47 protein-coding genes and 3 pseudogenes (2 of these 50 cut by a window edge) are annotated in these 57,671 nt (G+C 60.6%); 40 read left to right on the top strand and 10 right to left on the bottom strand.

The features are described 5' to 3' along the window. Positions 1 to 1,087, bottom strand: partial view of a MocR-like transcription factor YczR gene (gene yczR / locus EGM87_RS14540; RefSeq protein WP_137710051.1) — the 5' portion only. 377 nt of this gene lie to the left of the window's left edge; 1,087 of the gene's 1,464 nt are visible here — the first part of the coding sequence; its start codon is at positions 1,085 to 1,087; its stop codon lies off the left edge, out of view. 89 nt (positions 1,088 to 1,176) lie between these two features. Between yczR and yczE the strand changes: the two genes are divergently transcribed. Both yczE and EGM87_RS14550 read left to right on the top strand, forming a co-directional pair. After that, on the top strand, positions 1,177 to 1,779 hold the full coding sequence (gene yczE, locus EGM87_RS14545) for a membrane protein YczE (RefSeq protein WP_137710050.1): 603 nt from the start codon (positions 1,177 to 1,179) through the stop codon (positions 1,777 to 1,779). 120 nt (positions 1,780 to 1,899) lie between these two features. After that, the gene (locus EGM87_RS14550; protein ID WP_048577330.1) at positions 1,900 to 2,406 is read left to right on the top strand and encodes a DUF1993 domain-containing protein; all 507 of its coding nucleotides are present in this window, start codon (positions 1,900 to 1,902) and stop codon (positions 2,404 to 2,406) included. A 72-nt stretch (positions 2,407 to 2,478) separates the two neighbouring features. Here EGM87_RS14550 and EGM87_RS14555 read toward each other — a convergent pair whose 3' ends face one another. Then, positions 2,479 to 2,961 carry a hypothetical protein gene (locus EGM87_RS14555; RefSeq protein WP_137710049.1) on the bottom strand — a complete coding sequence of 161 codons (483 nt, stop codon included), beginning with the start codon at positions 2,959 to 2,961 and terminating at the stop codon, positions 2,479 to 2,481. An 86-nt stretch (positions 2,962 to 3,047) separates the two neighbouring features. On the opposite strand from EGM87_RS14555, the gene gyrB reads away from it, so the two are divergent. The 4 genes from gyrB to EGM87_RS14575 all read left to right on the top strand — a co-directional run bounded on the left by gyrB (position 3,048) and on the right by EGM87_RS14575 (position 7,646). Continuing rightward, entirely contained in the window at positions 3,048 to 5,555 is a 2,508-nt protein-coding gene (gyrB, locus tag EGM87_RS14560) for a DNA topoisomerase (ATP-hydrolyzing) subunit B (protein WP_099185548.1), read from the top strand. A gap of 180 nt (positions 5,556 to 5,735) precedes the next feature. Then, positions 5,736 to 6,128 (top strand): MerR family transcriptional regulator, encoded by a 393-nt coding sequence (locus EGM87_RS14565; protein WP_137710048.1) that lies wholly within the window; start codon positions 5,736 to 5,738, stop codon positions 6,126 to 6,128. A gap of 645 nt (positions 6,129 to 6,773) precedes the next feature. Beyond that, positions 6,774 to 7,091 (top strand): antitoxin Xre/MbcA/ParS toxin-binding domain-containing protein, encoded by a 318-nt coding sequence (locus EGM87_RS14570; RefSeq protein ID WP_137710047.1) that lies wholly within the window; start codon positions 6,774 to 6,776, stop codon positions 7,089 to 7,091. Between the two features lie 63 nt (positions 7,092 to 7,154). Continuing rightward, positions 7,155 to 7,646, top strand: coding sequence for an antitoxin Xre-like helix-turn-helix domain-containing protein (locus EGM87_RS14575; protein ID WP_316252051.1), 492 nt, complete (start codon positions 7,155 to 7,157; stop codon positions 7,644 to 7,646). A 130-nt stretch (positions 7,647 to 7,776) separates the two neighbouring features. Here EGM87_RS14575 and EGM87_RS14580 read toward each other — a convergent pair whose 3' ends face one another. Together EGM87_RS14580 and EGM87_RS14585 are read right to left on the bottom strand one after the other, a co-directional pair. Beyond that, complete coding sequence (locus tag EGM87_RS14580) at positions 7,777 to 8,370, bottom strand: PIN domain-containing protein (RefSeq protein WP_216614562.1); 594 nt, start codon at positions 8,368 to 8,370, stop codon at positions 7,777 to 7,779. After that, the gene (locus tag EGM87_RS14585; RefSeq protein ID WP_216614563.1) at positions 8,367 to 8,573 is read right to left on the bottom strand and encodes a hypothetical protein; all 207 of its coding nucleotides are present in this window, start codon (positions 8,571 to 8,573) and stop codon (positions 8,367 to 8,369) included. The genes EGM87_RS14580 and EGM87_RS14585 overlap by 4 nt, the downstream gene beginning before the upstream one ends. 297 nt (positions 8,574 to 8,870) lie before the next feature. Between EGM87_RS14585 and EGM87_RS14590 the strand changes: the two genes are divergently transcribed. Then, positions 8,871 to 11,081, top strand: coding sequence for a TonB-dependent receptor (locus tag EGM87_RS14590; protein ID WP_137710046.1), 2,211 nt, complete (start codon positions 8,871 to 8,873; stop codon positions 11,079 to 11,081). After that, the gene (locus EGM87_RS14595; protein WP_137710045.1) at positions 11,078 to 12,163 is read left to right on the top strand and encodes a PepSY-associated TM helix domain-containing protein; all 1,086 of its coding nucleotides are present in this window, start codon (positions 11,078 to 11,080) and stop codon (positions 12,161 to 12,163) included. Before EGM87_RS14590 ends, EGM87_RS14595 begins: the two co-directional genes overlap by 4 nt. Positions 12,164 to 12,296: 133 nt before the next feature. Here the strand turns inward: EGM87_RS14595 and EGM87_RS14600 are convergent, their stop codons facing one another. Further along, positions 12,297 to 13,238, bottom strand: coding sequence for an IS110 family RNA-guided transposase (locus tag EGM87_RS14600; protein WP_137709083.1), 942 nt, complete (start codon positions 13,236 to 13,238; stop codon positions 12,297 to 12,299). A 293-nt stretch (positions 13,239 to 13,531) separates the two neighbouring features. Between EGM87_RS14600 and EGM87_RS14605 the strand changes: the two are divergent. From EGM87_RS14605 to EGM87_RS14615, 3 genes and pseudogenes are all read left to right on the top strand, one after another. Further along, positions 13,532 to 14,334 (top strand): annotated as a pseudogene (locus tag EGM87_RS14605) (IS630 family transposase); the annotation flags it as partial. 210 nt (positions 14,335 to 14,544) lie between these two features. Beyond that, on the top strand, positions 14,545 to 16,614 hold the full coding sequence (locus tag EGM87_RS14610; RefSeq protein WP_137710042.1) for a recombinase family protein: 2,070 nt from the start codon (positions 14,545 to 14,547) through the stop codon (positions 16,612 to 16,614). A gap of 7 nt (positions 16,615 to 16,621) precedes the next feature. After that, positions 16,622 to 16,777 (top strand): annotated as a pseudogene (locus EGM87_RS14615) (IS630 family transposase); the annotation flags it as partial. Positions 16,778 to 17,088: 311 nt separating this feature from the next. Here EGM87_RS14615 and EGM87_RS14620 read toward each other — a convergent pair. Then, positions 17,089 to 18,588, bottom strand: a complete 1,500-nt coding sequence (locus tag EGM87_RS14620; RefSeq protein ID WP_253719086.1) for a Fic family protein — start codon at positions 18,586 to 18,588, stop codon at positions 17,089 to 17,091. Positions 18,589 to 19,302: 714 nt separating this feature from the next. On the opposite strand from EGM87_RS14620, the gene EGM87_RS14625 reads away from it, so the two are divergent. Together EGM87_RS14625 and EGM87_RS14630 are read left to right on the top strand one after the other, a co-directional pair. Then, entirely contained in the window at positions 19,303 to 19,566 is a 264-nt protein-coding gene (locus EGM87_RS14625; RefSeq protein ID WP_137710040.1) for a type II toxin-antitoxin system Phd/YefM family antitoxin, read from the top strand. Then, positions 19,566 to 19,994, top strand: a complete 429-nt coding sequence (locus EGM87_RS14630) for a type II toxin-antitoxin system VapC family toxin (protein ID WP_137710039.1) — start codon at positions 19,566 to 19,568, stop codon at positions 19,992 to 19,994. Before EGM87_RS14625 ends, EGM87_RS14630 begins: the two co-directional genes overlap by 1 nt. A gap of 61 nt (positions 19,995 to 20,055) precedes the next feature. Here the strand turns inward: EGM87_RS14630 and istB are convergent. After that, a pseudogene (istB, locus tag EGM87_RS14635) lies at positions 20,056 to 20,801 on the bottom strand (IS21-like element helper ATPase IstB). Between the two features lie 53 nt (positions 20,802 to 20,854). On the opposite strand from istB, the gene EGM87_RS14640 reads away from it, so the two are divergent. Then, positions 20,855 to 20,977: a copper-binding protein gene (locus EGM87_RS14640; protein ID WP_137710038.1), complete on the top strand. Its 123-nt coding sequence runs from the start codon at positions 20,855 to 20,857 to the stop codon at positions 20,975 to 20,977. 94 nt (positions 20,978 to 21,071) lie between these two features. On the opposite strand, the gene EGM87_RS14645 is transcribed toward EGM87_RS14640, so the two are convergent. Beyond that, positions 21,072 to 23,165: a TonB-dependent receptor gene (locus tag EGM87_RS14645; RefSeq protein ID WP_137710037.1), complete on the bottom strand. Its 2,094-nt coding sequence runs from the start codon at positions 23,163 to 23,165 to the stop codon at positions 21,072 to 21,074. Positions 23,166 to 23,353: 188 nt separating this feature from the next. On the opposite strand from EGM87_RS14645, the gene EGM87_RS14650 reads away from it, so the two are divergent. The 13 genes from EGM87_RS14650 to EGM87_RS14710 all read left to right on the top strand — a co-directional run bounded on the left by EGM87_RS14650 (position 23,354) and on the right by EGM87_RS14710 (position 38,902). Beyond that, a complete protein-coding gene (locus tag EGM87_RS14650) occupies positions 23,354 to 23,758 on the top strand; it encodes a glycine zipper 2TM domain-containing protein (RefSeq protein ID WP_137710446.1) in 405 nt (134 codons plus the stop codon). A 198-nt stretch (positions 23,759 to 23,956) separates the two neighbouring features. Continuing rightward, positions 23,957 to 24,325 (top strand): hypothetical protein, encoded by a 369-nt coding sequence (locus EGM87_RS14655; protein ID WP_216614564.1) that lies wholly within the window; start codon positions 23,957 to 23,959, stop codon positions 24,323 to 24,325. Positions 24,326 to 24,825: 500 nt separating this feature from the next. After that, a complete protein-coding gene (locus tag EGM87_RS14660; protein WP_137710036.1) occupies positions 24,826 to 26,901 on the top strand; it encodes a TonB-dependent receptor in 2,076 nt (691 codons plus the stop codon). 236 nt (positions 26,902 to 27,137) lie between these two features. Further along, positions 27,138 to 27,611: a type IV toxin-antitoxin system AbiEi family antitoxin domain-containing protein gene (locus EGM87_RS14665; RefSeq protein WP_171010054.1), complete on the top strand. Its 474-nt coding sequence runs from the start codon at positions 27,138 to 27,140 to the stop codon at positions 27,609 to 27,611. A gap of 694 nt (positions 27,612 to 28,305) precedes the next feature. Continuing rightward, positions 28,306 to 29,505: an ATP-grasp domain-containing protein gene (locus tag EGM87_RS14670; RefSeq protein ID WP_137710034.1), complete on the top strand. Its 1,200-nt coding sequence runs from the start codon at positions 28,306 to 28,308 to the stop codon at positions 29,503 to 29,505. Then, positions 29,502 to 31,286, top strand: coding sequence for an IucA/IucC family protein (locus EGM87_RS14675; RefSeq protein ID WP_137710033.1), 1,785 nt, complete (start codon positions 29,502 to 29,504; stop codon positions 31,284 to 31,286). The genes EGM87_RS14670 and EGM87_RS14675 overlap by 4 nt, the downstream gene beginning before the upstream one ends. Continuing rightward, positions 31,283 to 32,446 (top strand): MFS transporter, encoded by a 1,164-nt coding sequence (locus EGM87_RS14680; RefSeq protein WP_137710032.1) that lies wholly within the window; start codon positions 31,283 to 31,285, stop codon positions 32,444 to 32,446. The genes EGM87_RS14675 and EGM87_RS14680 overlap by 4 nt, the downstream gene beginning before the upstream one ends. A 19-nt stretch (positions 32,447 to 32,465) precedes the next feature. Beyond that, complete coding sequence (locus EGM87_RS14685) at positions 32,466 to 34,268, top strand: IucA/IucC family protein (RefSeq protein ID WP_216614565.1); 1,803 nt, start codon at positions 32,466 to 32,468, stop codon at positions 34,266 to 34,268. Beyond that, positions 34,265 to 35,497, top strand: coding sequence for a type III PLP-dependent enzyme (locus EGM87_RS14690; protein WP_137710030.1), 1,233 nt, complete (start codon positions 34,265 to 34,267; stop codon positions 35,495 to 35,497). The genes EGM87_RS14685 and EGM87_RS14690 overlap by 4 nt, the downstream gene beginning before the upstream one ends. Beyond that, the gene (locus EGM87_RS14695) at positions 35,481 to 36,278 is read left to right on the top strand and encodes an HpcH/HpaI aldolase family protein (RefSeq protein WP_137710029.1); all 798 of its coding nucleotides are present in this window, start codon (positions 35,481 to 35,483) and stop codon (positions 36,276 to 36,278) included. Before EGM87_RS14690 ends, EGM87_RS14695 begins: the two co-directional genes overlap by 17 nt. A 268-nt stretch (positions 36,279 to 36,546) precedes the next feature. Next, entirely contained in the window at positions 36,547 to 37,026 is a 480-nt protein-coding gene (gene bfr, locus EGM87_RS14700; RefSeq protein WP_137710028.1) for a bacterioferritin, read from the top strand. A 119-nt stretch (positions 37,027 to 37,145) separates the two neighbouring features. Next, positions 37,146 to 37,805 carry a cation efflux transmembrane domain-containing protein gene (locus EGM87_RS14705; protein ID WP_137710027.1) on the top strand — a complete coding sequence of 220 codons (660 nt, stop codon included), beginning with the start codon at positions 37,146 to 37,148 and terminating at the stop codon, positions 37,803 to 37,805. A 476-nt stretch (positions 37,806 to 38,281) separates the two neighbouring features. Further along, on the top strand, positions 38,282 to 38,902 hold the full coding sequence (locus tag EGM87_RS14710; RefSeq protein ID WP_137710026.1) for a hypothetical protein: 621 nt from the start codon (positions 38,282 to 38,284) through the stop codon (positions 38,900 to 38,902). On the opposite strand, the gene EGM87_RS14715 is transcribed toward EGM87_RS14710, so the two are convergent. After that, positions 38,895 to 40,088, bottom strand: a complete 1,194-nt coding sequence (locus EGM87_RS14715) for a hypothetical protein (protein WP_137710025.1) — start codon at positions 40,086 to 40,088, stop codon at positions 38,895 to 38,897. The genes EGM87_RS14710 and EGM87_RS14715 overlap by 8 nt on opposite strands. A 295-nt stretch (positions 40,089 to 40,383) precedes the next feature. Between EGM87_RS14715 and EGM87_RS14720 the strand changes: the two genes are divergently transcribed. From EGM87_RS14720 to EGM87_RS14750, 7 genes are all read left to right on the top strand, one after another. After that, positions 40,384 to 41,019: a TnsA endonuclease N-terminal domain-containing protein gene (locus tag EGM87_RS14720; protein ID WP_137710024.1), complete on the top strand. Its 636-nt coding sequence runs from the start codon at positions 40,384 to 40,386 to the stop codon at positions 41,017 to 41,019. Between the two features lie 101 nt (positions 41,020 to 41,120). After that, entirely contained in the window at positions 41,121 to 43,448 is a 2,328-nt protein-coding gene (locus tag EGM87_RS14725; RefSeq protein WP_137710023.1) for a TnsB C-terminal domain-containing protein, read from the top strand. Beyond that, on the top strand, positions 43,445 to 44,563 hold the full coding sequence (locus EGM87_RS14730) for a TniB family NTP-binding protein (protein ID WP_137710022.1): 1,119 nt from the start codon (positions 43,445 to 43,447) through the stop codon (positions 44,561 to 44,563). Before EGM87_RS14725 ends, EGM87_RS14730 begins: the two co-directional genes overlap by 4 nt. A gap of 3 nt (positions 44,564 to 44,566) precedes the next feature. Next, positions 44,567 to 46,360: a TniQ family protein gene (locus tag EGM87_RS14735; RefSeq protein WP_137710021.1), complete on the top strand. Its 1,794-nt coding sequence runs from the start codon at positions 44,567 to 44,569 to the stop codon at positions 46,358 to 46,360. A gap of 304 nt (positions 46,361 to 46,664) precedes the next feature. Beyond that, positions 46,665 to 48,212 carry a hypothetical protein gene (locus tag EGM87_RS14740; RefSeq protein WP_253719088.1) on the top strand — a complete coding sequence of 516 codons (1,548 nt, stop codon included), beginning with the start codon at positions 46,665 to 46,667 and terminating at the stop codon, positions 48,210 to 48,212. Between the two features lie 156 nt (positions 48,213 to 48,368). Then, positions 48,369 to 48,932, top strand: a complete 564-nt coding sequence (locus tag EGM87_RS14745; RefSeq protein ID WP_044660594.1) for a DNA-3-methyladenine glycosylase I — start codon at positions 48,369 to 48,371, stop codon at positions 48,930 to 48,932. Between the two features lie 8 nt (positions 48,933 to 48,940). Beyond that, positions 48,941 to 49,447, top strand: a complete 507-nt coding sequence (locus EGM87_RS14750) for a COG3650 family protein (RefSeq protein ID WP_137710445.1) — start codon at positions 48,941 to 48,943, stop codon at positions 49,445 to 49,447. A 328-nt stretch (positions 49,448 to 49,775) separates the two neighbouring features. Here EGM87_RS14750 and EGM87_RS14755 read toward each other — a convergent pair whose 3' ends face one another. Beyond that, on the bottom strand, positions 49,776 to 50,507 hold the full coding sequence (locus EGM87_RS14755; RefSeq protein WP_025551889.1) for a hypothetical protein: 732 nt from the start codon (positions 50,505 to 50,507) through the stop codon (positions 49,776 to 49,778). A 229-nt stretch (positions 50,508 to 50,736) separates the two neighbouring features. Between EGM87_RS14755 and EGM87_RS14760 the strand changes: the two genes are divergently transcribed. The 6 genes from EGM87_RS14760 to EGM87_RS14785 all read left to right on the top strand — a co-directional run. Next, positions 50,737 to 51,186, top strand: a complete 450-nt coding sequence (locus EGM87_RS14760; protein WP_025160613.1) for a DUF3576 domain-containing protein — start codon at positions 50,737 to 50,739, stop codon at positions 51,184 to 51,186. A gap of 114 nt (positions 51,187 to 51,300) precedes the next feature. After that, positions 51,301 to 53,871 (top strand): leucine--tRNA ligase, encoded by a 2,571-nt coding sequence (gene leuS, locus EGM87_RS14765; RefSeq protein WP_137710019.1) that lies wholly within the window; start codon positions 51,301 to 51,303, stop codon positions 53,869 to 53,871. Positions 53,872 to 53,970: 99 nt separating this feature from the next. After that, positions 53,971 to 54,465 (top strand): LPS assembly lipoprotein LptE, encoded by a 495-nt coding sequence (lptE, locus tag EGM87_RS14770; RefSeq protein WP_103001246.1) that lies wholly within the window; start codon positions 53,971 to 53,973, stop codon positions 54,463 to 54,465. Further along, entirely contained in the window at positions 54,462 to 55,487 is a 1,026-nt protein-coding gene (gene holA, locus EGM87_RS14775) for a DNA polymerase III subunit delta (RefSeq protein WP_137710018.1), read from the top strand. The genes lptE and holA overlap by 4 nt, the downstream gene beginning before the upstream one ends. 97 nt (positions 55,488 to 55,584) lie before the next feature. Next, positions 55,585 to 55,989 carry a peptide-methionine (R)-S-oxide reductase MsrB gene (gene msrB, locus EGM87_RS14780; protein ID WP_044662858.1) on the top strand — a complete coding sequence of 135 codons (405 nt, stop codon included), beginning with the start codon at positions 55,585 to 55,587 and terminating at the stop codon, positions 55,987 to 55,989. Positions 55,990 to 56,145: 156 nt separating this feature from the next. Continuing rightward, positions 56,146 to 57,671 carry the 5' portion of a transglycosylase domain-containing protein gene (locus tag EGM87_RS14785; protein ID WP_048577326.1) on the top strand. The gene runs 550 nt beyond the window's last position, so only the first 1,526 of its 2,076 coding nucleotides appear in the window; its start codon is at positions 56,146 to 56,148; the stop codon falls past the right edge of the window.

Consider the following 57,671-nt stretch of genomic DNA (forward strand, 5'->3'; position numbering starts at 1 on the left):
CGCTATCGATCAGATGCGCGACGGCAAGCTGCTCCACCACCGGGCTCGCCATGTCCATCGTCGTGCGCAGCCGTCCCAGCGCCGCGACGGTCTGCGGATCGGCGCGAATCCAGCCGACGCGCAGCCCACCCCAGAAGATCTTGCTGGCCGAACCCAGGGTGATGACCTGCCGCCCGGAAGGATCATGCACGGCGACCGGCGGCGGCGGCATATTGTCCAGACCCATCGCCGCCATGGTCTCGTCGATGATCAGCGGCATATGGCTGCGCGTCGCCGCAGCCACCAGCGCGCGGCGGGTGCCCGGGTCCATGCTGCGCCCCGTCGGATTGTGGAAATCCGCGATGATATAGGCGAAGCGCGGACTGGTCTGGCGGAAGGCCGCTTCCATCGCGTCGATGTCCCATCCCTGCGCGGGCAGGCCGACAGGCACCGGCACGACATGGGCGCGCTGCAAGGCCTGGATCGCGTTGTGATAGGTGGGATGGTCGATCACCGCCCGGTCGCCCGGTCCCGCCAGCCAGTGGAGCAACAGCGAAAATCCCTGCTGCGCGCCGTTGGTGACGATGATCTGGTCCGGACTGGTGGGACATCCCCGCCGCTCATAATAGGCGGCGATCGCCCGGCGCAGCGGCGGCAGGCCCAAAGGGTCGTACCCCAGCTCGCCCAGAAAGGCGGGCAGGGCCTCCACCGCGACCTGATAGGCGCGGCCCACGCCCGGCGCGGCCGGCAATGCGGCATGGGTCCAGTTCAGGATATTGCCGCCGTCGATCATGTCGATTTCCGGCAGGGCCTGTTCCATCCGGCCGGGCGGCAGGCGGGTGATGCTGCCCGATCCCTGCCGGCTTTCCAGAAAGCCTTCGTCGCGCAGCCGGTCGAAGGCGGCGGCGATGGTCGTGCGGCTGAGGCCCAGCGCGGCGGCCAGTTCCCGTTCCCCGGGCAGGCGGACGTTCAGGCCGACGCGCCCATCCAGCACCAGCATCCGCAGCGCCTGCGCCAATTGGCGATAGGCGGGCTCCGCGCTGTCTTCGGCGCGCCAGGCGCCCAGCAGGCGAAGCAGGGAAGGCGGCCGCAACAGGGAAGTGGACATGACCATAGGTTCCAATCCGGAAAGGGAGGAGGCCACTTACCCAATAATGGCCATTTTGTAAAAGGCCATTTCGGGTGATTTCAACCGCCATGATGATGCACCGCCGCCTTTTCCAGCTTTTCTGGGGCCTTGGCCTTTACGGCTTCTCCATGGCCCTGATGCTGCGCGCCGATCTGGGGCTCGATCCCTGGGACGTGCTGCATCAGGGATTGGCGCCGCGCCTGGGTCTGAGTTTCGGCATGACGGTCAATCTGGTCGGGGCGATCGTGCTGTTGCTCTGGTGGCCGCTGCGTCAGCGGCCCGGTATCGGCACGGTCTGCAACATTGCGGTGATCGGCACGGCGGTGGACCTCAGCCTGATGATCCTGCCCACGCCGGAGGGCTATGCCATGCGCTTCGCCTGGTTGGCGGCGGGGATCGTCCTCAACGGCATTGCGGGCGGCGCCTATATCGGCGCGGGATTGGGCCCGGGCCCGCGCGACGGGTTGATGACGGGCTTCTGCCGCCGGACCGGATTGCCGGTCAAATGGGTCCGCACCGGTATCGAGATCGGCGTGCTGGCGGTCGGCTGGCTGCTGGGCGGCACGGTGGGCCTCGGCACCCTGCTCTATGCGGCGACGATCGGGTGGATCGTGCACCATGCCTTGCCCTTCTTCGCCATTGCCCCGCGCGAACGCCCTGCGCTTGGCTGATCCGGTTGCCCCCTGACCGGCCGGCATGGAGTCCGCCGGCCGGTCCTTTTATCTCGCGCGGGTATCGACTGTAGCGATTCACGCCATATCTAGGCGCCTCACGATCATGAGGAGAGCCTGGTGGCGACTGACCTGTACGACCTGACCGTTCCCGTCTTCATCCGCGGGCTGCGCAACCTTTCCGCCATTCTGGAGAAGGGCGCCGCCCATGCGGAAGAAAAGGGCATCGATCCACTGACGCTGACGCAGGCGCGCCTGATCGGGGACATGGCTCCGCTCACCGGACAGGTGCAATATGCCAGCGACAGCGCCAAGGGGGCGGTTACACGCATCGGCGGGCTCGATCCGGTTGCCATGCCCGATACGGAGCAGAGCTTTGCCGACCTGCAAGGACGGATCGGCAAGACCATCGCCTTCCTGGAATCCGTGCCTCGCGAGCGGATCGACGGGCGGGAAGATGCGGAAGTGATCCTCAAGGGCCCTCGCGGCGAATTCCGCTTTACCGGACGCAGCCATGCGCTGGGCTTTGCGCTGCCCAATTTCTATTTCCATGTTTCGACCGCCTATGCCCTGCTGCGGCAGGCGGGGGTGCCGCTGAGCAAGATCGATTATCTGGGTGGGATTTAGCGGCCGGGTGGCGACGGCCGTCATAAGGCATTCCCCTCCCGCCTGCGGGAGGGGTTAGGGGCGGCGCACCCCCTAACCCGCGATCAACCGGATGGCGGCGCTCGACACCCAGCCGCTGGGGCAGGGGCCGTCATAGGGCTGCTTGCGATCCACCGGTCCGGACACGCCGCAATCCACCGGGGCCGCGGCATTGTCGGCAGGAGGCTCGGGGACCAGAACGACGCCCATCCATTTCTGGTCGAGGCTGCGGGTGCAGACCCATGCGCGGCTGCCCTCCGCCATGCGGGCGACTTCTCCGGCGTCCGAAAAGGGCGCGGCCCGGACCGCCGCTCCTCCGGCGCCTACGCGCACCGCCTGGCCCATGGCGCCGCAGGCGTCGAGGCGCGGACCGTCCTCCCCAATGGTCACCGGGCGGACGAGGCGCGATTCCAGACGGGTTTCCGGCACCTCCTCCCGCGGTGCGCCGGCAAGCGAACTGTTGGGCAGTTCCTCCAGCACGTCGCTGCTCTTGGAGCAGGCGGCAAGCATCAGGACCAGGGTCAGGATCATGCGCATAGCCGCCTGATAGACCCTGCCCGGCGCAGGCGATAGCCGCCATGTTTCGCTTTAGTTTGCTGGCCCTTTTCCCTATATGCTCGGATATGAGCGAGGAAAGTCAGAACAACCCCAACAGCAATGCCTATGGCGCCGACAGCATCAAGGTCCTGAAAGGGCTGGATGCCGTGCGGAAGCGGCCCGGCATGTATATCGGCGACACCGACGACGGTTCCGGCCTGCATCATATGGTGTTCGAGGTCAGCGACAATGCCATAGACGAGGCGCTGGCCGGCCATTGCGACCGCATCCTGATCACGCTCAATCCCGACGGATCGGTCAGCGTGGAGGATAATGGCCGGGGCATCCCCACCGACATCCACAAGGAAGAGGGCGTCTCAGCGGCCGAGGTCATCATGACCCAGCTCCACGCGGGCGGCAAGTTCGAGAACACGTCGGACGACAACGCCTATAAGGTGTCGGGCGGCCTGCACGGCGTGGGCGTCAGCGTGGTGAACGCGCTCAGCGAATATCTCGACCTCAACATCTGGCGCGACGGCAAGGAGCATTATATGCGCTTTGCCTATGGCGACGCGGTGGCGCCGCTCAGGGTGATCGGGGACGCGCCCGCGGGCAAGAAAGGGACGAAGGTCACTTTCCTCCCCTCGACCGAGAAAGTGCCCGGCGACGGCGGCACGTTCAAGAACCACACCGAATTCGATTTCGAGAAGCTGGAGCATCGCTATCGCGAACTCGCCTTCCTCAATTCCGGCGTGCGGCTGTTCCTGATCGATGCGCGGCATGAGGAGAAGAAGGAGATCGAGCTGTTTTACGAGGGCGGCATCGCGGCCTTCGTGAAGTGGCTGGACCGCAACAAGCAGCCGCTGATGCCCGATCCGATCGCGATTTCGGGCAGCCGCGACGATGTCACCATCGACGTCGCGCTGGAATGGAACGACAGCTATTATGAAAATGTCCTCTGTTTCACGAACAACATCCCGCAACGGGACGGCGGCACCCACCTTGCCGCCTTCCGCGCCGCGCTGACCCGGACGCTCAACAATTATGCGGACAAGTCCGGCCTGTTGAAGAAGGAAAAGGTCTCGCTGACCGGCGAGGATATGCGCGAAGGCCTGACCGCCATCGTGTCGGTCAAGCTGCCCGATCCCAAATTCTCCTCGCAGACCAAGGACAAGCTGGTTTCGTCCGAAGTGCGTCAGCCGCTGGAAAGCCTGATGGCCGACAAGATGGCGGAATGGCTGGAGGAAAATCCCCAGCATGGCCGCATGATCGTGCAGAAGGTGATCGACGCCGCCGCCGCCCGCGAAGCCGCGAAGAAGGCGCGCGAACTCACCCGGCGCAAGGGGGTGATGGACATCGCCTCGCTGCCCGGCAAGCTGGCCGACTGTCAGGAACGCGATCCCGCCAAATCCGAACTCTTCCTGGTGGAGGGTGACTCGGCCGGCGGTTCGGCCAAGCAGGGGCGCAACCGGCATAATCAGGCGATCCTGCCGCTGAAGGGCAAGATCCTGAACGTCGAGCGCGCCCGTTTCGACCGGATGCTGTCGTCCAAGGAAGTCGGCACGCTGATCCAGGCGATGGGCACCGGCATCCGCGACGATTTCAACCTGGAAAAGCTGCGCTACCACAAGATCGTCATCATGACCGACGCCGACGTCGACGGCGCGCATATCCGCACGCTGCTGCTGACCTTCTTCTACCGCCAGATGCCGCAGATCATCGAGGCGGGGCATCTCTTTATCGCCCAGCCGCCGCTCTACAAGGCGACGCGCGGCCGGTCGGAGGTGTATCTCAAGAACGAAGCCGCGCTGGAGCAGTATCTGGTCGACAATGGCGTCGAATCCATGGCGCTGGAAACGACCGGCGGCATGCGGTCTGGCGAAGACCTGCGCCACTTGATCGAGCATGGCCGGCGGATGCGGGCGGTGATGCGCTATGTGCCGCGCCGCTACAATCCCGCGATCATCGAAGCGCTGGCGATCAACGGCGCGCTCGATCCGGAACTCAGCCATGACGCGCAGGCCGAACGGTTGACGAACACCGTCCGCTGGATGGATGCGCAGGACGAAGAGGGCAGGTGGACCGGCCGGATCGCGGAGGAGGGCGGCTTCCATTTCGAGCGGCTGTGGCGCGGCGTCACCGACCATCACATGATCGAGGCGGGCTTCATCGGGTCGGCCGAAGCGCGCAAGCTGCACGCCATCGCAACCGAGGAGGCGGACAGCTATCGCACCGCCAGCCGTCTGGTCACGGCCAAGGCGGCGGCCGCCGCCGAGGAGGCGGGGGATGACGATCTGCCGGTCGCGACCAAGGGTTCGACGGCGGTCACGCGGCCCAGCGAATTGCTGGAGGCGATCCTCGCTGCCGGGCGCAAGGGGCTGGCGATCCAGCGGTACAAGGGCCTTGGCGAGATGAATGCGGAACAGCTTTGGGAAACCACGCTGGACCCCGATAATCGCTCCATGCTGCGGGTGGAGGTCGAGCAGGCGGACGTTGCCGACGAGATTTTCACGCGGCTGATGGGCGATGTGGTCGAACCGCGGCGCGAGTTCATCCAGGACAATGCGCTGAACGTCGCCAATCTGGACGTCTGATCCGATCTGAAATGAACCGATTGCTTGTTTTTTAAGGCGATTGATTGTTTGTCAGAGCCTATTGCTTGTAGGACTTTACCGAGCTTAGTGGCCCTAACGCTCAATTAGATTGGATGTTGAGGGGCGAGCGATTCGCTTCCCTAACCCCTTACATTCATAGCAGAGGCTTCCTGCATCTGAATGAAAATAGGTGATCTAGCTAAGGCCACTGGAGTAAGCATTCAAACAATAAGGCTCTACGAGAGAGAGGGCCTGATTGAGATTGCTGCACGGTCTTCAGGAAAGTTTCGGCTATTTGCAGCCGAGCACGAAGTGCGCCTTCGCTTCATAAAGCGCCTTCGAGAGCTCGGGTTCTCGTTGGACGATGTCCGAGATCTCCTGATGTTCTCGGCGGGCCGATCAACAGATGGGCCGATTCGGTCGCTGGAACGAATCAAGGAAGAGGCAGAGGCACGGCGAGCTTCGCTCACGAAGCTAATCGAAGGTCTGGCCTCAGTCTGCTTAGGCGAAGCACCGCCGGATTTGATCGAGCGTGTTTTTGAAATCAAGCCTCACAGTTGCTGCGAAAAATGAGGCGGGGGTCGATGCTCACACTATTTTGCGTTTCGCCAGCCATCCTATCTCCTAGACCAAGACAGTTTCACCATGAACCGGTGCTAGGTCGCGTCGACCGCGCACGCTCTGCTCCCGCTGCGAATCGTTGTGAAAGATCGAGAACGTAAAGCTGCCTACTTGGCCGGGGCTTCCGATTCACCTCCATCTTCGCACCGGTCGCCGTCCATTTGGCCGAATTGTTGCTTTTGGCGGCATCTATGGATATCTCAAGCAGAGACGTGCAAGGAGGCTGACTATGGCGAATGAGGATGTGCCGGGAGGTTGACGACTCGGACTGCAAAAAACCCGGGATTGGATCGCCGACCCCGGATTTGGTTTTTTGAGAGGACGTTAATCAGTCTTCGGCCTGAACGTGCCCCCGGATTGAGCCCCTTCAAGCTCGTGTCATAATTGGAACGGTGCCAGGCGCGCGGGCGAAAAAGCTGATCCGGCTTCAAAATCAGCAGAAGTTGCCTCACCGATCGGGATAGGATTAGCGGGCGACAGCCCATGCCCGTCCGTCTACCGCCATCGCTCCACCGATCCATGCCGCCACTTCGCCAGCAGGCGACCTGCTGCAATACTATAGGAGAGAATCACTCTCTTCATGCCCAGGAGGAGGGGATGGCTGACAAAAAAATACGCCAGCTTGGCGAGTTGCTCGCAGAGATGACCCCAGAAAGCCTGCATGACGAGGCCGATTTCGGACCTCCGGTTGGCAATGAGGCTGGTAGCAATCAGATGATCGCCAAACGAATTGCCCAGGTGCTTGATTTTGCATCGTCCATTTACCCTGATGCATCGAAGCTGGTTGAATTTATGCGTCGGCGACACCCGATGCTAGACGGTCAATCAGCCCTCGATTGTGCGGTCTCGAGTGATGCGGAAGCGGACCGCGTGATCGATCTGTTAGGCCGTGCGGCATACGGTGGGGGAGTTTAGGTGCCCCAGGCCGATAAGAATCCCATAGCCACTGTGTTTGGGTCTTTGCGCTCAGGCAAGACATTGACGGTCGAGCAGATGCACGCGTGTGTCGAGGGGGCTGCTCGCCAGAAAGTCGTCGAGGATGACGCCGAAAGGCTCAATGGCCCGGCCGTGAGGATCTTCTTCACAATCGCTGATGCTTGGCGGTTAAGTGAGGATGAACAGTTAAGCCTCCTGGCTCTCTCCAGCAAATCGACTCTTCGGCGCTGGAAGGCAGGCACCGCCTTAAGGCTTCACAGGGACACGCTCGAGCGGATCAGTCACGTCCTGGCCATTTTCAAAGCGATCAACATCCTCCTCCCAGTCCCCGATCGAGCCGATGCCTGGCTGCGCGCTCCGAATTATGCCCCCCTGTTCGCCGGTGGCACGGCCGTGCAGCGAATGGTCCGAGGAAATGTCTCGGATCTCTATGTCGTACGGCAATATCTGGACGCTCAGCTTCAGGCAGGGGATACAGATTTGCCTTTGTCATCGCCCAAGGATATATCGAACGAAGATGCACCGGGAGGCTGACCATGGCGAAGAACGAGGATATTCCGGGCGGCTGACGCTCGGAACGAAATGACCGGAAATCGGATCGCCGACCCCGGGTTTCTTTTTTGGCTATTTGGATTTGCGTGTGGAAATTGCGCAGTAGGATCCGTCAGATTTTGCGGATCGGCCCTGGATATTGAGCGACCAGGTCGTCAGCAGTGAGTAGGGTGATACCCTCTACCATCGACTGGGCGATCAGGAGCCTCCGGATCGTCCCAGAGCGCGCCGCTGCGTAGGCGCGTCGCATCCCACCAAGCTTCAGCCGAGGCGATATCCGCCCCGACACGCAAAATGTCGAAGGGCTTGCAAACCAGTCGTCCTTGTATGCAAAATCTGGTTTGTGTCCGCACCGAAAAAGCTGAACCACACCGGGGCTGCGGCGGTAAACGAGCGGGACGCCACCCCAACTCCAGAGCCGCTGATGTGTTCCAGCGAAGTCCTCTTCCGCGCCTTCGCTCCCATCGGCGACGAACACGAAGGCTTGGGCAGGACCGTTGCCCCCATCAGGAGCCGCTTCGAAAAACACGGCATGAGCGCCATATTCGGCCGCCTTCTCCATCGTCGCGACTTCGCGAGTTGGGCGCCCGGACCGATCGTATCCGTCGACGAGCACAAGACCGTCGGGATATCCGCTCGGCACGGCCGACGGCAGAAGCCATCCGATGCGATCAAGCGATTTCATTGTGGTAGGAGCCGCGCTCATTTCGAGCCCTTATGCTCTTGCTTGCTGAGTTCAAAACCCTCCCGCAGGAGGTCGAGCATCGTCATGCCTCGCTGAGCGGCATAGACCTTGTACGCCCGCTTGAAATCGTCGGGGACTTTGAAGTTCAACGTCTGAAGGTCGGCTGACGGCGACTTGCCACGCCCCTTCTCCCGCACGCTGCTGCCCTCCCGCATTTCACCCATCCAGTCGATAATCCTCACCTAATGATAGCGACGTTGCGGGGACACTGAAAGAACGAAAACTGTTTATCCGTTAAAACTGAAAAACTTATTTCCCGAAATCTGGAAATCCGTGTTTCAGTGTTTCTGTGTTAGCGTCATCGAAACAAGCTGGAATGAAAGGGCTGCGGATGATCACCCCCGATGGCCCTTCGCCATCGAGGGCATGATCGCGCGCAACACTGTCCGGCCATGCAGTTGCGATTGACTTGCATTAGAAGAGGTCATTCGCTAGCGCGCCTCCCATAAAGGGGTGTATTCATGCGTTTAGCCATTTCGACTCTGCTCTCCACCACCGCGCTCCTCGTTGCGACCACCGCCCACGCGCAATCCGTGCCCGCCGAAGCGGAGGCCGAAGGGGCGATCATCGTTACAGCTGCGCGCAGCATCCTTCCGGCCAACGCGCTGCCCCTGACGATCGATGTGGTCGACAAGGAGACGCTCGACCAGCAACTCGCCATCTCCGGCTCGGTCACGGATGCGATCGCGACCTTGACTCCCTCCTTCTCGCCGACCCGCCAGAAGCTCTCCGGCGCAGGCGAAACCCTGCGCGGCCGCTCTCCGCTCTACGCGATCAACGGCATCCCACAGTCGACCCCGCTGCGCGACGGCGCTCGCGACGGCTTCACCATCGACGGTTTCTTCGTCGACCGGGTCGAGCTGATCTTCGGCTCGAACGCGCTGCAGGGCATCGGCGGCACCGGCGGCATCGTCAACCAGGTCACGGTTGGCGCCCCGACGAAGGAGGGTCTGGGCGGCCGGGTGCTCTTGCAGGGCTCCGCCGACAACAAGTTCCACTCTGACGGCTTCGGCGGGAAGGCCGGTGGCCTGTTGCAGTACAAGGCTGGCGACTTCGACGCTACGATCGGGGCCACCTATGAGAAGCGTGGCGTGTTCTACGACGGACAGGATCGTCGCGTCGGCCTCAACCTGACACAGGGCGAAACACAGGATTCGCGCACGACCAATTTCTTCGCTCGGCTGGGCTATGCGACTTCCGCGACCGGCCGCATCGACCTGATTGCAAGCCGCTTCGAACTCAAGGGCGAGGGGGATTTCGTGGCGGTCGCCGGCAACCGCCTCACCGGTCTGCCCACCGGCGCGGTACACGGCACGCCTCCTGGCGAGCCGGCCGCCAACCGCACCGAAAGCATCGCCCTGTCCTACACGGACAGCGACCTTCTGGGCGGCAATTTCATCAGCCAGTTTTTCTTCAATCGCTCGCGCGACACGTTCGGCGGCGAGGTCGCGCCGATCGCGACGTTCCAGGACCCGGCCCTCGCCCCCGTTAACACACTGTTCGACCAATCGCAGAACCGCTCGCGCAAGATCGGCGCCAAGTTCAGCTATGAGCGCGCGGTGCCGGGCTTCGAGGCGCTGACCGCGACGCTCGGCTTCGACGCGCTGTTGGACAAGACCGAGCAGCGGCTGATCGCCACCGACCGCGTCTGGGTGCCGCCGGCCGAGTTCAGCAGCCTCGCCCCCTTCGCGCAGGCCAACCTCAAGCTGTTTGACGGTCTGGTGCGCGTCGCCGGCGGTGCGCGCTGGGAGAATGTCCAGATCAAGATCGACGACTATCATACCCTGGCGTCGACGACCTTCGTTGCTTGCCCGACCAATCGGCCGCCCACGACGCCATGCGGCAACTCCACCTATGGCGGGGTCGCCGTCGCCGGCGGCAAGCCCAAATTCGATGACCTGCTGCTGAATGGCGGTGTCATCATCGAGCCGTGGAAAGGCATCCGCGCCTATGCGAGCTATGCCGAGGGCTATACCGCGCCGGACGTCGGCCGCATCGCGCGGTCGGTAAACCTGACCGGCATCGACATCGATTCCTATCTCGCCATCGAGCCGATCGTGTCGAACAACCGCGAGATCGGCGTGGAAGTGAAGCGCGGACCCATAGACGCGTCGGCTACCTATTTCTGGTCGTCGAGCGACAAGGGCCAGTTGCTCGTCCCGGGCCTGGGCCGCAACTTCGACGTCCAACGCCAGCGCATCGAGATCGAGGGCATTGAGGTCAATCTGCGCACCGAAACGCCAGTCGAGGGACTGAAACTGGGCGTCGGCTATGCCCATATTGACGGACGCTACGACAATAATGCGGACGGAAGGGTGGATACCGATCTTGATGGCGTGAACATCTCGCCCGACCGCGTCAACCTGTCGGCTAACTATAATCGCGGCCCTGTTTCGGCGATCGTGCAGACGCAATTCTTCCTGTCGCGCACTTTCCACGCCGATGCGGGCAGGCCACAGCCGGACCAGCGCAACAATTTCGGCGGTTACAACATCACCGACGCGAGTATTCGCTACCAGACCGGCCTTGGCGGTCTGCGCCTGAGCGTGCAGAATCTGTTCGACAAATTCTACATCGACTATAGCAGCGACACGCGGTTGCCGACCGACAATCTCGCTTATTTCGCGGGACGCGGTCGCACCTTCACGCTGAGCTGGGACTATGCTTTTTGAAGACGCTTGATCTCCTGCACCGCTGGATCGGCGGAGTGATCGGCCTCATTCTGGCGGTGCTGGGGTTTTCGGGCGCGTTGCTGTTGCACAAGGATGCCTGGATCCTGTTGCCCCACGCATCCGACGTTCAAGTGCAGGGGACGGGCGTGATCGCCGCGACGGTCGAACGGATCATGGCCGATCCTGCCACCCGGCCGGAGATGATCACCTTCGCTGGCCCCGATTTCGGCCTCAACCGGCTGCGTTTCGCGGACGGAACGGGCGCCTACACCGATCAGGCGGGCAATCTCGTCACGCGCTGGAACAGCCAGTGGGAACGGCCGGAACTCTGGCTGTTCGACCTGCATCATCATCTGTTTGCGGGCGACACAGGCGAAACCGTGATAGGCGTCGCAGCGATTGCCGGGCTGTTCTTCGTCATCTCCGGCATCCTGTTGTGGACGCGCACGCGCAAGACGTTCGAGTTCCGTCTGGTCCCCAAGCGTATCAGCCGACCCGCGATCTTGCGCCATCATCGCGATCTGGGCGTGGTCGCGGCACCGTTGTTGATCCTGGCGTTCCTGACAGGCGCCATATTGGTATTCCGCCCCATGGCCGCGCTGATCCTTGGGCCCACCGCGCCCGCGCAGATCGACGCCAGCCTGAAGGCACCCAAAGCCCCTGTCGTGCGGCTCGCCGCGAAGCATGACTGGCGCGCTATCATCGAAGAGGCGCGAATCCGTTTTACCGATGCCGAGATACGCAGCCTGTCGGTGCCCCGGCAAGGCAGCGGTCTTATCACCCTGCGCATGAAGAAATCGGACGAGTGGCTGCCAAACGGGCGCACCACCCTATGGTTTGCGGCGGACAACGATCGCCTGGTCAAAGCCCGCGATGCCTCTCGCCTGCCTGAGGCCGTGAAAATCTACAATATGCTCTATCCGCTTCACGCCGCCAAGGTGGGGGGCTTGAGCTATCGGCTGATAATGACCTTTGCCGGGTTGGCATTGGGCCTGCTGGGGACGTTAACGACGTGGTCTTTCTGGTTCCCGAGGAAAGGCGCGGCCCGCTCGGTGTCTCGATTGGCGGGGATGCAACGCTGAGATCGGCCAGACGGACGCACGAGTCTATGCTCGCTTTGTCGTGATGATGTTCGCGTCACAGACGATGCTTGAGCGATCGACCCTTCTTGGCGGTTCAGCGGCCAGTTCTTGATCCCTAGAGTATCCGTGATGATCAAGCTGGAGATTGCGTCCAGCATCGATCGGCTTTGAGCAGGGCGTTCGCGGTGACGACGAGCTTTCGCATGACGGCGGTGATGGCGATCTTGGCGGGCTTCCCGGCAGTAACGAGCTGCTGATATTTTGCCTTGAGATCGGGATTGTACCGGGCGGCGACGAGGGCCGGCATATAGAGAGCCTGCCGCACGTTGGCGCGTCCGCCACGGATGAAGCTCTTGCCTTTCCATTGTCCGGACTGTCGAGCGACGGGGGCGAGACCGGCGAGGGATGCGGCCTGCTTGTTCTCGAGGCTGCCGAGTTCGGGCATGGTGGCGATGAGCTGGTTGGCGGTCAGCGTTCCGACGCCGGCGATGCTGGTGAGGATCTCATGCCGGCGGGCGAGCGCAGCATCGGCGGCGATCAGGTTGGCGATCTCGGTATCGAGCGCCTCGATATGCCGATCGATCTGCTCGAGCCGCTGCCGGCACTGGCGCTTGAGGAAGGCGATGGTGAGGTTCTTCTCGCGATTCTTGAGCGCGGTGCGATCGCGCACGAGGCCGTCTCGGGCATTGATGAGCTCCGCCATCTGCGCCTGCTGTGCGCTTCGAGCGGGTCTGACCGGCGGCTGCAAGGTGGCCGCCATACGGGCCAGCAACATGGCATCGATGCGATCGGTCTTGGCCAGAGTGCCAGTCGCTTGGGCGAAGCGCCGGGCGCGCTCTGGGTTGAGCTTAACGCAGGGCCAGTCGGCCAGAGCCGCCTCCAGCGCTCGATGGTAGGTTGCGGTTGCCTCATAGGCGATCCGCTCGACCGGCCATTGTCGCAGCCAGGCGATCAGCGCCTTGTGGCCCTTGGCGGTGTTGGCGAACTGGCGTTCGGCGCCGGCAGGGTGGACATGGCAGTCGAGGCTCGCTTTGGAGATGTCGATGCCGATCGTCTGTGGTAGATTGTCGCTCATCTTTTCCGCTATCCCATGCTTGTCATCCGGGTCCAAAACCCCGGTATCCGTTCGGGCCTGATGGAAAAGAAAGGGGCGATCCTACTCTAGCCCGGTCCCACAACGACCGGCGTTTTCACGATCCGTCCCCTTCCGCCCGGGCCGGGGTGGCCACCCCGGCCCGGGCAATCCAGCATGGCCCAAACGGACCGCAATGTCATAAGACAAGTCGTTCCGGAGTTGGAAGAATCAGGGGGATTCCGTTAGGTTCGGCTTTGTGATCAAGCTGGCCACTGGTTGGGAGGCCAGCATGGATGAGGCCATTATCGGGGGATTTGCGGGTTCGCTTTTGTCGTGCGCTGGATCGAGGCTTATCGGCGCGGGCGGCGGCCCGATTGTTTGAGGTGAGCGCGGCGACCGGGGTTCGCTGGGCCAAGGCGTGGCGGACGACGGGATCGGTTGAGCCGGGCAAGGTGAGCGGTCACATGCGGCCGCTACTGGAAGGCGAGCGCGCGTGGCTGCTGGCGCGGATCGAGCAGGACAAGGACGCGACGCTGCACGAACTTTTGGCGATGCTGCGCGCGGAGCGGGGCGTCGTGGTGAGCTGCGACACGCTGTGGCGGTATCTTCGGCGCTTGGGCAAGACGTTTAAAAAAAGACGCTCTTCGCCAAGGAGCAGGACCGCCCGGACGTCGCCCGCCGCCGTGCCCGCTGGTTCTGGCTCCAGCGCCGAATAGACCCGAGGCGCATGGTCTTCATCGACGAGACCTGGGCAAAAACGAACATGACGCGCACCCATGGCTGGGCGACCAAGGGCGAGCCGCTGATCGACAAGGTGCCGCATGGGCACTGGAAAACGCTGACCTTCATCGCCGGCCTCAAGCACGATGGCATCGTCGCGCCTTGCGTGCTCGACGGGCCGATCAACGGGACAAGCTTCACCGCCTGGGTCGAGCAGTTCCTGATACCCGAGCTCGAACCGGGAGCCATCGTCGTCATCGATAATCTCGGCAGCCACAAAGGCGCCAAGGTCCGCAAGCTCCTCAAAGCGGCAGGCATCAAGCTCTTCTTCCTGCCGCCCTACTCGCCCGATCTCAACCCGATCGAGAAAGCATGGCGTTGGAACCTCTGAGTCACAGGTTCATTTAGTGCCGCAGGTGGGCCATAGTGCGCTTCTGAACCTGGCCCGCTGGATTGCGAGGCGTGGCGATGTCATATCGGAAGAACATCCATTGGACGGATCTGCCGACGGATCGACGTCGGCGGCTTGTGGTCATTCTGGGGGAACTGATCCAGCGACGATTATCCCTTCCGCGGGAGGCAAGCCATGACGATGGAGCTCACCCGGACTCTGCCTGAAAAGGTCCTGCCGCGACATCAAGAGCGGCAGGCTGTCGTTTACGTCCGTCAGTCGACGATGCGGCAGGTGACGGAGAACCGTGAGTCCACCCGAATGCAATATGGTCTTGCCGATCGGGCTTGTGGACTTGGTTGGCGACGCGAGCAAGTGACCGTCATTGATGACGATCTTGGACGTTCCGGATCCTCGGCACTGGATCGGCCAGGCTTCCAGCGGCTTGTTGCGGAAGTGGGGCTCGGCCACGTTGGGTTGGTTCTTGGGATCGAAGTATCGCGCTTGGCACGATCGTGCCGCGACTGGCATCAGCTGCTCGAAATGTGTGCGCTGTTCGACACGCTCATCGGTGATGCCGATGGTATTTATGATCCCGGCACCTACAATGATCGCCTTCTGCTTGGGCTCAAGGGAACGATGAGCGAAGCGGAACTTCACATCCTCAAGGCCCGCATGCACGAAGGCCGATGTGCCAAAGCCCGTCGTGGTGAACTCATTCTGGGCCTTCCGCGCGGCTATGTGCTGAAACCTTCCGGGGAGGTTGCGCTGGATCCGGATGAAGGGGTGCAGCGTGCAATCCGCCTGGTCTTCGCCGTCTTCGAGCGACGGCGATCGGTCAGCGGTGTGCTGCGTTATCTCGTCGACCATGACCTGCAACTGCCCGATCGCGTGCGGTGCGGGCCGAACAAGGGCGACGTCTGCTGGAACCGTCCCAATCGCGCGACACTGTCGGACATGTTACGCCATCCGGCCTATGCCGGCGCCTATGCCTTCGGGCGTCGCCACTATGATGGCCGTCGCCGGCTTCCGGGTAAGCCGCACAGTGGTCGAACTTATCTAAGTGATCCGCAGAAATGGATGGTACTCCACCAGGATGTGTTGCCGGCGTATATAGACTGGAGCAACTTTGAGAGGAACCAGCGGCAGATGGCCATGAACCGCTCTCGACACACGGGTGTTCCGCGCGGCGGCGCGGCCCTGCTTGGCGGCCTGATCTCTTGCGGGCTTTGCGGACGGCGGATGTTCACGACCTACACCGACGACGGACGCGAGGCCCGCTATGTCTGCCATCAACTCGCCACCACCTATGGGGAAGCGCGTTGCCAGTCGATCAGCGCCTGGCCGGTCGACAGGCTGGTCTCCACGCTGGTCCTTGAAGCCCTTTTGCCCGCTGCGATCGAGGTGAGCCTGCAAGCGGCCGAGGATATTGAGCTGGAACGCCGGCAACTCCACGGCCAATGGAAAATGCGGCTTGAACGCGCCGGATATGAAACCGCGCTCGCGCGCCGCCGTTACGAAGCGGTAGATCCGGATAACCGCTTGGTCGCCCGGACGCTGGAACGGGACTGGGAAGCGGCACTCACAGCCGAGCAGTCGCTGGCGGACGAACAGCGGCGCGCATTAGCTGAAGAACCAGAACGACTTACCCAGGCGGAGTGCGATGCCATACGGCAGCTGGCACAGGATATCCCCGCATTGTGGAGCAGCGCATCCACGACAGCGCGCGATCGCCAGGCTATTGCGCGTATGATGTTGGAACGCGTCGAGGTCCTCGTCGTAGGTGAAACCGAGCGCGCCGCACTGGTGTGCCATTGGGCGGGCGGCACTGTGACGAAACATGCGTTCACCCGACCGGTCCGGCGGTTCGAGCAACTGGAGCACTTCGACAAGCTGCTTGCCCGGATTACCGAGCTCAGAAGCCAGGGAGCCACCGCGCAGATTATAGCCGACGCCCTCAATGCCGATGGCTGGACGCCTCCCAAGAAGGAGCGCTTTAACGCACCCATGATCCATCGCCTGCTCCAACGGCGTGGACTTGGCACGACACGTCCTATCTGGTCGAACAATATCCCCCGGCGGCACAAGAGCGAAATGACCCTCCAGGAATATGCCGATCGAATAGGAGCGCACCGGCAAACCGTTTACGGTTGGCTCCGGCGCGGGCGGATCAAAGGACGGTTGGCCAAGGTAGGATCACAGCGCGTCTGGCTCGTCGAAATCCAAAACAGCTCAACAGGAATCTGCACTGGAGAGTCATCATGAACACACGATCGAGCAGATGTTCTCAAAGCTCAAACGGCTTCTGAGAAAGGCAAATGAGCGCACCGTCGAAGCCACATGGCGCCGCATCGGCGAACTCCTCGACCGCTTCAGCAACGACGAATGCGCCAACTACATCAATGGCGCCGGATATGCCTCAATTTAAATCGGAAAGACTCTAGGTCCAGACGGTCAGCTATTCAAAGTTCGCCCCTCCAGATGGCCGTTGCACGAATTTCAGAACGTCTGGTTACTGGAGGGTAGATACGGATAGCTGCGCGTCCGCTGACAGCCCGCACATCGAGCAGGGGGGAGATAGCTGCCAGTCAGCCGCCATGAAGAGCTTCGGGCACCCGTATCCATTGCCTGATCGGCCCGAGGCCGGCTTCCATGCCGCCCGAAGCAGCAGTTTGAAGGGTAATCAAATTTCGATCGAGTGTCCGATATCTAATCATTTTCCCAGACCAATAATCGATCTCAGACGTCAGGCGCTTCGGCCAGCGCCCGCTGTACCGCCTGCTCCATCGCGGTGATCTCGGCATCAGTCAGTTCGTCGAACTGACGGCGCTTGCTATTGGAAAGACGTCCGCCGTTTTGAAGCGCCAAGCGGATCAGCAACGCGGCGCGGCGGTCCGGCATATCGACGATTGCGCGCACCCCTTCCATCGCGCGGTCAAACATAGCCAGAAAGCCCAGTTCTTCACGCAGGTCCGTGCGGACGGTATCGACCACGCGGTCATAAAGATATTCTGCGACAGGGGTGGCGTCGAAGAAGCGATAGAGCGGCGCGGTGTCGCTGCGGACCACGATCTCGCGCTCGCTGGTCCAGTCCCATTCTATCGCGCTGAGCAGGGGCCTTGAGAAACTTTCCAGCACCGCGTCATAGCTGCGCTGATCGCGGACGATGGCGGCCGACACCGGCAAGATCATGCTGTCCGGGCTGAAACCGGTCTTGCTCAGCACATGGTGCACGATGAAGCGGTGGATGCGGCCGTTGCCGTCCTCGAACGGGTGGATGAAGACAAAGGCAAAGGCCGCGACTGCCGCTGCCACGACAGGCTCGATGTTGTCGGCGAGCATCCGCGCCGTCAGTGCCATCCAGCCCTTCATTAGCGAGGGGACGTCCTCAGGTCGGGGGCAGATGAAATGCACCTCCTCCCGGAAATCGACGGTCGTCTCGCCGACGAAATTCTGGAAGCCGCGCCAGTCGGTGGCAGCATAGCGGTGATCGACGATCACATTTTGCAGCCGAACGATCGCTTCCTTGTCGCTTGTGTCAAAGCTGGAGGCGGAGCGCAGCGCCGCGACGAACCGCTCGGTCCGATTCGGGCTGGGCACCTCCCCCTCGATCGCGAAGGAAGAACGCGTCTCCGTAGTTAAGAGATGCCACACCGCGCGGGCGAGCACGGCCGGATCATTGCCTTCGATGACCGCGCGTGCTTCGGCCTCGATATGGACGCCGATCTGCCCTTCCAGCTTCGCCGTGCGGCGCACCGTGGGGCACAGGTCCGGCGTGCCGAGCAGATTATCGATAACGCGGTGCCGCGACGAGTTCCGCCTCGCTCCGGGGACCTGCTTCTGCGGATCGAGTGCCTCGACATAGTTGCCGGCGGCGGCATCCGGTACGTCGAGACGGTCGCCTGTCAGATACTCATAGAAGAACCAGGCGCGCCGCGCAAAGCTGCCGCTCGGCTCGGTGCGCACCCATGCCGCGACGACTTCGGCGTCGATGGCAATAAAGGTTGCGGCCAGCACGCCCAGGTCCAGGGGTTCATAGCGCAGGGCAAAGCGCAGGTTGGCGATGACATCGTCACCGGTCGCATAGGAGCGCGGGTAGAACTCGACAGTGCGCTCAGCGATCCTTTCGGTCCGCCGCGCGCCCGCGACGAGGTAGCTTTCGGTATAGGGCGGCGGACTTTGCGGCGCGAACGCAGCCCGCAGCCACATATGCCCCATCATCGGCCCATCATCACTCACGCGCTCGTTCATGGGAAAACACATAGTCCGCTACGAGAACGATTACCAATGACATCAATTGTTCAAAATTGATTTAAATTACGCGATGGCTTCCGGGGACGAACTGGAATCTTGTGCTTATCTCACATGATGGATAGGCGACTCACCTGCACGCGCGCATAGTCTTTGTTCCTCTCCCTTGGAGGAACCCGACAGCCCCGCCTCGGCCCCCTTCTGAGGCGGGGCAAACTGCGTAAGAGAGGCGTCCAGCCCATCGAGGGCAGGAAAGCGGACGAGCCGACCTAAAGCCGCAGTTCGCCCCGATCGCGTCCGCCGCCACAAACGGCCCTGCCGCTGGGATCAGCGCAGCCTGCACATGAACGTGCGCTCACCATGCTCGGCTGTGTCGAAGCCCTCGTAGCGAGCCTGCGTGATCCTTATATGATCAGCTGCACGCTCAGCCGCCTTGAAACAGTCGACAGTTCAGCCATCGCGAAGGCACGAACAGCACGCTCGACGAACTCCTGACAATCGAGGAAGAGGATGAAGGTTCTCCGGCGAATGAGGTTGATAAATCAAACCGACCGTTCTTCGAAGCTCGATTCTCGAAGGCCTAAATCACCTCCATAAGCGACCTGTTTCGAATTCGGCGCTACCATTTGTAGCAACGTAGAAACATTTTTCTTGCGACACGCACATCAATGTGGCAACGTAGGAACAATGGAGGCTATCCACATGACGATCACTACCCTTTCAGCCCGCGATTTCAACCAGGACGTTGGGCGTGCCAAAAAGGCGACGATCAACGGTCCTGTCATCATTACTGACCGAGGGAAGCCAGCCCATGTGCTCATGTCAATCGATGAGTATCGCAGGCTACGTGGCGGGAAGAAGATGAGTTTGCTGGAATCTCTTACCCCCAGCCATCCTGTGCCGCTGGACGATGATTTCGAGTTTCCAAAGCTCGGCGGGATCACGAAGTCGGTGGAACTGGACTGATGCACCTACTCGATACGAACGTCGTTTCGATTTTCAGGCGAGTCGACAAGGCACCCCAACAGATCCTTGACTGGGCCGCGTCAGTCGAGGCCCAGGATTTCTATCTTTCCGTCATCACCATCCTGGAGATCGAGCAGGGAATTTTGATGAAGGAACGGAAGGACAAAGTGCAGGCGGACCTTTATCGGGACTGGCTGAACAACGACATTCTGGTTCGCTTCGAAGACCGGATTTTGCCAATCGACCTTGCTGTTGCCCGACGCTGCGCCCGCCTGCATGTTCCTGATCCCAAATCGGAGCGCGACGCGCTCATTGCGGCTACAGCCCTTGTCCATGGCATGACAGTAGTGACGCGCAATGAAGCCGACTTTAAGGCAACCGGTGTCCCGCTGATCGATCCCTGGTTGTTGATTGCCACTGAGAGTTGACCCGGGATTTCCACCGAGAAGTGACCCGCCTGATGGTTATGTTTCGGATGTCATCGGTGGGTCAAGATAGTGGTTTCTCCTTTCTGGGGTTGGCTTGGTGAGCCGAGCTGTTTTTGAACCGGAAGCTGTCGTTACCGGTCTCCAGGATGTGGTAGTGATGCGTGAGCCAATCGAGGAGCGCGGTGGTCATCTTGGCATCGCCGAATACGGTGGCCCATTCGCTGAAACTCAGGTTGGTGGTGATGATGACGCTGGTGCGTTCATAGAGTTTGCTCAACAGGTGGAAGAGCAGCGCGCCGCCTGAGGCACTGAACGGCAGATAGCCCAGCTCATCGAGGACGACGAGGTCCGAGTGGACGAGCCGGTTGGCGATCTGCCCAGCACGCCCCTGGGCCTTTTCCTGTTCAAGCGCGTTGACCAGTTCGACCGTGGAGAAGAGCGCACGCGCTTTCGGTGATGCTCGATAGCCTGAACACCCAGCACCGTGGCGACATGGGTCTTCCCGGTGCCCGGGCCGCCGACCAGCACCACATTGTCGGCGACATCGATAAAGTCGCAGCGGTGCAACTGGCGCACCAGCGCCTCATGCACCTCGCTGCTGGCAAAGTCGAAGCCCACCAGATCGCGATAGGCCGGGAACCGCGCGACCTTGAGCTGATAGGCCACAGACCGCACCTCTCGTTCGGCCGTCTCGGCTTTCAGCAGTTGGGAGAGGATTGGCACCGCCGCCTCGAAGGCAGGCGATCCCTGCTGCATGAGGTCGGTCACGGCTTGGGCCATGCCGGGCATTTTCAGGCCACGCAGCATGACGACGAGGGCGCCGGTGGCGGGATCATGACGCTGAAGCCAATTGGCCCGCGATGACGATGGCGTTCAAGGCTGCCCCTGCGCTCATCGATAGCGTGAAGGTGGGCAATGCGGTGAATTTCGAGCTGAAGCTGGACGGTAATGCCGGCGAGATCACCGCCATCACCAGAAAATAAAGAGGCAAGGAGCCTGGACAGCGCCAGGCTCCGTTGGAGTGCGTTTCTATCCGCCGCCTTCAAGCGGCAGATTGCATTCGTGCCGCCGGACGGTTCAGTTCTTCCCACCCATGAAATTGTAGCGCAGCGTCAGCATGGCCGCACGCGGCGCGCCGGGCAGGTTGAGGTTGGCGCTCGTGCCATGTCCCGACACGATATAATGTTTGTCGAAGATGTTGGTCACGTTGACCTGCGCGGTGATCGGACCCAGCCGATACCAGGCCATCGCATCCATCGTGAAATAGCTAGGCAAGGTGACGATGTTGGCCGGATCGGCGAACCGGTCGCTCACATAATTGCCACCTGCGCCCACACCGAAGTTGTCACCGAAACCCTTGGCGATCCAGGCATTGGCGGCATGGCGCGGCGTGATCGTCGCGCGCTTGCCGATCAGGGCCGCATTGGCGGAGTCCACGATCTTGGCGTCCAGATAGGCATAGCCTAGGATAGCCCGCCAGCCATTTTCCAGATTCACCGTGCCCGACAGTTCGATGCCGCGCGTGCGCTGCACACCGATGGGGATAAGCACCGTCGGAGCGGCAGGATTGGCGGCCTTGATCCCCGAGCGGCGCAGATTGAACGCGGAAATGGTAGTCGCGATCCGGCCTTCGAGGAAGCTGAACTTGGCGCCTACTTCCTTATTCTCGGTCTTCTCCGGCGCGATGTCGGCATTGTTGGCCGCGATCGAGAAGGCTTCGCCCGAAGGCTGGAACGAGCGGCTCCAGGAGGCATAATAGGATTGGTTCTCTGTGGGCTGCCAGACTAGGCCCACGCGCGGGCTGCCCTTGGTGTCGGTGCGTGACAGGTCGGAGCGGCCGGGCAGATGGTCGTCCGTCTCCTGCTTGAACCGGTCATAACGCGCGCCGACCAGCGCCTTCAGATGCTCTCCGATCGACACCAGATCCTGGACATAATAGCCGAGCGTATCGAACGTGCCGCGATTGTCGGCCGTCAACGCGCCGTTGGTCGTGATGACGGGCAGGACCGGATTGAAAAGATTCACTGTCGCGACGCCGTTGCGCGAATGGGTCGCGACATCCTTGATCTGCCGCCCGACCTCGACACCGAACAGCAGTTGATGCTCCATGCCCGCGAAGGACACCTTGCGGGTTAGTTCGAGCTGGTCGAACCAGCCATGTTCGTTGCGGTCGACCGCCGACCGGTTGAGCGAAACCGTCCGCGCCGCTTCATTGACCGTGCCGGGCAGGGTATTCTGTCGATCGAGCTGATAGTCATAGTAGCGGAAAGCGTTGCGGATGCTGGTGTCTTCGTCGATCTTGTGGGTCAGCGTGACCGTGCCCGAATAGACCTTCGACTGACTATAATCGTCCTTCCGCGCATTGGCCGAACCATAGTAAGTGGAGCGCGGCACATCGACCGGGCGTCCCTGATAGGCAGGAATGCCGAAGTCCGTCACGCGCCGGTCACGCAGATAATCGCCCTGGACCAGCAGTTGGGTCCGCTCACCCAGCTTGAGCGAGATCGACGGCGCGATCGTCTCGCGCCGAAGGAACTGCTGGCTGCGGAAGCTGTCAGCTCGCTCAATCGCCCCGGTGAGGCGATAGGCAGCCATGCTGCCTTCGGGCGCGATGCCGATGTCAGCTTCGGCGCGACGATCGTCCCAGCTGCCATAGCTGACGCCGATCTCGCCCAGATTGACGCCCGGCTTCTTGGTCACGCGGTTGATCAGGCCACCCGAAGAGCCACGGCCGAACAGAACCGAGGCCGGCCCCTTGATGACTTCGAGGCGCTCGATATTGGAAAGGTCGCGAAAATAGAGAGCATCGTCCCGCAACCCGTCGACGAACTGGTCGGCAATGGCGGAAAAGCCCCGGATAGAGACCTGATCGCGCTGCCCGTCGCCATGGGAAAAGCCGACGCCCGGCACATTCTTTAGCACATCCTGCATGGACAGGGCGCGCTGGTCGCGCATCACGGCCTCGGTCACGACGTCAACGGTCTGAGGGATGTCCTTCAGCGGCACGTCGATTTTGAGCGCGCCGACCTGTTTCGGCGTATAATCAAGGCGGTCCGCCGTAACGACGATATCGGACCGATCCGCTTCATTCGCGCTTGCATGGAAGGGCAGAACGATGGCGGCAAATGCCACGCTGGCGTTTAGATGACGCGATGCAAGCTTGGAAAACATAAGCCCCCGATACAATTTGCGGCAATGATGATATTGCGAGGCGGTCGCATATATCGGAAGCAAAAACCTGTCAACGCCATCCTTTGCTGAACGATTGCTGACTACTCTGTTCAGAGACGCGCCAGAGATGCGCCGCAATAACTCCTGCTCGTGGAGACGAAACCGTCTGTGGAGGAGGTAAATTGGTGATGCGCAAACCCCTATTGGCACTGTCCTTAGCCGCTTCGGTGCTGGCCGGGCTTCCCTCTTCGGCCCATGCCCATGATGGCAGGGGGAACTGGTATCGTTATGAAGAATATCATGATGACAGCGACGACGATGATGACGATGATCGCCCCCGCTACCGCCGCAGCTATTATGAGGAGCGGGACTATGATCGCCCGCGCCATGTCGAACCACGCCGCTACCATTATCGCGAGCGGCGCGAGCGCTGTGGCGGCAGCGGCACCACAGGCCTGTTGCTGGGCGGCGCAGCGGGCGCGCTGCTCGGACGCTCGGTCGACCGCTATGGCGACCGCGCGCCGGGGACTATCATCGGCGCGGGCGCAGGCGCGTTGCTGGGCCGGGAAGTCGATCGCAATTCCGGCTGCTGACCGAAATATCGAGGGCACACTGAACTGAATTTCCTCCTGTGGCGGGAGATCCTGGGGCGTGGAACCGGTTGGTATCCGCGCCCTTTGAATGCTACTACAGCTTAAACAGGGTTCAGATCGAGTTCAGCGCATCTGTGCTTGAATGACAGCCTATCCCTTCCGCCAATGCGGGCAGGGCGAAAGAGTAGGAGGCAGGAGATGAAAATGCTCCGCAAGGCGGTATTGGGTTTGGCGCTGGTAGCGTCCGTGCCGGTCAGTGCCACGCCTGCCGAGGCGCGCGATCATCGTCGCTATTATTCGCGTTATTATGATAATGACGCGGCAGTTGCCCTGAGCGCGGGAATTGTTGGGTTGGCGATCGGCGCGGCCATCGCGTCGGATAGGCCGCGATATTATTACGACGATGATTATTATTATCGTGAACGGTATTATCGACCGCATTACCGGTCATATAATTACTATTATTATGACAGCTATCCGCGCTATTATGACCGGCGTTCGCATCGCTATAATGATCGCTATTGGCGTCACCGCCGTCATCATCACGACCATGATGATGACGATTGATATGAATGGCCGACGGTGATCGAGTTTCGGCCTGCAATTTTACGAAGTGCTTTGCTGGTCAATTTGATACTGTCGGTAAAAGGATTTCGATCGTGGATACACCGCCGTTGGAATGACCCGGACGTTACCGCCATGGGCAGCGATAATAGCGGCGACCATGTTGAGTCCCAAGCGTAGCCCGATGACGACCAGCCAGGATCAAGCCGGGCGAACCTCTGGAAGATCCGTTCGCGATCCTCGTCCGATATGCCCGGACCATCATCGACAATGGCTCGGTCTGCCGTAACGACGAGATGCCCTCCTCCAGGATGCCGCGCCTTTCCAGATAGCTGACATTTTCAGGCGCGGAAAAGCCTGCTCGGTTATCGCGAGTTCCTCGGAAAGGGTCCGCTGCTTGAAGCCGCACATATCATTCTGCAGCCACTTGCGAGTAGATATTGCAAGTCAGTCGCACTTTTAGTAGGAGCGCGCTCGATAAGTTATGCTTCCGGGGGGACTCCATGAAATCCACATTATTCTTGTCAGCGGCCTTGCTCGCGATTCCCAGCACCGCCGTGGCGACTGAAGCCGAGCCGGAGGATGGCCGCACCATCATCGTGACCGGCAAGTCCGAAGGCTATGTCGCGATCAATTCGACCACCGCCACGAAGACCGATACGCCGCTCATCGACGTGCCGCAGAGCATCAATGTGGTGACGCGTGAACAGCTCAACGACCAGGCACATCACAGCATTGCGGACGTGCTCCGCTATGTTCCGGGCACCACCGTCGGTCAGGGCGAGGGCAACCGCGATCAGATCACGCTTCGCGGCCAGAACACGACCGCCGACTTCTTCCTCGATGGCGTGCGCGACGACGTCCAATATTATCGCAGCCTCTACAACATCGAGCGCGTGGAAATTCTCAAGGGCCCCTTCGCGCTGATCTTCGGGCGCGGCGGCAGCGGCGGCATCATCAACCGCGTGCAGAAGACGCCTTCGGCGGGTGCACTGGCAATCGGCGGCTCGGCCAGCGTCAACACCTTCGGTGCGTGGGACGTTGCGGCGGATATCAACGCGCCGATCAGCGGCAATGCCGCTTTCCGCCTCAACGCCAACTATGAGAACCTCGACAATCACCGCGATTTCTTCGGCGGCGAGCGCTATGCGATCAACCCCTATCTCGCGGTCGATCTGGGGCAGTGGAAGCTCGGCCTCTCCTACGAATATGTGAACGATGACCGGGTCACCGATCGCGGCGTACCTTCGATCGCCACCGCGACGGCCCAGCCAAACCGCCCGATCACCGGCTATCGTGACACATTCGTTGGCGTCCCAGGTGTCAATCGCGCAGGACTTGAAGCGCATATCGTTAAGGCGCGGCTCGATGGAGAACTGGCCGAAAACCTGAACTGGTCGACTACGCTGCTCTACGGCGACTATGACAAATATTATACCAATGTTTTCGCCAACGGCGCGGCTACCGGGCAGGCAGGCACCGTCGCGCTGTCGAGCTATACCGATCCGACGAAGCGGCAGAATTTCATCGCCCAGAGCAACATGATCTGGGACGTCAACCTTGGCTCGATCGGCAACAAGATCCTGCTCGGCCTCGAATATGGCGACCAGGACTCCACCAACCAGCGCCGCAACGGCACGCTCTCGAGCAGCACGTTGAACCTCGCCAATATCGTCTATCCGACCGTCACCTTCGGCGCGCTCGCTCGGAACACCCAGTCCAATGTGCAGTTCTTCTCTGCTTACGCGCAGGACCAGGTCAGCTTCGGCGAGCATGTCGATCTCGTGGTTGGCCTGCGCTATGACCGGTTCGAGATCAAGGGCACCGACCTGATCGGAACGCCACGCCCCTTTGCGCGCACCGACGAGAAGGTCAGCCCCCGCGTCGGTCTGATCCTGAAGCCGCAGGAGAATATTTCGGTCTACGGCAGCTACAGCCGGTCCTTCCTGCCGCGCTCGGGTGACCAGTTCCTGACAATGACAGCGACCCAGCAGAACCTCGCGCCTGAAAAATTCACCAACTATGAGATCGGCGCGAAGTGGGACATCCGGCCTGACCTCAATGTTACCCTCGCGCTGTTCCAGCTTGACCGGACCAATGCGACAACGCCCGATCCAAACAATGTCACCGCCACGATCAATGTTGGTGAAACGCGGACCAAGGGCGTCGAGCTAGCGCTGACGGGACGGATTACACCGAACTGGCAGGTCAGCGGTGGATATACCTACCAGGATGCACAACTGCGCGGAAACAGCTTCGTTCGCCTGGGACAGGTACCGAAACACCAATTCGCACTATGGAATCGTTATGATTTCAACGAGGCAGTGGGCGCTGGCGTTGGCGTGATCCACCAGTCGAGCCAATTCGCCGCAATCCGGACGTCTGCAACGACGACCCGCCTGCCCGCGTTTACCCGTGTCGATGCGGCGCTGTTCTTCAAGGCGAACGAGCAGATCGAGTTCCAGGTCAACGTCGAGAACCTACTCGACGAGGAATATTTCTCCGATGCGCACAATAACAACAACATCACGCCCGGCGCGCCGATCAACGCGCGCTTTACAGCTCGCGTGAAGTTCTGATGACACGCCGAGAGGACGGGAGTGTCTCGCACTCTCGTCCTCGACGCACGGCGGTCAACCATAGTGCCCGACCACAAACCATACTGTCGTGTAGCGACGTGAAGCCGGTGGCGATTCGACTCAATAGCCTTTCCCGCATTGAACGACAGACGCTTGCGTGCGTGAGATCTCTCCGCTTTCCTACCGAGGCGCCCGTCTGCCGCAGCGACTTCCATATATGCAATGCCGTCACGCTGATGTCCGACCAGTTGGTCGGAACTCAACTTTCGATCTGGCGCCCAGGCTCGATGTTCCTGAGCCAGGATGAGATTTTGCTGCTCATATCTCTCGCAGCCATGCAACGTCGCAGTTGGCGCGCCTTCCGTTGCGCTCTGGATCCCGGGTTAGTGGAAGTACTGCGAAAGTGCGCCGTCGCTTTGGCAGAAGCCAACGTTTGCATGCCCATCAAGGCGTTCGCGCGCCTCGACATGATCGCTCAGTTGGGATCCCCGTCCATAGAGGTGGCGAGATCCAATGCCCATCCACGGAATTCCACCTTGGACATCGATGATGGTTCCATCGGGGCAACTGTGATCGCCATGCTTCAGGAACGAAATCTTGTCAGCACACGGGAATTTGAAGCCGCAGGCATTTCGCGCCAATATTTGAGCCTGCTATGTAAGAAGGGCTATCTGAGGCGCGTCCGTCACGGCTGGTATGGCGCCTGCTAGGATTAGAGGGGTCACCGTTGCCATCATGATTGTGCGCCCATTGCCATGCATCAGGGGACGAGTTCCCAAGCTTCTGCCATCTGCATTGTCCTTTGCCTGACCGACAACGACGATGTCTGCTTTAGTGTCACCCTCTGAGGCAATTGCCTGAAAAGGCTCCGTTATCGAGGCAAGGCAAACCCTGGCGAAGGGTGAACGCGAGAAAGCCGGGAAAACACAAACCCCGTTTAAAAATAATTTGCTAATGCAAATCGATCGCATAGAAGGAACCTTCGGCTGTCAGCCAGACAGCACCATGGCGTGCAGCAATGCCGTTGCCCTTTCATACCGCGCCAACGCCTCTTCAGCGATTGTCGCAGAGAACCGCCCAGTGGTTACGTCATTATTGCTAATGATTCCTATTTGCGTTAAATGCTAAGGGACTGATTCCAACGAGGAAGGTGACAATCCATGCGAAAAATTTGGGTGCAAACAGCAGATGGGGCTGCTGTGCCCTGCAGTAACCGCCAGCCGCTGCCTCCCCCCTCAAATTGGCAGCCAGTCACGTCGCCCGAAAATCCGTTGACTATGATGCCCCGAATTTAGGGGGCGCTCAACATCCGCGCCCGCCCAAAGTCGCATGTCCCAACGGGGTATCGTCCCCTCATTGAGGCTTCCTGACACTTCCTTGGTTCCAATTTCTCGGAGTATCCTTATGGCCAATCTCGTAATCGTGGCACATGTGCCCACCGATGCCGTAAATGACGGTTTTCTGCCGGCCGCTCGCCGGATCGGCCTATCGGTGACCCTGCTCACCGACCACGCCGATGCGCACGAGCGCCACTTTGCGCGCCCCGGTTTGCCGGCCTATCCCGATCAGATCATCGCCTGCGATGTGTTCAACCCCATCGCTATTATTGAGGCGCTCGACGGCGGACAGCCGGAAGCGATCTTCTCAAACAGCGATCATCTTCAGACCAGCACGGCTGCAGCGGCCGCTCACCTTGGCTTGCCCGGCAAGGATCAGCGCGTCGTCTATCGCGCCAAAAACAAGGCGGCGATGCGGGCCTATATGGCCCAGAAGGGCATCGACATCTTGTGGCACCGGGTCGTCACGAGCGAGACCGATCTTGCGACGGTGGAGGAGGCCCCCTTTCCATGCGTCGTCAAGCCGCGCGAAGGCGTTGGCAGCCAGCTTGTCCGGCTGGTTTATAATCTCGACGAACTTGACCAATATTGCCGCACGGTCTGGGCGGACCGCCCGGGGTGCAAACTGCTAGTCGAGCAATTTATCGCGGGCGATCTCTATACGCTGGAGACTTTGGGCGACGGCCGGAGCATTCGCGCCCTCGGCGGGTTTCGGGTCACCTTGAGTCCGCCCCCGCATTTCGTCGAACTGGCTGCCGAATGGGGCAACTGGCTTACCACTGATCAACTGACGGCGATCATGGACCAGATCGGCGCTTTCGGTGTCGGATTCGGTTCATGCCACACGGAATTCGTTCTTACGCCCAACGGACCTAGGCTTATCGAGATCAATTACCGCACAGTCGGCGACCGCCGTGAATTCCTGCTTGAGGAAACGCTTGGTTTCCCCATGTTTGAAACCATCCTCCGGCTGCATCTGGGCGAAGCTCTGCCTGATCTGGAGCCCGGCGACCGATCAGCGGCGATGCGCTATTTCCCAACGAGGGAGGCGGGTGAGCTCATCAAAGCGCCGGATGCGTTCCATGAAACGAGTCAAGGTGTTTGGCTGAACTATCGTCCCTTGCGTCGCGCGGGCGATGCGATCGCCATCACCAATTCGAACAAGGATTATCTTGGCGTGCTCTGCGCAAGCGCCCCTGACACGACCACACTCGCACAAGCCATGCAGGCAGCGAGCGCGGGTCTCTCTTGGGATCTGCGCCCGTGAACGCGCCGCATGGGCGCGATACGCTCCACGTTCCCGACTACCTTGTTCAGCGAGTCATTGACGCGTTTCTGCGCGAGGACGTGCGTGAATGTGTCAGCCGTGGAGCGGTGGTCCGGGACAAGACCCACCCGCTTCCAGACACAATTCCCTCCGCGATCCGCAACGGAAGCTGGTTGCACATCGATCATCTCGATGAGCCGCTTTGGTTGCCCGTTGAGGCAGGCCAGTTCATGCAGGACTGGCGGCTTCGCGCATTGCCGGCGGTATCGGGCCATGGGTCCAACGCCAAAGCGTTGTTCGATCTGGCTGAGATACTGGCCTATTTCCGGGCGGGCCTGGATCCGCAAACGCAAGCGCTGCACATCGCTTTTGAGAGAGAATGCGTCACCGCTGGTGAGCATCGCGTCCTGTGCGAAGCTGAGCGGAGGAGGTGGTTTGCGATGCCGGACGAGGCGCCGGCCTATTGGCCGGCGTGGGCGAGAAGCCTCGCGCGGCACGACCGCCTGGCGGCGCTACACGATCATCCCTTCTACCCCACGGCCCGGGCAAAGCTCGGCTTTGAAGCCGATCATCTCCATGCCTACGCGCCCGAATTCCAGCCAGTGTTCGCGTTGCGATGGCTGGCGGTGCCACGGGCGTCCTATGAAGGCACGGCGTTGCCGCAAAGCCTGCGGCCGAGTTTCGCCGACGTCGGCCTCGATGAGACGCTGGGTGCGGACCACGAGCTGATGCCGGTCCATCCGGCGCTCTGGGATATGGGGCTCGACGATTTTCTTGCTCAGACCGACCTGGCCAAGGCCGTCGTCCGCGCGCCCAGAACCTATCTCTCGGTCATGCCGACCTTGTCGGTTCGCACGGTCGTGCCGCTCTCCTGCCCCGGGCTTCATCTCAAGTTGCCACTGACGATCCGAACGCTGGGGGCAACCAATTTGCGAACGATCAAGCCCAGCACCATCGTCGATGGCGATATTGTGCAAACAATCCTGCGTGACGTGACGGACGATTTGCCGGCAATCTCCGGCCACCTGCTGCTCACCGATGAGGCGACAGGGGCAACCGCCTTTGGTCAACCGTTTCTCGGCTTCATCCTGCGCCGATATCCAGACCTAAACGAGGAAGCGATCACGCCCGTCGCAGCGCTGGCTGCCCCGGCACCGGACGGACAGCTGACGATCGAAACCTTGGCCGACGGTTTTTATGAGGGTGATGTAGAAACCCTTTTCCGGGATTACGTTGATCTACTACTGCGCCTACACCTGACCCTCTGGCTAAAATTCGGCATCGCGCTCGAGGCCAATCAGCAGAACTCGGTGCTGGTGTTTTCGGCCAGTGGGGTCCGACTGCTGCTCAAGGACAATGATGCGGCACGCATCCATGCCTCAGTGCTGGCTGAGCGTCGGCCGGATCTTACTGATCGGATCGACGCGATCAGGGACCGGCGCATAATTGTGGATGACGATCTGCCGCTCGCGCAGATGTTCATCACCATCACATTGCAGCTGAACATTGCGGTAATCGTCGAAGCGCTGCACCAGACTGGCAGCGCTGACCGGAGCGAGCTTTACCGGCACGTGCACGCAAGAATCACAGCGATCCTCGACGAACTGGCGACGGAAGGCGTCGATATCACCGTTGCCAAGCATCATCTGCTGGAGGCCGAACGGCTGCCGCTCAAATATCTGCTGCGGGCGGCGAGCCTTGAAAGCAAGGCCCAAACGGGTGCCGCCGACGTCAACAAATTTTACGGGCTGACTGCGCCCAATTTCTTGAGGCTGACATGAACAGACGCTCTTGGACGATAGCCGCTGTGGTCGTGGGGCATTTCACCGCAGCCTTCTCGGCGCTGGGCATGCCGCCCTTTTTCCCTTTGATCTTCAAACAATCGCTGCACAGCAATGCCGAGTTTCTCATTGGCTGGGCCTATGTTCTGCCGGCGGCGATGACCGCCCTGAGTGGCCCCTGGTGGGGACGGCTGTCGGACCGTTTCGGCAGGAAGGCCTTGCTGTTGCGTGCGCAGCTCGGGCTCGCGGGAAGCTTCTTGCTTGCGGGCTTCGCAGAGACGGTTCCCGTTTTCCTTCTTGCGCTCACTCTTCAAGGTCTGTTCGGCGGCACGCTAGCGGCATCCAATGCCTATCTCGCGACCCTGTTCGAAGGACAGGGATTGACGCGGATATTGACGCTTCTGCAGGGATCGGCGCGGGCGGCGCTTATCGCGGCACCGGTTGGCCTTGGCTTTGCTCTGCTGAAGACCTCACCGATCGAAACCTATCGCTATCTAGCACTATTGCCCCTCACAGCTGCGGCGATGATTGCGTTTCTGCCAAACACCGGGCCTGTACAGGCCGCCAAAAAGGACGCGATGAAGAGTGCTTCAGATGGCTCCGGACTGCGCCTGCTGATCCTTCTGCAATTCGCCTTCGCCTTCGGCACTGTGGTGACCTTTCCCTATTTCGTGCCATTCACGCAGTTGCGGGTAGAAGGGGGGGGGCCTGCGCTTGCCGGCTTCCTGTTCGGCCTCCCGCACTTTGTTTACCTGGTAGCGGCCGCGCCGCTCAGCCTTTGGCTTGGGCGGAAACATCTATTGCCGACATTGTCGGCAGCCTTTTTGCTGCTGGCCCTGAGCTTGGGCGGCCAGATTCTCGCGAATGGCGTGTTGACGCTCGGGCTGTGGCGCCTGGTCATGGGTCTTGCCATGACCGCGAGCTTCATCGCGCTCCACGGCCTGATCGCAGAGGCAAACGAAGCGGGGAGCGCCGGACGCATGTTTGGATTGCTCGATAGCGCTTCAAAATGGGGCGGCGTGGCTGCGGGCGTGATCGCGGGCCTCGTGGTTCAGGCGTTCGGGACCGACGCACCTTTGCTGCTCGGGTTGCTGGTTCTTTGCGCGGGTGCGGCGGCAATCGCTCGCCGAACCGGCGCTCCACTTCTGCGAACCCGATAATCGGAGATTACTCATGCTAATGAACAATGTTCGCGCCGCAGCCGAGGTCGAAGATGCCGGCATCGATGCCGGCTGGCACAGTCTCGAAACGCTGCTCAACTGCTATTACAGGGAAGTGGCCGCGCCGGAAGGCCAGGCCATGTTCGGTTCGCCCTTTGGCCAGAATGACTGGCCGATGGCGCTCCGGTCGGCGAATGGTAGAGGTCGAATCTTCCAGCTGCACCTGCCGCATTCGCATGTTCGTCTGGTAGCTCAGGCCGATCCTCCGCTGCCGGCAGGCCGGCTTCGGCTGCGCTCGCCGCTCTATGCTCGTTTACCCGAAAAGCCATGGGCGTTGGTCGATTGGCGCGACGTCGCGACCTTGCTGATCCGCGAGCTGTCGCTGCGGGAAGGCGTGGCATTCAATGATGAGTTGCTGGTGCAGATCTGCGACAGCGTGGAAAATGTCACGGAGTTCCTGAGCGCAGCCCATCGGCGTTCCAGCAGTGACCAGCCACTGAAGCGTTACATCGAATCCGAGCAGGCGCTGGTACTAGGCCATGCCTTCCATCCTGCGCCGAAAAGCCGAATCGGTTTCGACGCGGGCGACCGCGCCCGCTATTCGCCAGAACTGCGCACGCATTTTCCTTTGCACTGGTTCGCCGTCCCACGTGAATTGCTGCGTCAATATTCTTTGCTCGCGCAAACGACCGATGCACTTATTAGCGAACACGTAGAGGGGTCGGTTACGGAAGACCGGGCGCTTGTCCCCGTGCATCCTTGGCAGGCCCGGCATATCCTCGGGCTTCCCGCCGTGCGTCAGGCCATGGCTGAGGGGCGAATTATGGACCTCGGGCCATCAGGCAGGGACTATATCCCGACCTCTTCGGTCCGTACGCTGTTCCATCCCTCTGCGCCCTTCTTCCTCAAGCTGTCGCTGCATGTTCGATTAACCAACTGCCTGCGCAAGAACGCGCATTACGAGCTTGAAGGGGCTGTCGAGGTCACGCGGCTGATGCGCGAGGTCATGCCCCGGCTGGCGATGTTCCCGAACCTGCGCGTTCTGGAGGAGCCGGCCTATCTTACCGTCGATCTTCCCGATGCCGGATCTTCCGCCCGGACGGACGTGCAGGAAGCTTTCGGGCTGATCCTGCGCGAGGGCGTGCAGGGTGTTGCCGGAGAGGGTATCACACCGATGGTTGCAGCCGCCCTGTTCGCGGACGATGCCGGGGGAATGCCGCGCGCCGGTGATCTATGCAGGGCTATCGCCAGGCGAGAACGCCTTTCCTATCCGGTGGTGGCCGAGACATGGTTCGATGCCTATGCCGAGGGCCTCATAGCCCCCGTTCTCCATGCACTCTTTGCCGAGGGCATTGTCTTCGAGCCGCACCTCCAGAACACGCTGATCGGGCTGCGCGATGGCTGGCCCGAGCGGATCGTGCTGCGCGATTTCGAAGGGGTAAAGCTCGTCACGGGCCGCTTTGACGCAAGCGACGTGGCGCTTGTCAGCCCGGCTGCCGGGCAGGCGCTTTGGTATGACGAAGAACGGGGCTGGAACCGCATCGCCTACTGCCTGTTCGTCAATCAGCTTGGAGAGGCCGTTGATCATCTGGCAGCGGGAGAAGCGGAGCTTTCTGCGAGGCTCTGGCGTCTCGTGCGTCACAAGGTCGAGCGGTATCAGTCGGTATACGGATCGCAGAAGTCTACCGAAAAGCTGGGTTCGCTGCTTTCTGGAGCGCCGTTACCCGCCAAGACCAACCTTCTGGTCCGTTTCACACGGCAGGCAGATCGCTTTGCGGCCTATGCGCCGCTCGACAATCCGCTGGTGGAGGGCGGCCGATGAGCCCTGAATGGGATCGAATTATCGCCGCCGCGCGCCGCGCCCAAGCGACCGCAGACGGGCCATGGTGCGGATACATCTATGACCTTGAAATCCTGAGGAAGCACGTAAGCCGGTTGGTCGCAACATTGCCCGCCAACTGCGATCTCTTCTACGCGATCAAGGCCAATTCCGATTACCCTATCCTCGATACCCTTGCACCGCTCGTCGCCGGTTTCGAAATCGCTTCAGGAGGGGAACTGGCTTGGGTGCGTACATGCTTTCCGCATTTGCCGGTCATTTTCGGCGGACCCGGCAAAACCGACGCAGAATTGGACCAGGCGCTAAAGGCAAGTCTTGAATATATCCATGTCGAGAGCATGGGGGAGTTAATGCGGCTGGGACTGCTGGCACGCCAACACGACCTTAGCCAGGCGATTCTGTTGCGCATCAACCTGCCGCTTGGACAAGCACACGATGTGCCGCTCGCCATGGGTGGCCGGGCAACGCCTTTCGGGATCGATGCGGCGCTTTTGCCGGAATGTCTGCAACTGCTTGAAAGCTTTCCCGAGCTGCGGCTGGAAGGTGTGCATTTCCACCTCATGTCGGGCCAGCTCGATGCGGCAGTCCATCTAGGTCTTCTCGAACATTATTTCAGAACCCTCGAAGGCTGGGAGCGCACGCATGGCCTTTCTGTGCGCCATGTCAACGTCGGGGGCGGCATCGGCGTCAACTACCGCAATCCCGGACAGCCATTCGACTGGCCGGGCTTCACCGACGGCCTGCATGAACTTATCGATCGCATGGATCTGTCGAAGTGGCGCATCCGCTTCGAAATAGGCCGATATCTCACCGCCAGCTGTGGCGCCTATGCGATGGAGGTGCTCGATATCAAGCGCTGCTTCGGACGCACATTCGTGGTCGGCCGGGGCGGGACGCATCATTTTCGCACGCCCTATGCGCAAGGCCACAGCCATCCCTTCTTCGTGCTGCCGATCGATCGCTGGTCACGCCCTTATCCGCGACTTGCAGCGAACGACGAACCCGTAACCGTCGTCGGACAGCTCTGCACCCCCAAGGACGTGCTCGCGACCGACATTTCCGTCGATCAGGTCCGTCTCGGCGACCTGCTGATCTTCACCCTTGCCGGGGCCTATGCATGGCACATCTCACATCATGATTTCCTCAGACATCCCCACCCGGAACAGATTTTCCTTAGCATACAGGAGTGCCTGAATGTTGCGGCCGAATAAGCTGAAACGCGCGCTGGACGCCGGCACGCCGGTATTCGGTCTCATCAATTCCATTGCGGCGCCGCTCCTCGTGGAAATGATCGGTTATGCCGGATATGACTTCGTCATCATCGACCTTGAACACACATGCATGAATTTCGAAACGGTCGAACATGCATTGCGTGCAGCTGAATGCGCCGGGGTAACGGCGCTGGTCCGGGTGCCCGGTCCCGATGCACAGGTCATCTTGCGCGTCCTCGACGCCGGCGCCCAAGGAGTTGCCATCCCGCATGTGAGTAGCGCCGAGGAAGCAAGGCTCGCGGTCTCCGCCAGCCGCTATCATCCGCTGGGAAGTCGCGGCATTTCGGGTGGGCGCACGACGGGGTTCGGCACGCTTGGCCTCAAAGACTATTTCTCGCTGGCCAACGATGAAATCCTCGTCGCCGTGATGATCGAGGACCGCGCCGGTGTTGACGCCATTGATGACATTTTGGCCGTTCCCGGCATTAATCTCGTCATTGAGGGGGCGGTGGATTTGTCCCAGTCCCTTGGTGTGCCAGGGGAGCCATTGCATGTTGATGTTCAGGCTGCCCTCCAGCATGTCGCCGGTCGCAGCCGAACCGCCGGGGTGCCGTTCTGCGCTGTCCCGCGCGCTGATGGCCAGATTACGGATTGGCATCAACAAGGCGTGACCGCATTCCTCATAGGCGACGATCGCGGTATCGCCTTTCGTGCTCTGAAGTCCCATCTCGGCGACTGGCGAAACAAATCCGCACCGCCTGCGACGCCGGGCGCACTTTGAGGTCCTGCCTATCATCAATACTCTGCGTCAATTGATGTTGTCGGAGGAGAAGACGTCGCCTTATGCGAACCCACCGGACAGAGACCTCACCGTCGGTGTGGCAACGGACGGTTGTCTCTTGGGGGCCTGAATCCTGCTTTGTATTGCTCGGTATTGCGTATCCAGAACCCTGAACACGAAGATCCCCACCCAGCGCGCATCCTCCCGGGCTTGTTGGTCATTTTCGGCCCGTTATGATATGGTGCGGCCTCTCCAACAGGAGGTCGTCATGAAGGGCGAAGCCAAGGTAGTCCAATATTTGAACGACGTGCTCAAGAATGAGCTTACCTCGATCAATCAATATTTTCTCCACTACCGTATGCTCGACCATTGGGGCGTCAAGCGTCTCGCCAAATTCGAATATGAAGAATCAATCGAAGAAATGAAGCATGCCGACAGGCTTGCCGAACGGATACTGTTCTTGGATGGCTTGCCCAATTTTCAGGCGCTCGGCCGCCTCAAAATCGGCGAATCTATTGAAGAGGTCCTTCGGGCGGATCTTGAGCTGGAAAAGGAGGCGTTGCCTCTCCTCAAGAAGGCGGTCGCGCATTGCGAGAAGGCGCACGATTATGTCAGTCGCGACCTGTTCTCTTCAATCCTTGAGAGTGAGGAGGAACATGTCGACTCCCTCGAACGCCAGTTCGACATGATCGAACGGATGGGTGTGGAGAACTACATTCAGCTCCAGTCGCAGCCTACAGAAGAATGAGGCGCCTTTGGGTTTCATGTGTGAAAAACATTTCCTCTCTCGGACCGGCATCTTTGCTTGACCCCATAGTTGCTACAAGGTGCATATAGAAGATCGACTCAAAAAGCGCGAGAGCAATCATGGTCTGTTCTAGTTGTGCAGCCGATAAAGCCGCCCCTAATAAAAATAGTCTCACCTGGCAGCGAGCGCTCTGCATCGCGCTTACCATCAATGTCATCATGTTCGCCGCCGAACTGGTTGCGGGCATCTTGGGTGGTTCCAGGGCGTTACAGGCCGATGCGCTCGATTTTCTCGGGGACGCCGCCAATTATGCGATCAGTCTGGGTGTCACCGGGCTGGCGCTGGCTTGGCGTGCCCGCGCGGCGTTGGTGAAAGGCGCGACCATCTTCGGCTTTGGCCTTTATGTGCTGCTGAGCGCACTCTGGGCATTGACGCGCGGAACCGTTCCCCATGCTGAGGTGATGGGCGCAATAGGGTTCGTTGCCCTCCTCGCCAATGCTGGTGTCGCGCTGATGCTCTATCGCTTCCGCGACGGTGACGCGAACATGCGCTCGGTCTGGATCTGTTCGCGCAACAACGCAATCGGAAACGTCGCGGTCCTCTTCGCGGCGTTGGGCGTTTTCGGCACCGGTTCCGGTCTGCCCGACATCATCGTCGCTGCCATCATGGCGGGGTTGGCGCTGTGGGGCGGTGCGCAGATACTTCGGCACGCGATCGATGAATTGCGTTCCTCTGAGACGACCTCAGAGCATCTTTCCTTCACATGGGCTGGTGAATAGCTGTAGGGATCAACGGTGGCGGACGACTCCGGTCGATCGCAATCTCTTCGTTCCGATCCAAACACCGCTGACAGAGATTGTCAGACCTGGAAGAGAGAAAATGCATCGCAGGGCATTCCACGACGGCCGGTGGTGGTGAGAATGTTCAAATCCCATTTGTGCAGCATATCGAAAAGCCAGCGATAGAGGCGGCCGCGTGCATCGACGGAGCCGAATAATACTATGGTTTATGGTTCGCGGGTCGAGATGTACCATGTTCGCGCCGGGTCGTTGAACATGATCCGCAGTGAGGGAAGTCCGTCAGCTCATCGGCACTGTACCAGTAAGCTCATCGATGTTGGCGACGATGCCGCGCTGCTCCCCAAGGGAGGCAGAGCGGCCAGCATATTCTTCATTCCACCCAATAACGAATTATAAACTCAATATCTATAGTCGATATAGATATTGAGTTTATAAACATCGTAAGGAGAAGAAGAGTGCATGCGTTAGCGAAGGTAAATCAGGGTGACCTGCCCGCATTGCTGGACACGCTCACGGTCGCCGTGACCACGCTAGACGCGGTAGGCGTCGAGAATTACCGAGAGCTATATCTCTATGTGATGGGGACGACTGGGGAGGAGGTTGTACGGGATTTGAGGGTAGAAGACGGGCATCTGATCGTCGGTCCACCCGCTGACGGATCGACCCATTTCGTCTTCCGAGACCGCGACTTCGAAAGCGACCGCCGCGCTCTCCTGCTCGCTGAACTCGGCAACATCATGCGGATCTGGAAATGGCCGCCAAAAACGATGGCGTCATATCTGCGCTGCTCGGAGGCGATGTTGTCAACGTGGATCGGCCGATCGATCTATACGGAGGTGCCCGTCCTACCACAGGCCGTCATCGTGCGGATCAAACGTCTGTCGATCATTGACCGGTCCCGCTTTCTCTCTGGCGTGTCGGACCAGGACATGCCCCGTTGGCTTTCCAGCAAAAGGGCCAGTTTTGGCCGACGGTCCATCGAACAGCTCATTCAGATCGAAGACGAAAGCGCGAGCTTCATCCAGCTGGTCCTGTGGAGTCTTAACAGTCGGCAGAACACGACTGCTATTAACTAACTGAAGCGTCTAGAAAGTCGAACTTCAAATGGAAGATTTCTGCGCCCGGGGGAATCCGTTTATCATTTAAACCTCGCAGCCCGCGTTCGATTAGCTTTTGCAGTTCATCGAAGCTGATGAGCGCATCCTTGCCGGGATTGAACACAAGGTCATTCAGATATTTTCTGGAAGAGAAATTCACGTTACCGATCGATGATCCAATCAGGCCGATGATTGTCTCCCCGAAGTTAAGCCGCTGCGATCGTCGAATGTTGGCGTGGTGGAAGTTCTTTGCCATTCGAGACATCAGTTGGGGCCAACCCGAGCTTCCGCCCGCTTCGAAAATCAGCCGAGGTTTTACAACCAAGGGAAGCCTCGCCGCTTGTTCGGATCTCCTCTGCACGTCCCGCAGTACGGCCTCAAACTGAAGTGGTCCAGGGGCGCCAAATGATAGGTGAACACCACAAATGGATGACGTGAAAAGATCGATAGCGAATGTCACGATCGGCGCAATGGGTCCGCCTTCGGTTGCCACGAAGACCTGCAATCCGATGTGGTCGACGGCGACGACCTCGCCATAGCCTGTGGCAGTTTCGAATGCCCCCTGAGGGATAGTGGAATTGACCAAAACGAGGCCGCCTGAGACGTTAGTCAGTTCCTCGATCGCGTGGGCAATATTCTTGCGGAGCGTCATGTGGCTGGGGATAGGCTTGTTGAGCGGCCACTGCTCCTGGACCGCCTTCATGATATCCTTAGGCGCCCGCATACCATCTGTCGCAACCGCCTTCATGATAAGCTTGCCCAAAACATCGGACACATCCTGGTCCAGCTTTGGTCGCCGCGCGGCACCGGGCTTTCCGTAGGGAAGAAGGTCAAACACGCTACGACTCCGCTTCCACTGACGGCGGATGCGGTAAAATTGGCCCGTGGTGACACCTAGACGCTGGGCGGCATTCTCCGCCTCCAGGTCACCAGGGCTTTCATGACGCTCATAGTCAAGCATGACCTCCAGCCGCTGCAAAGCGACCTGGCGACGTGAAAGCGGCAGCATCAACCACGTTGGATCGTCCTCAAAAACCGTCTCTTCGTACATCCCGTTGAGCCGAAGGCCCTCCTTCCGAAACCGCTCATACCATGCTGCCGAATAGGCGACTTTTGTGCCGCGCCCAAATGGCTGACCGAAAAATATAGAATTATAGCTAGACACGCAACTTTCTACTTTCTTATATATATACCAACTTACGCAACTATGGGGGATCAAAAGTGCGGAGAAGCAGTGAGTTCTGGCGGAGATTTGGGAAAATCGAGCTGACATCCCTCAGCCGCGAGCCGACCAAATTGGTTGGTGGGATGTCTCGGGCGGCTATGGGCAATGGCTGTGCATTCAGGTCACGCATGTCGAAGCGATCTCACATGGTGTGGATTGCGTTCTCGCTACCTGGCCGTTCGACGGCCTCAAATGGGTCCGGACTGCGTCCGACCTGGCTGTTTAGGATTCGCTGATGCCTCCTGTCCGCCGCCCCGCAAAGCGACGTGCTTCTTCCTGCACGACCGGTGTGCTACCGCTTGTCGACAATGACGCCGATCCGCTCGCATTTGAAGGTCGCCTTGATCTGGACTTTCAGAGGATCATGGCGGTTGCCCCACACGTGCAGCGTTATGTGGAGCAACCCGAGACCTTTCGCCTGCTGATAGAAGGCCGGGTCAGGCGCTATACGCCTGACGGACTCGCTTACACCAGTTTCGGGCGGCTCTATTTCGAAGTGAAGCCAGAACGCAAATTGGCGCGGTCACCTGACCTCGACGGCAAGCTGGCGAGCATCGTGGAGGAGTGCGCCAGACGTGGCGCCGGCTTCAGCATCGTCACCGAGTCCGATATTCGCGTTGGGAATCTGCTGAGCAATTCGACAGCGGTATGGTCTGCCGCCCAGGATTCTGACCCACACGAAGTGCAGCGTGCCTGCCGCCTGCTTCGATCGGTCGCTTTTCCAGCCACGATGAGGGACATCGGCCTTATGTTCGGACCGAGGCGCTGGTCTCTCGCAAAGGCCCTCATCGGACTTCGCTATCTGGCGACGGACCTTTCGAAACCTTTCTCTGATGACACCGTAATCACGCGGGGAGGTCGCGACTGGTGACCAAATTTGCGCCTCTGCACCGATGTAGCCGCTTTGGCTACCCGTTTTCACGCTGTCTCCTTCCAAGGCGGCAGGTCGCCCCCGGAGGCGAGGCCTAAGCTATGCCGGTGAAGATTTTCCGCCTTCAGCGGGGCGATTCGATCGCTCTGAAGAATGGCGATGGTTCAAGTTCGCTATGGCGTGTGCTTCGCCGCGTACGCGATGGATATTGGCTCGCCTCGCAGCGGGGCGACCCCGACCGCCTGTGGAAGCATGAAGAGATTTACGCGCTTTATGTTGCCGGCGAAACCGAGATCTGGCCCTGTAATCTTGCAGCGCTTGATCCAGGTCTGGCGGAGATGCTGCAGTCAGACCTTGAGAGCTGGCCCCCACGCAAGATCTTCGAAGCGAAATGCCGCGAGGAGTATGTCCGTCGCGCAGACGTCCTCCGTGCGAGAGGCGTTTCTGCCAAGATAGCTTATCGCCGCGCAGCAAAGACCGTGCTGCGGGCACATGGCACGGAATGGGCTCGTCAGGCGGAACGGATCGATGCCGCCGAGAAGGCGCTGGCCAGCCGGAAGCGGCGGAAAGCCATTTCGACCGCCTTAGCATCCGTCCCCGCGATAGCGCCGTACAAGCTGAGCGAATATTCCGTCCGCAATTGGTTCATTCAGTGGGAGAAGGGCGGCAGGGACCTACGCGCGTTGATCGCCCAGGATCACAGGCGTGGCGACCATAGGCGTAGGAAGATCTGCAAGCTCGACGAGCAGACCGACGACAATATGCCGCTCTGCGTCTACGGTGCAATGGCATGGGTCGGGCGTTCGGTTTGGATGCAGATTCCGCGCGTTCCCAAATCCTACGCCTATAAGCGATTGAGCGAGCTCTGTTCAGAAAAGGGATTCGAAACAGTCTCAAACACGACATTCTACAGCTTTCTTAACTCGCATTTTTCCGAATTTGAAGAATATCGCGCGCGCTACGGTCCCCGTAAAGCGTATCTGAAATATCATATTTTTGAGCGGCGATCTCTGCCCGACCGGGCATTGGAGGAGGTCGAGGTCGATCACTGCCTGCTCGATGTCTTTGTGACCGATGAGCAGGGACGCAAGGCGCGTCCATGGTTGACCGTCCTGATATGTCGGGCGACCAAGATGATCCTTGGCATCCATCTGTCGTTCGAGGTGCCCAGCTACGCGACGCTCTCGAGGGCCATCATCCATGCGATGGCACCTAAGGATCTGAGCGGAATGCCCGATATCAAGAATGACTGGCCGTGCCATGGTGTGTTCGACATGCTCATCACGGATCGCGGCCTTGAGTTTCTCTCGGAGAGCTTCCAGCGCGCGGGGCGCGACCTCAAGTTCGCCATTGTCAATTTGCCTGGCAGAATGCCCCATTTGAAAGCGACCGTTGAGCGATTTTTCGGCGGCCTCGGCGTTCGGGTTCTGACCCATATGGAGGGCACGACCCTGTCGCGGACAGATCAATATTATGATCCGCAGGCGCGGGCAAAATTCTCCCTGGCTGAGCTTACCGCCAAGATCGTGAAGTGGATTGTCGACGACTATCATTATGCCGAGCATGGCACATTGGGCATGGCACCCGTCAACCGCTGGAAGCAACTCGTAGAAGATGATGAGATAAATGGCGGTATCCGGCCGGTTGGCAGCTTCAGCCGACTCGTGATGCTGATGGGCGAGCGCGTCCGCCGCAAGATTTCCAACGTCGGCATTCATTTCGAGAACAATATCTATGCGTCGGTCGAACTCGAGGCATTGCGTAAGCGTCGCAATGGGCTGGAAAAGGAAGTGGAAATCCTTGCGGATCCCACTGATCGGGGGCACCTCTGGGTGCTGGACACGGTGGAGAAACGGTGGATCGTCGTTCCCGCCGTCAACCGGCGCATATCGAAAGGCCTCAACAAATTTGCCTCTCGCATTGTCATGCGCATGGCCCGCAAGATCGCCGGCAGGGGCCAGGAAATAACCGACAACATCATGCTTGATGCGCGCGAGCGATGCGAAACCGAAGCACTAACAGCACACAATCGGAGCGCACTACGCTTTTGTTCAGATGGGGCGATGGCGACCAACCTCATTGGCAATAACGGTATTTTAGCCGTTCTAGCAGGTCCGATGGACGCGGCGCATCGCGAGGATAACGACCAAGGCGTACTCTTCCCCGATTTGGTTGAGTTGCCCCCGCGCGATGCTCATCCGACAGAGGCCACGTGCGAGCCAGTCGGCCCCGCCAGGGATACATCTGCAAGCGCACGACCGGCGGAGCAGCCTGTGCCGACGACGCAGAATCACAAGATGGCAGCAGATGATCTTGGCGTCACTACCGAAGGCGGCGAGGCTCAGGAGCAAAGGGCCGAATCAAAGGGCATGGGCGCATTGCGGTTACTTATAGGTCGCCGTTCAGAAGGGATGAGTACAATCAGATGACTTTCGCGCTTTACCAGTTCGCTGATGAGATGGAGGCTGTGGCAGAGCTCGAGCTCACCATTGTCGCCCATGCGCAACTCACCGTCATCGTCGAGGCCTTCGCCAAATTGCAGGCGCGTGCCCGCGTCAGGAAGAATCAGCGGCGTCTGAAGGCGCGTGGGCTCCTGCTGATGGGCAAGGCGGGCGCGGGAAAATCGACGGTCATCGAACTCTGCGAGGAGTTGAACCCCGAGGTCTCGACAAAAGATGGCCTCGTCAAACGAGTGCTCGTTGTGGAGGTTCCGGCGACGCCTACCAAAAGAGCCCTGGTTGCAGCGATCTTAGGAAAGATGGGTTATTTGGCGAGCAAGGATGTCAACTCCTATGACATCATCGAGGAGATTGCGGCGAAGGCGACACTCCTGGGCGTGGAAATGATTATCTTGGACGAGGCCCATCACATCCTTGATGCCAAGGACTCGCAGGATATCTCCGAGTTTCTCAAGTCGCTGCTCAACAAGGCTGGGTGCGGTATCGTCTTCGCCGGCCTCCCAGACCTACATGCGCTGAGAACATCTTCGCAGTTCGACCGCCGCCTCGAGCCGGATATCAACCTTCGCGCTTATGATTGGACGAATAAGGCAGAGCGGCTCGAGTTTCTGGTGCTGCTCAACAAACTGGAGACGGATTGCATCCATCTCCCCGAGCCCTCGAACTTCGCGGACCAGAGCTTTGCGCGGCGCCTCTACGCCGCCACGAGAGGCGAAATCGGGCTCGTCACCAAATATCTGAGCCAGGCTCTGCTGCTCGCGAAACGTCGGAAGCTTCCTCGGATTGACCTGAGTCTTCTCGCGGAGGTTGATGCAGCCTGGCATCCGGCGGTCTTGACAGCAGATGAGGTGGGCTTCGATCAGGATCTTGATCTTGAAAACGATCCGGATTTGGAATCCCTTATTTTGGATGCCAGGAAGGTCGTCATCGACAAGGAGAACAATCCCTTCGTCTGCACCCCTCGACGACTATCGTTCATTTGGCAGGAGCGTGTACAGCGGCCAGATCGATATGTCGCAGCGAATAAGCGGACCGGTAGACGGGCGCGCGGGACTGGCCCTGATAGACCGAAGGCATTCGGGTAAGTCATGAACAGATTGCCACTGCGCCTGCGCCCTCGCCCGGAAGAACCTGGCCATGGTATCCTTATGCGTCTGGGTGCCCGAAACGGCTATGAATCAACGCGCCGATTCGCGGCGTCGATCGGGATCGATTTCCGCAAGGCGCTGGCGGGCTCGAATGCGTCTCATCTGGCTTCTATGGCTGGATTGGAACCGGAGTTCGTTGATCATTTCTCGCCGAAGATGATTTTACCGGGCCGCAGGGTTGCGCTATCTGGGCACGAATTTGAGCTCGGCGATTGGAGCACGCGCGACCGTCGCTATTGTCCGGCTTGCCATGCGCTCGATTTCGAGGAGGCGCATCGCCTACGCCTTCAACCAGCATGGTATTTGTCGCATCGCTCGATTTGGGACGTCCGCCCGATATCTGCCTGCCCGGTTCATCGAATCCAACTCAGCAATCATTGCCATCGCTGCGGCGAGAACCTCGGATGGCAAACAACCAGCGTTCTCCAGTGCGCTCATTGCCGAGCTGACCTGTTAAGCGCCCCCTGCGTTTCTATGGACGATCCCGTTGGGGATTATGTAACGCGCCGATTGAAGGGGCAGCCGTGCGGCAACGATGTACTGGATCGATTGTCGCTATCGAGCGCAATGCACCTATGCGAGCGCCTTGGTCAGATCGAGGCTGTGGGAGCAGTTCATACCTTGCCGCGACAGAGCCCGGATATGATCCTACGTGCACGCACCGTGGGTTTCAGAATGACTTCCGAGTTTCAACGGTCGGTGTTCTCCGCGCTGGATGCAGTAATTCGGAACGGCGAGGGATCGCATGGACTGCACAGCGCATATGGCTGGATCTATGGCGAGTGGCTTGCCCACTCTGAGCAATCCAACGATCAAGTCCGCGCTATCCTGTTTGATCATGCCGTGTGTAACGGCGTGATTTCCCGGGAAGAACCTCGCCTAGGCAACAGGCCGCGTAAGACCATTACCATGACGCAAGCTGCGCGGCGAATGGGCATGAGTTACAAACGAGCGCGCGCAACGGCGGCGGAGGCAGGCATCGTGCCCCAAGGTTCGCGACGCAGCGTCGCTTTTACGATGGACGCCGGGGCGGTTGCGAATCTGAAGGCGGTCGCGCGAGCCAAGACGCCCATGCGGGAAGCAGCGAGACTACTTGAAACGGGAAAAGCGCAAGTTGCAGATCTTCTTGAGGCAGGCCTTCTCCATCGGAGCGCTGGCGGAGCCGTTAACTCTGCCTCCATAACTCAGCTTCTCAACGGGCTCATCAATCATTGCTGCGCCGGATCTGATCCCGAGGAACTGATAAGCATGGCGGTCGCAGCACGCAACGCCGCAGTTCCTTTGTGGCGGATCATCCGTGCTGCTCGGGACGGCGTAATCCCATACTGGCAGATTTCTGGGAGCGGACTCTCGCAGTTTGGTGTTCAACTGCGTGATGTGATCATGCTGCGTGCCGCACCACGCACCCTGAGCGTCGAAGCAGCCGCGCGTCGGATCGGGGTCCATCATGATTGTGCGCGAGCGATGGCACGATGCGGCACAATCGCCGTTGATGGTGGCCTCCTGACCAACAAGGGCATCGCGCGGTTTGAGCGCGAATATGTGGTGGGAGCGGCATTAGCACGCGATATTGGTCGGTCTCCTCGCGCTCTACATCGTCAACTCTTGGAGGCTGGGGTCCACCCCGCATTCGATCTAAAAACGCATCGTCAAGCAATATACCGTCGATTGGATGTTTCACGCCTGGGGCTTTTCCGAATAATTCCCGTTAGAGTAGAAGATGAAGACAACTGATCGAGACGTTTGGTCCCTCTCTGATAAAGTAACGCTGCTTCCAAGGTCAGTACGTCCTCGGCCACACGAACCCGCTGAATCAATGTTGTGGCGGCTGGCTTTGGCGAATGGGGAGAGCAGCGTCCGTCGTTTGCTCGCAGCGACGCCGAATTTCTCACTTCGGGGAAATTATAAGTTCAGGATCATGTCTCGGTACGTACCGATTACCGCCCGACTGATTGGAGTGCCTGAATGCGAGATCCAAAGCTCAACCCCAATCAGAGATCCTTCTGCAATCAAACTCTATGACCACGAATTCAGGATCATGCCTGCCGTGGCGAGGACCAGGGTTTGTTTAGGCTGCCTTCGCGACGACCATGAGGCCTTTGATGGTCCTCTGGATTCACGGCCTTACCGGCGGAATTGGTGGATCATCCCCAATATCAGCAGTTGCCCATATCATGCGCTGCCGCTGCTGGATGCATGCCCTAACTGCCAATCGGCATTCAACCCCCTTCAGTCCCCGATCAGATGTAACTGCAATCCTCACTTTGATCTTCGCCAATTTGCCCAGGTCCGTCTCGATGAGGAGGCGCTCGACCATGACCGATGGCTGTTAGGCCGTATTGGTGTTGGCGAAAAGGTAGCGCACGAACTCCTGGACAGCATGTCACCTGACACCGCGTCGCGACTGTGCTTCATAGTGGGGGCGTCGTCTAAGAAAAATTGTTTAATAATAAAGCGCAATATTACATCGAAGATGGCCGCAGAATTTAACAATGCAGGCTGGACCATTCTCAATGATTGGCCTAAAAATTTCCACGCGGCCCTAGATGGAATTGTATTTTCCCGTAAGCAAGATGGACCCAAGAACGTAAGCAAAGGAGGATTATACCAACCACTCGTGCGCTATCTTTGGGATGAGCGTGGAACAGATGAATTAGAGGTAATTAGACAGTATATTCGCGATCACGCACGGCAACATTTAGCCGTAACGCCTAATACTCGAATATTGGGGAAAGCTGTTGGTCCAGGTAGGCTAACCACGCTGCGGGCGACTGTGGAGGATACTGGTGTTGGAGTTCCGCATGCGGAAGAAATCTGCAAGGAACTGGGTATTTCGCTCGATCAGGACAATCCGCGTGGTTCCCTAATCACACGTGCGGATGCCGCAAGAATCGAGAAATACTGCTCTCAGGTTATACCACGCTCTGCGCTGGCCGGTTTGCTGGGATGCTCCAGCGAAACTATCGCGAAACTGATTGATAATGGAACGCTCAGAGTACGTCTGAAAAGAGAATTCGACGTTTTGATATGGCGTGACGAAGTAGATCAGCTTTCTGAGTTCCTGGAGATTCCAGAGCGCAAACCAAATCCTTCAGAAGCATGTATTCAGCACATTTTGACTATAGTAAGATGCGAGTTCTACGAAATGATGGTTGCAGCGTTAAAAGGATCCATAAAGCCCGTCTGCCGAACCCGAAACAAATATGGGTGGAGAGGGTTTTGCTTCAGTATTAAGGAGGCATATTCTGCGACATTAGCGGTCACCGGCATGGAAAAGTTACATTCAATCTTGAAAAGATATGGGTGGCAGAGCCGCACAATCGCTCATCTGAGACGTCTGGGATATCTCGACAAGAATGACGCAGCAATGCTGATCGACCCTGCGACGGTTGCGGATTTTGCCGCACGTTATGTGTGGATGAAGGAAATGTTCGAGTGGGAAGGCGCGCCAGTAACAAGAAGCGCTATCCGAAGGCGATTGGCGGAACGAGGAATCAAACCCATTTTTGCAAGGCTTCCCAGTGTGACCACCTTCTGGCCTCGGGCAGAGGCGGAGTGGGCTTTACGGGAGTCTAGAATGGGTTGACGATTCATCTCGAAAAACGGTCCACTCAATTGGTTCGCAAATTTAGTTCGGTCCACCTAATTGGTTTTCGAGGACAGGGAATTGACTCTCAAAAAGTTGGGAAAATGGCGGAATCGCGTTATCTCAGGAACAGCTAATCGGTTTGGTCCAGATCCGATGGAGCGGGTCCGTTGCGGTTGGGCTGGATCGGACCCGCTTTATTGCGCCTATCACGACAGCGAATGGGGCGTTCCGGAACGCGATCCGCGGATGCTCTGGGAAACGCTGATGCTGGAGGGCTTTCAGGCCGGCCTCAGCTGGATTACCATATTGCGCAAGCGGGAGACGTTCCGCGCCGCCTTTGCGGGGTTCGATCCGGACAAGGTTGCGCGCTTCGACGGGGCCGATGTCGAACGTTTGATGGGCGACCCCGGCATCATCCGGGCGCGGGCGAAGATCGAAGCGACGATCGGGGGCGCGCGGATTTTCTGCGATATGCGGGAACGGGGCGAGGATTTCTCCGCCTATGTGTGGAATTTCGTCGGGGGCGAGCCGATCCGGAACGATGGCCTGACCTTCCCGGCCAGAACCGACCTTTCGGAAGAGATTTCCCGAGACCTCAAGAAGCGCGGCTTCAAATTTGTGGGCCCCACCATCGTCTATGCATGGATGCAGGCGATCGGGATGGTGAACGATCATGCGGTGGATTGCTTCCGGCGCGATGAGGTCGGCAAGGCGTGAGACGATTCCTGCCGCTGGTCCTGTGTGCGCTGGCGGGGTGTGGCGGCGACGGGATGCCCTCTGCCAACGGCGCGCAGCCTCACGCCTCCGCGCCGATCGGGACGCCGGACCCAGCGCCAGGCCAAGGCCCTGAAAATATTTCGAAACTGGTTCCACGTGGAACAGAGGCGCGTGGAACGGAGGAGAGCCCGCCGGTCAGCTCTCCCGGCGTTAAGCATGCTGTGGACGATGGTTATCGGGCGATCGGGACCGAGCCTTTCTGGGCCGTGACGGTAAAGGGATCGACCGCCGTGCTGGAGCGCCCGGACAGGGCGCCCGTCCGCTACGCCATATCCCGGAACGACGACAGGCGGGCTGTCCGTTTCCTCGGCGAGGGCTTTTCAATGACCGTAACCGAAGGGCCGTGCAGCGACGGCATGAGCGATGCGGTCTGGTCCGACCGCGTGGCGGTGGCCTTTGGCGAGGGAACGCTGAACGGCTGCGGCGGCTTGCGGGACGATCAGGGCGAACCGTAGAGCCAATCGACATTCAGAAGATGACGAGCCGAGCCGAAGGCCACCGAAGGTAAAATGGTGGTTTTCCGTGACCCGGAGCGCAGCCTACTCAAGGTAGGTGAGCACCGGAAGCACGGAAAAGCGTCATTTGCAGGCCGTCAGGGCTGAATGTCGATTGGCTCTAAAGCCCCCGGTTGCCGGGCGACACAGGGCGCTCAGGTCTTTCTGCCGGATGGAGGCTGGACATGCTCCCGCCCCAAACCATGGTTCGGCCTGGACGGGACAAACGCTGGACAAGACCGAAGCCGAGGCAGGCATGATGCCGCTCAACCTCGTTCCTCAAACCGTTTTAGAATTTGAAGATCGTGCCCAGATAGACGGCCTGCGCATCCTGCCGGTCGTCGGTCATCGGCGTCAGGCGTCCGGCAAAGCTGTTATTATAGCGAATGCCCGCGGTGACGTTCAGATTGCGCGTCAGCGAATAGGAACTGGCCAGATCCAGCGAATAATCCTTGTCCGCGCTGGGGTTGCGGATCGTCGCGGCCGGCTCGCGGCGGCTCTCGATCAGCACCTTGGTGCTGAAACGGTCCTTGCGGCCCTGATCCAGCGAGAAATTCCTGGCGCCCGCCATCGGCTCGACGGCGACCGGGTCCAGTTCCTTGCGGCCCACCGCTTCAGGCAGGGCGAACTTGCGCCAGTTATGCGCGCTGTTCAGGCTGAAGGCGACGGGCGCGATGCTCACCGGGTCCAGCGTCCGGCTGATCGCGACGCGATCGTTCAGGTCGGCGGCGCGCACCATGACGGTGACCGAGCGCTGACCGCTCAGCGACCCGCTGGTCGGGGTGAAGCGGAAATTCTGGCGACTCGCGGACGCGGCGATCTTCGCATAGGCCGCCGCCAGGCGCGGGTCCTTGGTCGTCGGCGTGAAGGAGGAGATGCTGCCCAGCGCACCCAGCGAAACCGGCGTTTCGGCGCGCATGCGGACAAGGTCGGTGGCCGCCCCGATGGCAGGGGACAGCATGAAGCCGGCCACGGCGACCGCCGAGCCTGCCAACGCTATATGTCCCCTTTTCAGGCGCATGTTCCGAATCTCTTCCCCGCCGACTACTTTTCTATGGTCCTTCATATACGCAAGGCTCTGGAATTGGTAGAGCGCCGCCGGTTTTTTGTCGGAGCTGTTGCACGGAACACACAGGACTCGCCCCGGTTGCACGGCGGGTCGTCGTCGCGCCGTCCCGGAGTCCCCCTTGCCCATTGCAGCCGGTCCTCTATAGAAGCGGGGCGTTTACTCGTTTGATGGGACAATAATGATGGTCCGCCGCCTTTCTTCGCGCCTTTCCGCCGGTCTGCTGCTGGCTGCACTTCTGCCGCTCGCCGCCTGCGGGGGCGGCGCCAAGGACCGCCCGAAGGCGGATCTCGCCGCATCGAAGGTGACGACCATCGGCGTCAACGCCTATCTGTGGCGCGCCAGCCTCGACACCCTGTCCTTCATGCCCATGGTCCAGACGGATTCGAACGGCGGCGTGATCGTCACCGACTGGTACGCCAATCCGAACAGCCCCAATGAGCGGATGAAGCTGACCGTATCGATCCTCGACCAGGATCTGCGCGCCGACGCGCTGCGCGTCGCCGCCAGCCGCCAGGTCAGCCAGGGCGGCCAGTGGGTCGATGTGCCGGTGCAGGCCGCGACCGTGCAGAAACTGGAAGAGATCATCCTGACCAAGGCCCGCGACCTGCGCCGCATGGCGATTGCGGGCTGATCGCGGCATCGATTTCCGTTCGCCCTGAGCCTGTCGAAGGGCCATATGTTCTTGAAGAGTAGTGCAGGGCTTCGACAGGCTCGGCCCGAACGGCACTTGAGTTAAGGATTATCCATGCAAAGGCGCTTCAACCCGCTTGAGGCCGATGCCCGCTGGCAGGCCGTCTGGGACGAGAAGCAGACGTTCAAGGCGTCCGACAGCAGCGACAAGCCGCGCAGCTATGTGCTGGAGATGTTTCCCTATCCCTCCGGGCGCATCCATATCGGCCATGTCCGCAACTATTCGATGGGCGACGTGCTGGCGCGCTTCCGCCGGATGACCGGGCATGAGGTGCTGCACCCGATGGGCTGGGACGCATTCGGCATGCCCGCCGAAAACGCCGCGATGGAGAAGAAGGTGCATCCCGGCGCCTGGACCCGCTCCAACATCGCGACGATGCGCGCGCAACTCAAGAAGCTGGGTTTCGCGCTGGACTGGAGCCGGGAACTGGCGACCTGCGAGCCGGGCTATTACGGCCATGAACAGGCGCTGTTCCTGGACATGCTGGAAGCGGGCCTGGTCTATCGCAAGGAATCGGCGGTCAACTGGGACCCTGTCGACATGACCGTGCTGGCGAACGAGCAGGTGATCGACGGCAGGGGCTGGCGATCCGGCGCGCCGGTCGAAAAGCGCAAGCTGTCCCAGTGGTTCCTCAAGATCACCCAGTTCGCGGACGATCTGCTGGCGGGCCTGAAGACGCTCGACCAGTGGCCGGACAAGGTGAAGCTGATGCAGGAAAACTGGATCGGCAAGTCAGTCGGCCTGCAATTCCGCTTCAGGCTGGACGCGCCGGTCGGCGGAATCGGTGAGCTGGAGGTCTTCTCCACCCGCCCCGACACGATTTTCGGCGCCAGCTTCGCGGCCATCGCCGCCGATCATCCGATTGCGCTCGCCCTGGCGGAAAAGGATGCGGCGCTCGCCGCCTTCGCGGAGGAATGCCGCCAGACCGGCACCGCCGCCGCCGAGATCGAGACCCAGGAAAAGAAGGGTTATGACACCGGCCGGTCGGTGATCCACCCCTTCACCGGTCGCAAGCTGCCCTTGTTCGTCGCGAACTTCGTGCTGATGGACTATGGCACCGGCGCCGTCATGGCGGTTCCGGGCCATGACCAGCGCGACCTCGACTTCGCGCGCAAATATATGCTGCCGGTCGAACGCGTCGTCGCCGCCGAAGGCGACGAAGCCAAGGGCATTGGCGACGAGGCCTATGTTGGCCCCGGCAGGCTGGTGAATTCCGACTTCCTCAATGGCCTGGGCGTCGAGGAGGCGAAGGCGCAAGTCATCCGCCGCGCCGAAGAGGGCGGCTGGGGCACCGGCACCACCGTGTTCCGCCTGCGCGACTGGGGCGTATCGCGCCAGCGCTATTGGGGCACGCCGATCCCCGTCATCCACTGCGAGGATTGCGGTCCCGTGGGCGTGCCCAAGGACCGGCTTCCCGTGGTCCTGCCCGAAGACGTCAGCTTCGACATTCCCGGCAATCCGCTGGACCGGCATCCGACCTGGAAGCATGTCGACTGCCCGAAATGCGGCAAGGCGGCGCGGCGCGAGACCGACACGCTGGACACCTTCGCGGATTCAAGCTGGTATTTCATCCGCTTCGCCAGCCAGCCCAAGGACAGGCCGTTCGACCGGGAAACCGTCGAGAAATGGCTGCCCGTCGGCCAATATATCGGCGGCGTGGAACATGCGATCCTGCACCTGCTCTACGCCCGTTTCTGGACCCGCGCGCTCCGGCATATGGGCCAGATCGGCTTTGCCGAACCGTTCACCGGCCTCTTCACCCAGGGCATGGTGACGCATGAGACCTACAAGGCGGCTGTCCCTCTCCCGGTTCCTGCCGATTATGATGGCTCGCAGCCGGAAATGCATGCTGCCGAGATTTGGGTTTCGCCTGGTGAGGTCGAACGCCGGGATGGCAAATGCTTCCTTGTCGGCACCGACAGCGAAGTCACCGTCGGCCGCGTCGAGAAAATGTCCAAGTCCAAGAAGAATGTCGTCGATCCGGACGACATCATCGCCCAATATGGCGCGGACGCGGTGCGCTGGTTCATGCTGTCCGACAGCCCGCCGGAGCGCGACCTGCCCTGGACAGAGGCGGGCATCGAAGGCTCCTGGCGCTTCGTCAACCGCCTGTGGCGGCTGTTCGGGGAAGCCGACAGGGCGGCAGAGGGGCAGGACAAGACGCTCGACCGCAAGCTGCACCAGACCATCGACGGCGTGGCGAAGGACATTGAGGCGCTGTCCTTCAACAAGGCGGTGGCGAAGATCTACGAACTCACCAATGCAGTCGAAAAGGCCAAGCCCTCGGCCAGCCGCAGCGCGGCGATCCGGGCGCTGGCTTTGCTGGTCGCGCCCATGACCCCCCATCTGGCCGAAGAGGCCTGGGCCGACATGGGTGAGGAAGGTCTGATCGCGGACGCGGCCTGGCCGGCGGTCGATCCGGCATTGCTGGTCGAGGATGAAGTCACCATCGCCTGCCAGGTGATGGGCAAGCTGCGCGACACCATCACCGTTCCCAAGGGCACTTCCAGGGACGAGCTGGAACGTCTGGCGCTCGCCGCGCCCAATGTGGTGCGGACGCTGGACGGCGCGACGCCCAGGAAGGTGATCGTGGTGCCGGATCGTCTGGTGAATTTGGTTATCTGACAACATCCGTTCGGGCTGAGCCTGTCGAAGCCCTTTACTTCTCTTTGGGGAAGAACGGCCCTTCGACAAGCTCAGGGCGAACGGTTAAGGGTAGGTCTTATGAAGCTCTGGCCATTGCTCTTCGTCGCCCTGTCCCTCTCCGCCTGCGGCCTGCGCCCGGTCTATGGCGGGGGCGGCCACGGCCCGGTCGCGCAGGCGCTGGGCAATGTCGAGGTGCAGCCGATAGAGGGCAAGGGCGGCTGGCTGGTGCGCAATGCGCTGAACGACCGGCTGGCGGCGATGAGCGGCACCGGACCCGGTTACAAGCTGGTGGTGAAGCTGGACGACAATATCAGCGGCTTCGGTCTGCGCTCCGACGCCGCCGTCACGCGCGAGCGGCGGACCCTGCGGGCGCGCTATCAGCTTATCGACGGCGCAACCGGCGCGCAGATTCTGGACGATACCGCCGGATCGGACGTCGGCATCGACGTGGTCTCCAGCGAATATGCGACCATCGCGGCCGAAGACACCGCCCTGGAACGCCTGTCGCAGACCATTGCCGACCAGATCGTCGCGCGGCTCGCCCGTTTCGCGGCGCGGGACAGATCCCGTTGAAGGCCAATCGCGGCCAGATCGAAAAGGCGCTCGACGCGCCGCCTGCCGACTGCCGCTTCTTCCTGCTCTACGGACCCGACGAAGCGGGCAGCACGGCGCTCGCCAAGCGGCTGGAGCGCGCCATGGGGCCGGAAGCGGAGCGGGTCGACCTGGACGGACCGACGCTGCGCGACGATCCGGCGCGGCTGGCGGATGAAGCGGCGTCCTTCTCCATGTTCGGGGACAAGCGCTGGATTCGCGTCACCGGCATGGGGGAGGAATCGCTGCCCGCCCTCAACGCCCTGCTGGAGGCGGAGGCGGCGGGCAATCCCGTCATCGCCATAGCGGGCGCGCTCAAGGGCACGTCGAAGCTGCTCAAGCTCGCGCTCGACCACAAGGAGACCATGGCCTTCATATCCTACCAGCCCGACGCGCGGGAGGCGGAGCAGATCGCCATCGCCATCGCGCGGGAAGGGGGACTGCGCCTTTCGCCCGAACTGGGCCGCCGCATCGCCGATCTTGCCAATGGCGACCGCACGCTGATGGCCGGGGAGGTGGAGAAGCTGATTCTCTATCTCGACGCCGCGCCGGACCGCCCGCGCGAAGCGACGGAGGAGGCGCTGGACGCCCTTTCCGCCGACAATCCCGACAGCGACGCCGCGCCGCTGGTGAATGCCGTGCTGGGCGGCGACCTGCGCGGCATGCACCGCGAACTGGGGCGGCTGGCGGAGGCGGGAACGGCGATGGCGGCGGTGCTGCGCCCGCTGCTGGCCCGCGCCATGCTGCTCGCCAATATCCGCACCGATTTCGATGACAGCGGCCGGCTGGAAGGCGCGGTCGAGGCGGCGGGCAAGCAGGTCTTCTGGAAGGAAAAGGGCATCGTCACCCGGCAGGTCCGCATCTGGGACGCGCCCGGCATCGCCCGCGTCATCCACAGGCTCGCTCAGGCGGAGCGCGCCAGCCGGTCGGGCAGGGGGCTGGGCGACCTGATGGTCCGGCACGAACTGCTCGCCATCGCCCGCCAGGCGGCGCGGGAGCGATAGAGGTTTCTCCCGGACCCCGCCGCCTGCGCGGGAGCGCCGTTACCCGGATCATGCTAACCGCTTGATCGCACGCCCGCCCACCGCCATATTGCCGGGCATGGACAAGCTCAACCTGACCGACGCCGAATGGCGCGAGCGCCTTTCCCCCGAACAATATCATATTCTGCGGGAGGGCGGCACGGAACGGGCCTTCACCGGCAAATATAACAGCAACAAGGCCGATGGCCGCTATTTCTGCGCGGGCTGCGGCGCCGAACTGTTCGATGCGGACGAAAAATATGACAGCGGATCGGGCTGGCCCAGCTTCACCGCGCCGGTCGACATCGATGCGGTCGATGAAATCCGCGACACCAGCCATGGCATGATCCGCACCGAAGTCCGCTGTTCGAATTGCGGCGGGCATCTGGGCCATGTCTTCCCCGACGGTCCGGGCGTCAACGGCCTGCGCTATTGCATGAACAGCGCGTCGCTCGATTTCAAGCCGCGCGACGAAGGCGAATGATCGTTCATCGCCGGTAAAGCGTCGCTTCCCTTGAGGATGACGGGCGATTTCGGCAGAGGCGAAATCGCGCATGACGGAGAAACTCCGGCTTTTTTGCGCGGCCTGCACGGCTTTTCCACTGGCCGCCTTTTCGTTTAGCGCATATCCGGGCGAACCATGGCACGATCAGGCAAGAGCAGCGAACCGCGGGGCAAAGTGAAGACATGGCTGGTGCGGGGCCTGAAGATCGGCCTCGTCGGCGGCCTCAGCGCGCTTGTCGCGATCGTCGTGGCGGTGGTGATCGCCTATCAGTCTCTGCCCGACTATGAATCGCTGAAATCCTCGCCCAACGGCCAGATGATCCGCGTCCATGCCGCCGACGGCAGCGTCATCGTATCGCTGGGCCCCAGCTTCGGCCGCTGGCTGAGCTACGACCAGATTCCGACCGTGATGGTCGATGCGATGGTTTCGACCGAGGACAAGCGTTACTATCTGCACCCCGGCGTCGATCCCATCGGCATGGCGCGCGCCGCCTGGGTGGCGCTGGAGCGGCGCGGCAGCGGCCGCCGCTGGCAGGGCGCGTCCACCATCACCCAGCAGGTGACACGTAACATCTTCCTCAACAACAGCTACAGCTGGGGCCGCAAGGTGCGCGAAATGGTGCTGGCCCTCGCACTGGAACGCAAATTCTCCAAGCGGCAGATCCTGGAGCTTTATCTCAACAAGGTCTATTTCGGCGGCGGCGCCTATGGCATCGACGCGGCCAGCCGCAAATTCTTCGGCCACCCGGCCACCAGCCTGGACCTGCCCGAAGCGGCGATCGTCGCCGGTCTGGTGAAGGCGCCCTCCAGCTATTCCCCGACCGCCGACGCCGATGCCGCCATCGGCCGCGCGGGCGTGGTGCTGGAACTGATGGAGGAAAATGGCAAGATCAGCGCGGCGGAACGCGCCTCGGCCGGTCTCCAGAATGTAAGGATGGCGCCCGAACCGCCGCAGAACAGCGTCCGCTACTTCACCGACTGGGCGCTGCCGCAGCTCGACACGCTGATCGATGAGCCCAATGAGCCGCTGGAGGTCTACACCACCATCGACCTCAACATGCAGAAGGCGGCCACCGCGGCGATCCAGGCCAATGTGCCCAGCGGCACGCAGGGCGCGCTGGTTTCGCTCGACCGCGACGGCGCGGTGCGGGCGATGGTCGGCGGGCTGGACTATGTGAGCTCCAACTATAATCGCGCGACGACCGCGACCCGGCAGCCGGGTTCCGCCTGGAAGATCTTCGTCTACATGGCGGCGCTGGAGGCGGGCTATACGCCCGACACCGGCGTCACCGACAGTCCGGTCGACATCAACGGGTGGAAGCCGCGCAACAGCAATGGCCGCTTTTCCGGCGACATCGATATCCGCACCGCCTTCGCCTATTCGGTCAACACCGTGGCGGCGAAGCTGGGCGTGGAGGTCGGCTTCCCCACCGTGGCGGACATGGCGCGCCGCTTCGGCATCACCACGCCGATCAACACCCATCCCTCGATGGTGCTGGGCACGTCCGACGTGCGCCTGATCGACATGACGCGCGCCTTCGCCTCCATCGCGCGCAAGGGGGTGGCCGTGACTCCCTATGGCATCACCCGGGTGACGACCGCCGAAGGCCGCCTGCTCTACGAACATCAGGACGACACCAGCCGGGTGCTGGTCGCCCCCTG

This window comes from Sphingobium sp. RSMS, from assembly GCF_005406185.4.
GTDB classification, from domain to species: Bacteria; Pseudomonadota; Alphaproteobacteria; order Sphingomonadales; family Sphingomonadaceae; genus Sphingobium; species Sphingobium fuliginis.

What these genes read in the sequence shown, in the direction of transcription:
- yczE (WP_137710050.1), top strand. Translation starts at nt 1,177, where the DNA reads ATGATGATGCACCGCCGCCTTTTCCAGCTTTTCTGGGGCCTTGGCCTT.
- EGM87_RS14640 (WP_137710038.1), top strand. Translation starts at nt 20,855, where the DNA reads ATGACGATGGCGTTCAAGGCTGCCCCTGCGCTCATCGATAGCGTGAAG.
- EGM87_RS14665 (WP_171010054.1), top strand. Translation starts at nt 27,138, where the DNA reads ATGTCCGACCAGTTGGTCGGAACTCAACTTTCGATCTGGCGCCCAGGC.
- EGM87_RS14760 (WP_025160613.1), top strand. Translation starts at nt 50,737, where the DNA reads ATGGTCCGCCGCCTTTCTTCGCGCCTTTCCGCCGGTCTGCTGCTGGCT.
- EGM87_RS14755 (WP_025551889.1), bottom strand. Translation starts at nt 50,507, where the DNA reads ATGCGCCTGAAAAGGGGACATATAGCGTTGGCAGGCTCGGCGGTCGCC.
- EGM87_RS14600 (WP_137709083.1), bottom strand. Translation starts at nt 13,238, where the DNA reads ATGAGCGACAATCTACCACAGACGATCGGCATCGACATCTCCAAAGCG.
- bfr (WP_137710028.1), top strand. Translation starts at nt 36,547, where the DNA reads ATGAAGGGCGAAGCCAAGGTAGTCCAATATTTGAACGACGTGCTCAAG.
- EGM87_RS14650 (WP_137710446.1), top strand. Translation starts at nt 23,354, where the DNA reads ATGCGCAAACCCCTATTGGCACTGTCCTTAGCCGCTTCGGTGCTGGCC.
- EGM87_RS14580 (WP_216614562.1), bottom strand. Translation starts at nt 8,370, where the DNA reads ATGAGCGCGGCTCCTACCACAATGAAATCGCTTGATCGCATCGGATGG.
- EGM87_RS14735 (WP_137710021.1), top strand. Translation starts at nt 44,567, where the DNA reads ATGAACAGATTGCCACTGCGCCTGCGCCCTCGCCCGGAAGAACCTGGC.
- EGM87_RS14680 (WP_137710032.1), top strand. Translation starts at nt 31,283, where the DNA reads ATGAACAGACGCTCTTGGACGATAGCCGCTGTGGTCGTGGGGCATTTC.
- EGM87_RS14695 (WP_137710029.1), top strand. Translation starts at nt 35,481, where the DNA reads ATGTTGCGGCCGAATAAGCTGAAACGCGCGCTGGACGCCGGCACGCCG.
- EGM87_RS14645 (WP_137710037.1), bottom strand. Translation starts at nt 23,165, where the DNA reads ATGTTTTCCAAGCTTGCATCGCGTCATCTAAACGCCAGCGTGGCATTT.
- EGM87_RS14725 (WP_137710023.1), top strand. Translation starts at nt 41,121, where the DNA reads ATGCCGGTGAAGATTTTCCGCCTTCAGCGGGGCGATTCGATCGCTCTG.
- EGM87_RS14660 (WP_137710036.1), top strand. Translation starts at nt 24,826, where the DNA reads ATGAAATCCACATTATTCTTGTCAGCGGCCTTGCTCGCGATTCCCAGC.
- gyrB (WP_099185548.1), top strand. Translation starts at nt 3,048, where the DNA reads ATGAGCGAGGAAAGTCAGAACAACCCCAACAGCAATGCCTATGGCGCC.
- EGM87_RS14630 (WP_137710039.1), top strand. Translation starts at nt 19,566, where the DNA reads ATGCACCTACTCGATACGAACGTCGTTTCGATTTTCAGGCGAGTCGAC.
- EGM87_RS14690 (WP_137710030.1), top strand. Translation starts at nt 34,265, where the DNA reads ATGAGCCCTGAATGGGATCGAATTATCGCCGCCGCGCGCCGCGCCCAA.
- EGM87_RS14740 (WP_253719088.1), top strand. Translation starts at nt 46,665, where the DNA reads ATGCCTGCCGTGGCGAGGACCAGGGTTTGTTTAGGCTGCCTTCGCGAC.
- EGM87_RS14570 (WP_137710047.1), top strand. Translation starts at nt 6,774, where the DNA reads ATGGCTGACAAAAAAATACGCCAGCTTGGCGAGTTGCTCGCAGAGATG.
- leuS (WP_137710019.1), top strand. Translation starts at nt 51,301, where the DNA reads ATGCAAAGGCGCTTCAACCCGCTTGAGGCCGATGCCCGCTGGCAGGCC.
- EGM87_RS14685 (WP_216614565.1), top strand. Translation starts at nt 32,466, where the DNA reads ATGAACAATGTTCGCGCCGCAGCCGAGGTCGAAGATGCCGGCATCGAT.
- EGM87_RS14565 (WP_137710048.1), top strand. Translation starts at nt 5,736, where the DNA reads ATGAAAATAGGTGATCTAGCTAAGGCCACTGGAGTAAGCATTCAAACA.
- EGM87_RS14730 (WP_137710022.1), top strand. Translation starts at nt 43,445, where the DNA reads ATGACTTTCGCGCTTTACCAGTTCGCTGATGAGATGGAGGCTGTGGCA.
- EGM87_RS14590 (WP_137710046.1), top strand. Translation starts at nt 8,871, where the DNA reads ATGCGTTTAGCCATTTCGACTCTGCTCTCCACCACCGCGCTCCTCGTT.
- EGM87_RS14625 (WP_137710040.1), top strand. Translation starts at nt 19,303, where the DNA reads ATGACGATCACTACCCTTTCAGCCCGCGATTTCAACCAGGACGTTGGG.
- EGM87_RS14720 (WP_137710024.1), top strand. Translation starts at nt 40,384, where the DNA reads ATGCCTCCTGTCCGCCGCCCCGCAAAGCGACGTGCTTCTTCCTGCACG.
- EGM87_RS14670 (WP_137710034.1), top strand. Translation starts at nt 28,306, where the DNA reads ATGGCCAATCTCGTAATCGTGGCACATGTGCCCACCGATGCCGTAAAT.
- lptE (WP_103001246.1), top strand. Translation starts at nt 53,971, where the DNA reads ATGAAGCTCTGGCCATTGCTCTTCGTCGCCCTGTCCCTCTCCGCCTGC.
- EGM87_RS14585 (WP_216614563.1), bottom strand. Translation starts at nt 8,573, where the DNA reads ATGGGTGAAATGCGGGAGGGCAGCAGCGTGCGGGAGAAGGGGCGTGGC.
- EGM87_RS14555 (WP_137710049.1), bottom strand. Translation starts at nt 2,961, where the DNA reads ATGCGCATGATCCTGACCCTGGTCCTGATGCTTGCCGCCTGCTCCAAG.
- msrB (WP_044662858.1), top strand. Translation starts at nt 55,585, where the DNA reads ATGGACAAGCTCAACCTGACCGACGCCGAATGGCGCGAGCGCCTTTCC.
- EGM87_RS14655 (WP_216614564.1), top strand. Translation starts at nt 23,957, where the DNA reads ATGAAAATGCTCCGCAAGGCGGTATTGGGTTTGGCGCTGGTAGCGTCC.
- EGM87_RS14705 (WP_137710027.1), top strand. Translation starts at nt 37,146, where the DNA reads ATGGTCTGTTCTAGTTGTGCAGCCGATAAAGCCGCCCCTAATAAAAAT.
- EGM87_RS14745 (WP_044660594.1), top strand. Translation starts at nt 48,369, where the DNA reads ATGGAGCGGGTCCGTTGCGGTTGGGCTGGATCGGACCCGCTTTATTGC.
- EGM87_RS14610 (WP_137710042.1), top strand. Translation starts at nt 14,545, where the DNA reads ATGACGATGGAGCTCACCCGGACTCTGCCTGAAAAGGTCCTGCCGCGA.